Source organism: Undibacterium sp. 5I2, from assembly GCF_035019605.1.
GTDB lineage: Bacteria > Pseudomonadota > Gammaproteobacteria > Burkholderiales > Burkholderiaceae_D > Undibacterium.
In genome coordinates this window covers 1-57,671 of sequence record NZ_JASJVS010000017.1, presented here as the reverse complement: position 1 = coordinate 57,671, position 57,671 = coordinate 1, and the positions used below count along the sequence as shown (strand labels likewise).

The 57,671-nt window shown below is 53.3% G+C and carries 50 protein-coding genes; 34 read left to right on the top strand and 16 right to left on the bottom strand.

What is annotated here, in order from left to right:
* The first annotated feature begins 280 nt into the window (after positions 1-280).
* The 7 genes from ppc to QN359_RS08335 all read left to right on the top strand — a co-directional run bounded on the left by ppc (position 281) and on the right by QN359_RS08335 (position 6,410).
* Positions 281-3,049: a phosphoenolpyruvate carboxylase gene (ppc, locus tag QN359_RS08365; protein WP_322248984.1), complete on the top strand. Its 2,769-nt coding sequence runs from the start codon at positions 281-283 to the stop codon at positions 3,047-3,049.
* Positions 3,050-3,115: 66 nt separating this feature from the next.
* Positions 3,116-3,655: a molybdopterin-guanine dinucleotide biosynthesis protein B gene (gene mobB / locus QN359_RS08360; protein WP_322248983.1), complete on the top strand. Its 540-nt coding sequence runs from the start codon at positions 3,116-3,118 to the stop codon at positions 3,653-3,655.
* Between the two features lie 52 nt (positions 3,656-3,707).
* On the top strand, positions 3,708-3,908 hold the full coding sequence (locus QN359_RS08355; protein ID WP_322248982.1) for a YjfB family protein: 201 nt from the start codon (positions 3,708-3,710) through the stop codon (positions 3,906-3,908).
* Between the two features lie 186 nt (positions 3,909-4,094).
* The gene (locus QN359_RS08350) at positions 4,095-4,367 is read left to right on the top strand and encodes an antitoxin of toxin-antitoxin stability system (protein WP_322248981.1); all 273 of its coding nucleotides are present in this window, start codon (positions 4,095-4,097) and stop codon (positions 4,365-4,367) included.
* Positions 4,368-4,369: 2 nt separating this feature from the next.
* Complete coding sequence (locus tag QN359_RS08345) at positions 4,370-4,654, top strand: type II toxin-antitoxin system RelE/ParE family toxin (RefSeq protein WP_322248980.1); 285 nt, start codon at positions 4,370-4,372, stop codon at positions 4,652-4,654.
* Between the two features lie 131 nt (positions 4,655-4,785).
* The gene (locus QN359_RS08340) at positions 4,786-5,706 is read left to right on the top strand and encodes an endonuclease NucS domain-containing protein (RefSeq protein ID WP_322248979.1); all 921 of its coding nucleotides are present in this window, start codon (positions 4,786-4,788) and stop codon (positions 5,704-5,706) included.
* 302 nt (positions 5,707-6,008) lie between these two features.
* A complete protein-coding gene (locus QN359_RS08335) occupies positions 6,009-6,410 on the top strand; it encodes a hemerythrin domain-containing protein (protein ID WP_322248978.1) in 402 nt (133 codons plus the stop codon).
* 18 nt (positions 6,411-6,428) lie between these two features.
* Here QN359_RS08335 and QN359_RS08330 read toward each other — a convergent pair whose 3' ends face one another.
* Positions 6,429-6,647, bottom strand: coding sequence for an RNA-binding S4 domain-containing protein (locus tag QN359_RS08330; protein WP_322248977.1), 219 nt, complete (start codon positions 6,645-6,647; stop codon positions 6,429-6,431).
* A gap of 287 nt (positions 6,648-6,934) precedes the next feature.
* Here QN359_RS08330 and QN359_RS08325 point away from each other — a divergent pair, with 287 nt between their 5' ends.
* The 4 genes from QN359_RS08325 to QN359_RS08310 all read left to right on the top strand — a co-directional run bounded on the left by QN359_RS08325 (position 6,935) and on the right by QN359_RS08310 (position 9,434).
* Positions 6,935-7,195, top strand: a complete 261-nt coding sequence (locus QN359_RS08325) for a DUF2282 domain-containing protein (RefSeq protein WP_322248976.1) — start codon at positions 6,935-6,937, stop codon at positions 7,193-7,195.
* A 24-nt stretch (positions 7,196-7,219) separates the two neighbouring features.
* On the top strand, positions 7,220-8,068 hold the full coding sequence (locus QN359_RS08320) for a DUF692 domain-containing protein (protein ID WP_322248975.1): 849 nt from the start codon (positions 7,220-7,222) through the stop codon (positions 8,066-8,068).
* Positions 8,065-8,835: a DNA-binding domain-containing protein gene (locus QN359_RS08315; RefSeq protein WP_322248974.1), complete on the top strand. Its 771-nt coding sequence runs from the start codon at positions 8,065-8,067 to the stop codon at positions 8,833-8,835. Before QN359_RS08320 ends, QN359_RS08315 begins: the two co-directional genes overlap by 4 nt.
* Before the next feature lie 140 nt (positions 8,836-8,975).
* The gene (locus tag QN359_RS08310) at positions 8,976-9,434 is read left to right on the top strand and encodes a DoxX family protein (protein ID WP_322248973.1); all 459 of its coding nucleotides are present in this window, start codon (positions 8,976-8,978) and stop codon (positions 9,432-9,434) included.
* A gap of 35 nt (positions 9,435-9,469) precedes the next feature.
* Here the strand turns inward: QN359_RS08310 and QN359_RS08305 are convergent, their stop codons facing one another.
* On the bottom strand, positions 9,470-12,427 hold the full coding sequence (locus tag QN359_RS08305) for a hybrid sensor histidine kinase/response regulator (RefSeq protein WP_322248972.1): 2,958 nt from the start codon (positions 12,425-12,427) through the stop codon (positions 9,470-9,472).
* Positions 12,428-12,458: 31 nt separating this feature from the next.
* Complete coding sequence (locus QN359_RS08300) at positions 12,459-13,262, bottom strand: ABC transporter substrate-binding protein (RefSeq protein ID WP_322248971.1); 804 nt, start codon at positions 13,260-13,262, stop codon at positions 12,459-12,461.
* Between the two features lie 402 nt (positions 13,263-13,664).
* Here QN359_RS08300 and QN359_RS08295 point away from each other — a divergent pair, with 402 nt between their 5' ends.
* Together QN359_RS08295 and QN359_RS08290 are read left to right on the top strand one after the other, a co-directional pair.
* Positions 13,665-15,221 (top strand): alpha/beta hydrolase, encoded by a 1,557-nt coding sequence (locus tag QN359_RS08295; RefSeq protein WP_322248970.1) that lies wholly within the window; start codon positions 13,665-13,667, stop codon positions 15,219-15,221.
* 12 nt (positions 15,222-15,233) lie between these two features.
* Complete coding sequence (locus QN359_RS08290; protein WP_322248969.1) at positions 15,234-15,905, top strand: OmpW/AlkL family protein; 672 nt, start codon at positions 15,234-15,236, stop codon at positions 15,903-15,905.
* 72 nt (positions 15,906-15,977) lie between these two features.
* Here QN359_RS08290 and QN359_RS08285 read toward each other — a convergent pair whose 3' ends face one another.
* Genes QN359_RS08285 through QN359_RS08275 form a run of 3 tightly spaced genes read right to left on the bottom strand, consistent with a single transcriptional unit; the run spans position 15,978 to position 18,175 of the window.
* Positions 15,978-16,949, bottom strand: coding sequence for a GGDEF domain-containing protein (locus QN359_RS08285; protein ID WP_322248968.1), 972 nt, complete (start codon positions 16,947-16,949; stop codon positions 15,978-15,980).
* A gap of 48 nt (positions 16,950-16,997) precedes the next feature.
* A complete protein-coding gene (locus tag QN359_RS08280; RefSeq protein WP_322248967.1) occupies positions 16,998-17,858 on the bottom strand; it encodes an HDOD domain-containing protein in 861 nt (286 codons plus the stop codon).
* Complete coding sequence (locus tag QN359_RS08275; protein ID WP_322248966.1) at positions 17,855-18,175, bottom strand: hypothetical protein; 321 nt, start codon at positions 18,173-18,175, stop codon at positions 17,855-17,857. Before QN359_RS08275 ends, QN359_RS08280 begins: the two co-directional genes overlap by 4 nt.
* Positions 18,176-18,265: 90 nt before the next feature.
* Here QN359_RS08275 and QN359_RS08270 point away from each other — a divergent pair, with 90 nt between their 5' ends.
* A complete protein-coding gene (locus QN359_RS08270; RefSeq protein WP_322248965.1) occupies positions 18,266-18,919 on the top strand; it encodes a DUF1345 domain-containing protein in 654 nt (217 codons plus the stop codon).
* Positions 18,920-18,950: 31 nt separating this feature from the next.
* Here the strand turns inward: QN359_RS08270 and QN359_RS08265 are convergent, their stop codons facing one another.
* On the bottom strand, positions 18,951-20,273 hold the full coding sequence (locus tag QN359_RS08265) for a TRZ/ATZ family hydrolase (RefSeq protein ID WP_322248964.1): 1,323 nt from the start codon (positions 20,271-20,273) through the stop codon (positions 18,951-18,953).
* A gap of 83 nt (positions 20,274-20,356) precedes the next feature.
* Between QN359_RS08265 and QN359_RS08260 the strand changes: the two genes are divergently transcribed.
* A complete protein-coding gene (locus tag QN359_RS08260; RefSeq protein WP_322248963.1) occupies positions 20,357-21,058 on the top strand; it encodes a fumarylacetoacetate hydrolase family protein in 702 nt (233 codons plus the stop codon).
* A gap of 40 nt (positions 21,059-21,098) precedes the next feature.
* Positions 21,099-21,755, top strand: coding sequence for a maleylacetoacetate isomerase (maiA, locus tag QN359_RS08255; RefSeq protein ID WP_322248962.1), 657 nt, complete (start codon positions 21,099-21,101; stop codon positions 21,753-21,755).
* Positions 21,756-21,760: 5 nt separating this feature from the next.
* Here maiA and QN359_RS08250 read toward each other — a convergent pair whose 3' ends face one another.
* Complete coding sequence (locus tag QN359_RS08250) at positions 21,761-22,396, bottom strand: hypothetical protein (protein ID WP_322248961.1); 636 nt, start codon at positions 22,394-22,396, stop codon at positions 21,761-21,763.
* Between the two features lie 229 nt (positions 22,397-22,625).
* On the opposite strand from QN359_RS08250, the gene QN359_RS08245 reads away from it, so the two are divergent.
* Positions 22,626-25,352 carry a PAS domain S-box protein gene (locus QN359_RS08245; RefSeq protein ID WP_322248960.1) on the top strand — a complete coding sequence of 909 codons (2,727 nt, stop codon included), beginning with the start codon at positions 22,626-22,628 and terminating at the stop codon, positions 25,350-25,352.
* Positions 25,353-25,393: 41 nt separating this feature from the next.
* Here QN359_RS08245 and QN359_RS08240 read toward each other — a convergent pair whose 3' ends face one another.
* Positions 25,394-25,882 (bottom strand): pilin, encoded by a 489-nt coding sequence (locus QN359_RS08240; RefSeq protein ID WP_322248959.1) that lies wholly within the window; start codon positions 25,880-25,882, stop codon positions 25,394-25,396.
* Between the two features lie 166 nt (positions 25,883-26,048).
* Here QN359_RS08240 and pnuC point away from each other — a divergent pair, with 166 nt between their 5' ends.
* The gene (gene pnuC / locus QN359_RS08235; protein WP_322248958.1) at positions 26,049-26,636 is read left to right on the top strand and encodes a nicotinamide riboside transporter PnuC; all 588 of its coding nucleotides are present in this window, start codon (positions 26,049-26,051) and stop codon (positions 26,634-26,636) included.
* Positions 26,621-27,172, top strand: coding sequence for an ATP-binding protein (locus tag QN359_RS08230; protein ID WP_322248957.1), 552 nt, complete (start codon positions 26,621-26,623; stop codon positions 27,170-27,172). The genes pnuC and QN359_RS08230 overlap by 16 nt, the downstream gene beginning before the upstream one ends.
* 84 nt (positions 27,173-27,256) lie before the next feature.
* On the opposite strand, the gene rpoD is transcribed toward QN359_RS08230, so the two are convergent.
* Positions 27,257-30,109, bottom strand: coding sequence for an RNA polymerase sigma factor RpoD (rpoD, locus tag QN359_RS08225; protein WP_322248956.1), 2,853 nt, complete (start codon positions 30,107-30,109; stop codon positions 27,257-27,259).
* Between the two features lie 476 nt (positions 30,110-30,585).
* Between rpoD and QN359_RS08220 the strand changes: the two genes are divergently transcribed.
* Positions 30,586-31,347, top strand: coding sequence for a c-type cytochrome (locus QN359_RS08220; RefSeq protein WP_416352101.1), 762 nt, complete (start codon positions 30,586-30,588; stop codon positions 31,345-31,347).
* Positions 31,344-32,663: a cytochrome c gene (locus QN359_RS08215; RefSeq protein ID WP_322248955.1), complete on the top strand. Its 1,320-nt coding sequence runs from the start codon at positions 31,344-31,346 to the stop codon at positions 32,661-32,663. Before QN359_RS08220 ends, QN359_RS08215 begins: the two co-directional genes overlap by 4 nt.
* Before the next feature lie 4 nt (positions 32,664-32,667).
* Here the strand turns inward: QN359_RS08215 and pstS (QN359_RS08210) are convergent, their stop codons facing one another.
* The gene (gene pstS, locus QN359_RS08210; protein ID WP_322248954.1) at positions 32,668-33,720 is read right to left on the bottom strand and encodes a phosphate ABC transporter substrate-binding protein PstS; all 1,053 of its coding nucleotides are present in this window, start codon (positions 33,718-33,720) and stop codon (positions 32,668-32,670) included.
* Between the two features lie 192 nt (positions 33,721-33,912).
* Here pstS (QN359_RS08210) and QN359_RS08205 point away from each other — a divergent pair, with 192 nt between their 5' ends.
* The 3 genes from QN359_RS08205 to QN359_RS08195 all read left to right on the top strand — a co-directional run bounded on the left by QN359_RS08205 (position 33,913) and on the right by QN359_RS08195 (position 36,276).
* Positions 33,913-34,422 carry a hypothetical protein gene (locus QN359_RS08205; RefSeq protein ID WP_322248953.1) on the top strand — a complete coding sequence of 170 codons (510 nt, stop codon included), beginning with the start codon at positions 33,913-33,915 and terminating at the stop codon, positions 34,420-34,422.
* A gap of 235 nt (positions 34,423-34,657) precedes the next feature.
* The gene (locus tag QN359_RS08200) at positions 34,658-35,419 is read left to right on the top strand and encodes a GNAT family N-acetyltransferase (protein ID WP_322248952.1); all 762 of its coding nucleotides are present in this window, start codon (positions 34,658-34,660) and stop codon (positions 35,417-35,419) included.
* Complete coding sequence (locus QN359_RS08195; RefSeq protein ID WP_416200198.1) at positions 35,416-36,276, top strand: UDP-2,3-diacylglucosamine diphosphatase; 861 nt, start codon at positions 35,416-35,418, stop codon at positions 36,274-36,276. Before QN359_RS08200 ends, QN359_RS08195 begins: the two co-directional genes overlap by 4 nt.
* Before the next feature lie 25 nt (positions 36,277-36,301).
* On the opposite strand, the gene QN359_RS08190 is transcribed toward QN359_RS08195, so the two are convergent.
* Complete coding sequence (locus QN359_RS08190; protein ID WP_322248951.1) at positions 36,302-36,781, bottom strand: SixA phosphatase family protein; 480 nt, start codon at positions 36,779-36,781, stop codon at positions 36,302-36,304.
* The gene (gene ppk1 / locus QN359_RS08185) at positions 36,781-39,000 is read right to left on the bottom strand and encodes a polyphosphate kinase 1 (protein WP_323493234.1); all 2,220 of its coding nucleotides are present in this window, start codon (positions 38,998-39,000) and stop codon (positions 36,781-36,783) included. The genes QN359_RS08190 and ppk1 overlap by 1 nt, the downstream gene beginning before the upstream one ends.
* 193 nt (positions 39,001-39,193) lie before the next feature.
* Here ppk1 and pstS (QN359_RS08180) point away from each other — a divergent pair, with 193 nt between their 5' ends.
* The 10 genes from pstS (QN359_RS08180) (at position 39,194) to QN359_RS08135 (ending at position 51,927) form a co-directional block, all read left to right on the top strand.
* Positions 39,194-40,237 (top strand): phosphate ABC transporter substrate-binding protein PstS, encoded by a 1,044-nt coding sequence (gene pstS / locus QN359_RS08180; RefSeq protein WP_323493236.1) that lies wholly within the window; start codon positions 39,194-39,196, stop codon positions 40,235-40,237.
* A gap of 186 nt (positions 40,238-40,423) precedes the next feature.
* On the top strand, positions 40,424-41,368 hold the full coding sequence (gene pstC, locus QN359_RS08175) for a phosphate ABC transporter permease subunit PstC (RefSeq protein WP_322251139.1): 945 nt from the start codon (positions 40,424-40,426) through the stop codon (positions 41,366-41,368).
* A complete protein-coding gene (gene pstA / locus QN359_RS08170) occupies positions 41,368-42,240 on the top strand; it encodes a phosphate ABC transporter permease PstA (RefSeq protein WP_322248950.1) in 873 nt (290 codons plus the stop codon). The genes pstC and pstA overlap by 1 nt, the downstream gene beginning before the upstream one ends.
* Before the next feature lie 83 nt (positions 42,241-42,323).
* Positions 42,324-43,103, top strand: a complete 780-nt coding sequence (gene pstB / locus QN359_RS08165; protein ID WP_322248949.1) for a phosphate ABC transporter ATP-binding protein PstB — start codon at positions 42,324-42,326, stop codon at positions 43,101-43,103.
* A 51-nt stretch (positions 43,104-43,154) separates the two neighbouring features.
* Positions 43,155-43,868: a phosphate signaling complex protein PhoU gene (gene phoU / locus QN359_RS08160; RefSeq protein ID WP_322248948.1), complete on the top strand. Its 714-nt coding sequence runs from the start codon at positions 43,155-43,157 to the stop codon at positions 43,866-43,868.
* A gap of 6 nt (positions 43,869-43,874) precedes the next feature.
* A complete protein-coding gene (gene phoB / locus QN359_RS08155; RefSeq protein ID WP_322248947.1) occupies positions 43,875-44,561 on the top strand; it encodes a phosphate regulon transcriptional regulator PhoB in 687 nt (228 codons plus the stop codon).
* 100 nt (positions 44,562-44,661) lie between these two features.
* Complete coding sequence (phoR, locus tag QN359_RS08150) at positions 44,662-45,972, top strand: phosphate regulon sensor histidine kinase PhoR (RefSeq protein WP_322248946.1); 1,311 nt, start codon at positions 44,662-44,664, stop codon at positions 45,970-45,972.
* Positions 45,973-46,125: 153 nt separating this feature from the next.
* Entirely contained in the window at positions 46,126-47,205 is a 1,080-nt protein-coding gene (locus tag QN359_RS08145) for an HD domain-containing phosphohydrolase (protein WP_322248945.1), read from the top strand.
* A gap of 28 nt (positions 47,206-47,233) precedes the next feature.
* Positions 47,234-48,385: an FIST signal transduction protein gene (locus QN359_RS08140; RefSeq protein WP_322248944.1), complete on the top strand. Its 1,152-nt coding sequence runs from the start codon at positions 47,234-47,236 to the stop codon at positions 48,383-48,385.
* The gene (locus tag QN359_RS08135) at positions 48,382-51,927 is read left to right on the top strand and encodes a response regulator (RefSeq protein ID WP_322248943.1); all 3,546 of its coding nucleotides are present in this window, start codon (positions 48,382-48,384) and stop codon (positions 51,925-51,927) included. Before QN359_RS08140 ends, QN359_RS08135 begins: the two co-directional genes overlap by 4 nt.
* 9 nt (positions 51,928-51,936) lie before the next feature.
* Here the strand turns inward: QN359_RS08135 and QN359_RS08130 are convergent, their stop codons facing one another.
* From QN359_RS08130 to QN359_RS08120, 3 genes are all read right to left on the bottom strand, one after another.
* Positions 51,937-53,754 carry an aminopeptidase P family protein gene (locus QN359_RS08130; protein ID WP_322248942.1) on the bottom strand — a complete coding sequence of 606 codons (1,818 nt, stop codon included), beginning with the start codon at positions 53,752-53,754 and terminating at the stop codon, positions 51,937-51,939.
* Positions 53,755-53,961: 207 nt separating this feature from the next.
* Positions 53,962-56,040, bottom strand: a complete 2,079-nt coding sequence (gene metG, locus QN359_RS08125; protein WP_322248941.1) for a methionine--tRNA ligase — start codon at positions 56,038-56,040, stop codon at positions 53,962-53,964.
* Between the two features lie 517 nt (positions 56,041-56,557).
* The gene (locus tag QN359_RS08120; protein WP_322248940.1) at positions 56,558-57,586 is read right to left on the bottom strand and encodes a hypothetical protein; all 1,029 of its coding nucleotides are present in this window, start codon (positions 57,584-57,586) and stop codon (positions 56,558-56,560) included.
* Positions 57,587-57,671 lie beyond the last annotated feature (85 nt).

The window sequence follows — 57,671 nt, the reverse complement described above, 5'->3', positions numbered from 1 at the left end:
TAGGAGTCTGTCGGGCTTAGGAGTAATCGGCTGCAAAATTGCCTGAGCGGTCCATATTTCGTCTATTTTTTTGTCAATACGCTCGGTATTGACAAAAAAATAGCCAAAATCTGTCCTCGCTCAAGCGATTTTTCGCTTCGATTCCCTAAGTCCGACAGACTCCTAGCCGGTTCAGATCAAGATTTTTCATCTATCCCGCTGCGGATATACCGTAAAATTTAGACAATAGTTATTATTGCCAGACTTTTCCATCCCCTTTCACTCCGAATCCTTACTTGACATGAACGATAAAGACAACGAATTGCACGACAATAAAGACCAGAGCCTGCGCGACGATATCCGCCGCCTCGGACGACTGCTCGGGGATACCGTCAGAAATCAACATGGCGATGTGGTGTTCGATTTGATCGAGCAAGTACGTCAGAATTCGATACGTTTTCGTCGCGAGGCCGATCCGGCCGCGCGCGCCGAACTTGAAGCCACGCTCGATGGCTTGAGCAATGATCAAACCACGCAATTGATACGCGCATTCAGTTATTTTTCGCATTTGGTTAATCTGGCGGAAGATCAGCACCACATCCGCCGCACGCGCGCCCACTTGATTGCCGGTTCCGCACCGCGTCGCGGTAGTCTGGCGCATACGATAGGCGAGTTGTACCGCAGCGGTCACAGCACTGAACAATTGCGCAGTTTTTTTCAAACCGCCCAAGTCGTGCCGGTACTGACGGCCCATCCTACCGAAGTACAACGCAAGAGCATACTCAATTGTCAGATGGTGATCACGCGTCTGCTCGACGAGCGCGACCGCATGCAATTGACGCCGGAAGAATCGGCCGCCAATGAAGAGGCGCTGAGCCGCGCCATACTCACGCTGTGGCAGACTCGGATGCTGCGCACGGCCAAATTGTCGGTGCTCGATGAAGTGGAAAACGGTCTGAGTTTTTACGATTACACTTTCTTGCGCGAATTGCCGCAGTTGTACGCCGGCCTCGAAGATTTATTAGATAGTCAGGATGCCGATGCTGCCTCGACCGAACTGCCAAGCTTCATGAAGATGGGTAGTTGGATAGGCGGCGATCGCGATGGCAATCCCTTCGTTACCGCCAGCGTGCTGGAAAAAACTTTGGCCATGCAAGCGACTCGAGCGTTCAAATTTTATCTCGACGAATTGCATACCCTCGGTTCGCAATTATCGATGGCCAGCTTGCTGGTAGCCGTTTCCGATGATTTGCTGGCGCTGGCACAGCGCTCGCCCGATCATTCGCCGCACCGCTCGGACGAGCCGTATCGACTCGCCATCAGCGGCGTGTATGCGCGCTTGGCTGCCAGTTATACCGAGTTGCTCGGGCTCTTGCCGACCATCGCCGCGAGTGGCGTGGCTGCGCCGTATGCCACGGCCGAAGCCTTGGCGGCCGACCTCGATATCATTCATCATTCCTTGGTCGCGCACGGTTCGGCGGCCTTAACCCGTGGTCGTCTGCGTCATTTACGCCGGGCCGTGAGGGTGTTTGGCTTTTCGCTCGCACCGGTCGATCTGCGTCAAAATTCCGATGTCCATGAACGCGTGGTGGCGGAATTGCTGCAGGCCGCCGATCCGACCATCGATTACCTCGCTTGCAATGAAGAGCAACGCATCGCCTGTCTGATTGCCGAGATCAGCAATGCGCGTCCGCTGGCTTCGCCTTACCTCACGTATTCGGAAGAAACCCAGTCGGAATTGGCGATTTACCGCGCCGCTGCCACGGCCCAGCAACGCTATGGCAAAGCGGCAGTACCGAATTGCATCATCTCGAAAGCCGATGGTGTGTCCGACATGCTCGAGCTGGCCTTGCTGCTCAAAGAGTCGGGCTTGCTGCATCCGGCCGAAGGGCGTCTCGATGTCAACATCATTCCGCTGTTCGAAACCATCGGCGATCTGCAAAACAGTGCGCCGGTGATGGACCGTTTGTTCGGCATTCCGGCTTACGCACGCTTGTTAGCCAGTCGCGACAATGCCCAGGAAGTCATGCTCGGTTACTCCGACAGTAATAAAGATGGCGGCTTCCTGACTTCGGGTTGGGAATTGTATAAAGCCGAGCTCGATCTGGTGCAAGTGTTTGCGCGTCACCAAGTTCGACTGCGTTTGTTTCATGGTCGCGGCGGTTCGGTCGGTCGCGGCGGCGGCCCAAGTTATCAGGCGATACTGGCGCAACCGGCCGGTGCCGTGCAAGGGCAGATACGTCTGACCGAGCAGGGTGAAGTGATCACGGCTAAATACGCCAATCCCGAAGTTGGTCGCCGCAATCTCGAAGTCTTAGCGGCCGCGACCATGGAAGCGAGTTTGCTCTCGCACAGTGAAGTGCCGCCGCGTCCTGAATTTCTCGCAGCGATGGAAGAATTGTCGGATCATGCATTCAAAGCCTATCGTGCCTTGGTGTATGAAACCGCGGGCTTTGAGCAGTATTTCTGGGAATCGACCGTCATTTCTGAAATCGCCGGCCTTAATATTGGTAGCCGTCCCGCTTCACGCAAAAAATCGACCGCAATCGAAGATTTGCGCGCCATTCCTTGGGTCTTCAGTTGGTCGCAATGTCGCCTGATGTTGCCGGGTTGGTTCGGTTTTGGTGCTGCCGTAGAATGCTATGTGCAAGCCCATCCGCTCGATGGCTTGGCGACTTTGCAAGCGATGTTCAAAGAATGGTCATTCTTTGCCACCGTGCTCTCGAATATGGAAATGGTGCTGGCCAAGAGTGATATCGGCATTGCCAGTCGTTACGCGCAATTGGTCAAGGATGAAGCCTTGCGCGCGGCAATTTTCCCGCGCATCGAAGCCGAACATGCCGCTACCATCGCTGTGCTCAAAGCCATCTCGGGTCAGGATGAATTATTGGCGGCCAATCCTTTGTTGGCGCGTTCGATTGTCAATCGTTTCCCCTACCTGTCGCCTTTGAACCATGTACAGGTCGAATTATTGGAACGCTTCCGCAATGGTGACACCGATGAGCGCGTGCGTCGCGGCATACACTTGTCGATTAATGGGATTGCTGCCGGCCTCAGAAACAGCGGTTGATTTAAGGCAAATTAAGATCTGGCGAATTATGCGTATACTGGCGCTTTCTTCTCTTTCAGGTACAGCATGCCACAGCAATTGCTAGGAGTAGTAGGGTGGTCGGGCAGCGGCAAGACCACCTTGCTGGAGTTTCTTGTGGCGCAATTATGTGCCAAGGCGATCAGTGTCAATGTGGTCAAACACAGTCATCACGATATCCACATCGAGCCGCCGCACAAAGACAGCGCCCGCCTGCGCGCCGCTGGGGCGGTGGAAGTGATGTTGGTGTCGCCCTACCGTTACGTGATTGCCCATGAATTACGCCAGCAAGCCGAGCCCAGCTTGGCAGAACTATTACCGCGTATGCAAGATGCCGACCTGATACTGGTAGAGGGCTACAAATGGGAAGTCATGCCGAAACTCGAAGTTTATCGCTCTGTGCTTGGCAAGCCGCAGATTTTCCGTTCTGATCAGCACATTCTGGCTGTCGCCTCCGATGATGCCCGGCCCGATGATTTGCCGGCCGGCTTGGTCTGGCTAAATTTGAATCAGCCTGAACAAGTGCTGGCTTGGCTGCTTGCTGCACTGCAAAGTGGAAATTTAAAAAAATTATCACAACCGGGCTAAAGAAGTCCTGTTTTCCTGCCGTTAACGAAACAGATGGATCAGGAGAATTGTCATGGATATCACAGGAATTGCTAACGTAGCAAGCACGCTGGCGGAAGTCGGTACCAGCCAAGCTGTCAGTATCGCTGTTTTGAAAAAAGCCAATGATATGGCCACCGAGACCGCAACGGCCTTGATCGACGCCATCCCTTCCACCAACCCAGTCTCGAATCTGCCGGCCCACTTGGGGCGCAATATCAATACTACGGCTTGATTGTATAGCGCCGTCCCATCGTTCTCGTAGGTAGCTCAGGCGCCTAGTCCGATTTTGGCTAAAAGTGTTGCCTTGGCCGGAATTTTTTCTCACTGTTCTGGGCGGCAACCAGCATCAGAACCGCAAAGTTGCCGCTGTTACTGAGAACGTATATACTTCCTTCATCCATTTTAATAGGCTGGTACTATGTCCAAAGAAGCCATTTTTACGATGAAGCTTGAGCCCGAGCTGCGTGCTGATTTCATGCAGGAAGCACAGGCGATACACCGCTCCGCGCCTCAAGTCGTGTGTGAGTTGATGCGCGAATTCGTTCAACGTCAGCGCGAAGTGCGTAAATACGATGAATTTCTCGCGCGCAAAGTAGCTGCTGCTCGCTCCTCAATGCACGCTGGCGTTGCTCACTCCAATGATGAAGTTGAAGCCATATTTTCTGCTCGCCGTGCGGCCGTGAATGCTTGAGTATGAGGCTGGTTTGGACGCCTGAAGCACTGCTTGATCGTGACGATATCTGGGACTATATCTCAGCCGACAATCCGCGCGCGGCCGCCCGTATGGATGAACTGTTCAGCGATGTGGCGGCCCGATTGGTCCATCACCCTCAACTGGGGCGAGCAGGGAAAATACCGGGAACCCGCGAGGTGATAGCGCATGAAAGCTATCGTTTGGTCTACGAAATCAGCGACGAAACAGTATGGGTGTTGGCCTTGGTTCACACTGCACGCTTGTGGCCATTGGAGCGTGATTGAGCGCACTGAACCGAAGCATAACGAAATGGAGTGAGTTTTTCTGCTGAGCGACTGATTTCATTGTAAATTTTAGTGCCATTGATGATGTGAATCGCATTATCAATGGCATTTTTCATGGCATTGAGAGAAAAATGAAAAATTATTATCGCCTTATGCTGGGCAAACAAAGTATGTATGCCGAACGCTGTTTTGCCGGCAATTTCATCGGCGTTGATTTTGATGTCAGGCAGAATTTGCATGATTCGCTGAGCGAAGAGTGGCGTGAATTCAATAAGCATTTTATTCCAGTTTTTTTGGCGGCGCATCCTGGTAAAACTCGGATCGGTGCCGGGCTGGCTTGCGGTTTTTTGTGGACGGTAGCGAAGGGCATAAGTAGCGGCGATATTGTGCTGTGCCCTGATGGGAGTGGCGCATATCGAATCGGTGAGGTCAGTGGCGGTTATATCTATGCACCCGACGAGATCCTGCCGCACCGGCGGCCGGTGGTCTGGTTCAATACTCGTATCGAACGCAGTGCAATGAGTGATGCATTGCGTAAATCAGCCGGCTCGATCGGTACGGTTAGTGAGGTGACGCGTTACCGTGACGAGCTTGAACAATTGATCGGCGGAGTGGTCAGCATACAGCAAGTGCTCAGCGGTGCGGAAGACCCTGGTGCGTTTGCACTCGAGAAGCATCTCGAGGATTTTCTGGTGCAAAACTGGGCGCAAACTGAACTGGGTCGGTCGTACGATATTTATGAAGAAGATGGCGAGCGGGTTGGACAGCAATATGCTTCCGATACCGGGCCGATGGATATATTAGCCATTAGTAAGGATAAACAATCTTTGCTGGTGGTGGAGCTCAAGAAGGGCCGTGCCAGCGACGCGGTGGTCGGACAGGTGTTGCGCTATATGGGTTTTGTTCAGGAGGAGCTGGCCGAGGTGAATCAGATTGTCAAAGGTGCCATTATTGCGTTTGATGATGATGCACGTATTCGCCGCGCACTTTCAGTCGCACCGAATGTGAGTTTTTATCGGTATCAGATTAGCTTTAAATTGTTGAAGTGCTAGCCGTAATGCTGAACGAGTCGATGCGCTTTCTTCATAGAGTGTAGCAAAAGGGTTTTCAGTCCGGATCATTACCTCAGCCGACCATCACGTCATATGCGATAGTCTCAAAAGCATGCTGAAATGATATAGCTTATTAAGCGCGGAAACCGATAGGATGCTTCCCGCTGACCTCGATTCCTCGCCGAACACACCAAATACCGCTACCCTACGCGCTTTCCAGAACAGAATCCATGATTTTCCTCAAGCAAATTTTGTGCTGATCAGCCATAATCTCAGCCTGTTATTTGTGAGAGGAATTGATGATGAGCACGCCTATCTGGGGCTGGTCCGAGCGACTGAGTCTGCATTACCAGCCCATGGATGCTACCCATGAAGAATTTGTCAGCCTGTGCGCGGCGTTGTTGTCAGATGACCCGGCCAGCTATCTGACGCGGCTCGATGCGCTGATCGCCCACAGTGTGATCCATTTTGCCCAGGAAGATCAGTGGATGGTGGCGCATGACTTTCCACCGGCCGGCTGCCATCAACGTGAGCATACGGCGGTACTCGAATTGATGAGCGAAGTGCGCGCGCGCGTGGCGGCCGGTGATGAGGAGCTTGGGCCACGGCTGGCGGAAGAGTTGCCACATTGGTTCGAACACCATGTCGACACCATGGATAACATGCTGGCCCGCTTCATGGTTGGCTTAGAGCAAACAGCCTGAACGCCGGAGGTCGGCCGTTCAGACGGCGACGACGCTGATGCGGATGTCGCCGATCTGCACCACTTGGCCGGCGCGGATTTTGGCAGTTTTGCGCGTCTCTTGTTGCCCGTCAACTTTGACATCGCCGCTGGCGACAATCATCTTGCCCGCGCCACCGCTTTCGCACAGGCCGACCAGTTTCAAGAGCTGATTTAATTCAACGAATTCGCCTTCCAGGCTGAAGCTGAGTTTTTGCATCATGTTTCCTATTGAAAATTCAAAACAGCCGAAGCATACACCAGTGGCGCGGCCTTGGGCCGAATCCTAAAATATCCTTGAGGCAAAATTTGCGCAGATTAAATTATTTTTTCGAATGCCTGTAAGTTTGTTGCGCGTGCTACGACTATTTGAGGTAATTTATCATTTGTTTCTCGTTGGCCAGGTGTTAATGCCCTGTTTTGATGAGAAATTACCCGCACCGGGCCCTATTATGGCTTGGTAACAGTCGAGCATCCGGCCAGGCCGGATCTATTTTGGAGAGCACAATGAACAATAAAGCCCTGATCGCCGCAGCACTCGTTAGTTTGGCAGCAACATCGATGGCCATGGCCGCAGAACCGGCTAAAACGGAAAAATGCTTCGGTATTGCCAAAGCTGGTCAAAATGATTGCGCGACCAAGACCGGTAGCCATTCTTGTGCTGGCCAAGGTAAAAAAGACAATGACGCGGCAGAATGGAAAAAAGTACCAGCCGGTACTTGTGAAAAAATGGGCGGCAAAGTTGAAGCAGCCAAAGCCCCAGCCTAAGTTTCATTGATGTCGGCGCGCGCCTTGCCTCCATCTGCCCTCGCCTTGGGAGTAGGGATAGGCTTGCGCGCGCAGCATTACCGTGAATTTTCTGCCGGCTCGGTGGCAGTGGACTGGCTGGAAGTGCATTCGGAAAATTACTTCGGTGCCGGTGGCATCGATTTGTTTATGCTCGAACAGTTACGCCGCGATTATCCGCTCAGCTTACACGGTGTTGGTTTGGGGCTGGGTTCGGTGCACGGCTACGATGCCGCTCACCTGACGCGCCTTAAGCGACTCGCTGAGCAAGTCGAACCGGCCTTGATTTCCGAGCATTTATGCTGGGGAGCCCTAGCCGGGCGGCATCTTAATGATTTGTTGCCACTGCCATTGATGAGCGAAAGCTTGGACTTGGTGTGTCAGCGGGTCGATGCGATGCAAACTCTGTTGCAACGCCAAGTCTTGATTGAAAATGTCTCGACCTATGTGCGCTTTGCTCAAGATCAGATGTCGGAAACCGAATTTTTATGCCGCCTGGTACAGCGCACCGGTTGCGGCATTTTGCTTGATGTAAATAATCTCTATGTCAATCAGGTCAATCATCGTGAAGATGCCCTGACTGCTTTGCAGTTGCTGGCGAGCATGCCAGCCGGAACAGTTGGCGAAATTCATTTAGCTGGCCATCTCGATGTTGGCCATTGCTTGGTCGATGACCATGGTAGCCGAGTGGCACCAGCCGTGTGGCAGTTGTTTTCCAGTGCTTGTCACTTGCTTGGTAGCGACATCCCTGTGTTGATCGAATGGGATACCGAAATTCCTGCTCTTTCCGTGTTAGTGGAAGAGGCGGCTAAGGCGGCGCAATGCCAAGACTTGACACGAAAGCGCGTAACATGAACTCTTTGGCCAGCTTGCAGAGTCAATTTGCCGCCGCCTTGGCGGCACCGAAGGGCTGGCCTGATTCCTTGCTCGCTACGCCTATGCTGGATGAACGCTTTGCTTTCTATCGCGGCAATCAACATGCCGTACAGCTCGCGGCTTTGCGCCATGCCTACCCGGTCGTGGAGCAACTTGGCGGCGCAGAATTTTTTTCCGGCATGGCGCGCGCGTATGCCCACAGTTTTCCTTCACAATCGGGTGACTTGCATGAATTTGGTCTTGCTCTGCCGCAGTTTTTGCGTGCGCATGCCAGCGATTATCCTTATTTTGCCGATGTTGCCACGCTTGAGTGGCAACTGCAGTGCGCTTACTATGCCGAAAACAGCCCCACTCTGAGTCTGACAGACTGCCTTGCCCAAGCAGTTGTAGCCGGCAGCGCTTTGGATAGCGCGCGCTTGCTGCCGCATCCGGCCGCCAGCTTACACCACAGTGCCAGCGCTGCCATCTCGGTGTGGCAGGCGCATCAAGGAGCCGGCACGCGCACGCTCGAGGCCGGCACGCTGATGCAAGCTTGTTATGGCTTGGTAACCAGGACCGACTGGCGCGCCGGCGTGATCGCGCTGGATTTGGCGCACTACCGGGCGCTCCAAGCCTTGTTTGCCGGTCACAGCGTCGCGGCAGCCTTGGAAGTGTTGCTGGAGCACGAAGCGGCAGCCGATGTCGGCGCGGCCGTGCGTCAGTGGTTTGATAGCGCGGCATTTACCAGTGTGCGGTTCACAGACTGAGATGCAAGTCGCTTGAGTCGAATCAAATAGTTTTCCTTTGCCTGTAAGTTAAGCTTTTTCGTTTCGACTGATGTACTTCGATGCTCATGTTCTCATAGCGACGCTGTCCGCTCTGCGAGATTAATTTTCTGAAAGTACCTATGAACTATTTTTTCCGCCTGCATGCCCAGTCTTTACGCTGCGATCAATTGCTGCAAAACTGGGGGATGAGTCTGTTGAGCCTGTTTTTGCGGCTTTATATCGCTTGGCAATTTTTTAAGGCCGGATTGATTAAAATTGCCGATTGGCAGTCTACCTTGTCCTTGTTCCGCGAAGAATACGTAGTGCCGGTTTTGCCGCCGGAATTGGCTGCGCTCATGGGCGCTGGCGGAGAATTATTTTTCCCGCTGCTGTTGGCAGTCGGCTTGTTTTCACGTCCGGCTGCGTTGGGCTTGTTCATGGTCAATGCCATGGCGGTTATTTCTTATCCGCAATTGTGGATGTTTGAATGTCCGGCAGCGATCAATGACCATTTTTACTGGGGTCTGTGTCTGCTCGTTTTAGTCTTGTCCGGCCCCGGGCGTTTCAGTCTTGATGCGCGACTGAGCCGCCCGCGCTGAGCGGCGGCTCGTGCCGATTTCAATCCGCGCTTGCTTCAATTTGTTGCCGGTACAAAGGCTTGAAGTGCCGCCTCGAAATCAATGAGGGCGATACCTAAGCGTGGATGTAAAGCGTTTAACAGCGGCACATCACGGCGCATACCGGCTTGTTCCAAATCGATACTGAGCTGGCTCAGCGCGTCGATGCCAAGATTGGCGCTCATGCCATGAATTTGATGCGCGAGCGCCGTGATGCCACGATAATCGCGCGCCTCAATGGCGCTGGCAAGTGCCGGCAAAATTGGCTGCATGGTGCTCATAAACAGCGCCAGAATTTCGCTTTGCGCGGTTTGGTCGGCCCCGAACATATCATGCAAACGGCGTTGTATGGAAGTCCATTGTGATGATTGCTGAATGGCAAGCGTTGCGGCATGGCTGCCAGTCGACAGATACAGCGTCAACATGGCCGCTAAATCAGCGCGGTTGATAGGCTTGGACAAATAATCATCCATGCCGGCGGCCAGACAAGTCGGTTTTTCTTCTGCCATGGCATTGGCGGTCAGGGCGATGATAGGAATATGGCCGCCGCGCGCGCGTTCGGCCGCGCGAATCTGGCGCGTCGCTTCGAAGCCATCCATTTCCGGCATATGGCAATCCATCAGTATCAGCGCATAGTCTCCTGTTGCAAACATGGTAAGGCCTTGGCGGCCGTTATTGGCCAGCCCGGTCGCGTAGCCAAGTTTTTCCACGATGTTGACGGCGACTTTCTGGTTGATCAAATTGTCTTCCACGATTAAGATTTTTGTCTGCGGCAGTACTGCCACGCTGAGCGCCAGTGCTGGCTCAGGCAGATCGCTTTGCTCTGCGAAGTTGCTGTGCGGCAGCGCGGGCGTGACGCGGTCCAGGCTGTGGCCAAGTAATGCACAGGCATCGAATAAGCTGCCGTGCCGCAGCGGGGTGCGCAATTGCGCCGCGAAGACGAGCTGATCGTGATTGCTTTCATTGGCATCGGATAGCAATACGCAAGCGAAAGCCGGCTGGTGCGTGCGTAAATAGCTGCTGATGCGGGCACCGGCACCATGCAGCGCTTGATCTTCAATGATGCCCATCCGAATTTCCGGATGGGCTGCCAGTGCGCTGATGAGATCGTTCGCACTGTTGAGCAGCACAGGGACGGCACCAAAGGAGCGTAGGTAGCTGACCAGCATGCGCGATAAATTCACGCTGCCAGTCAAGACGAAGACGGGGTAGGGCTGTGCCAAGCGGCGTGTTTCTGACTGCGCCGAACGTTGGCTCACCAGCAATGGCAGTTCAAACCAAAAGTGCGAGCCGCTGTTGTTGCTGCTCACCCCGATTTCACCCTGCATCAATTCGACCAACCGTTTACAAATCGATAAACCCAGACCGGTACCGCCGAAGCGACGTGTGATCGAACTGTCGGCTTGCATGAACGGCGAGAATAAAGATGGCAACACCTCGGCCGCGATGCCGATGCCGGTGTCGTGGATGTCGAAGCGTAACATGGCGGGCTTACCGGGGCGGTCTGTGGCGCAGACTTCGATCAGCACTTCTCCCGCTTGGGTGAATTTGATCGCGTTACCTATTAAATTGAGTAAGATTTGGCGCAAGCGCCCGCCATCGGTGCAAATCAGCGCCGGCAAATTCGGGTCGATCAGACTGATCACACGCAATTGCTTACGCCGCGCGCGGTCGGCCAAAATTTCCACGCTCGCTTCAACCACGCTCAGTAAATGGCAGTCGCTGATGTCGATGTGCATCTTGCCGGCTTCAATTTTGGAGAAATCGAGAATGTCGTTGATGATGGCCATCAGGGCTTGGGTCGATTCATCGATGATTTTGATAAATTCCCTTTGCTGCTCATCGAGTGCCGTATCCATCAGTAGCGTGGTCATACCAATGACGCCATTCATCGGCGTGCGAATTTCATGGCTCATCGTAGAGATAAAGACACTCTTGGCTTGATTCGCTTGTTCCGCGTTGATTTTGGCGCGCTCCAGTGCCGCTTCAAATTGATCACGCGTACGCATTAACCAATGCAGTAACAGCGAGCACAGCAACACAAACAAGGCCAGTGCGATGCCGGTCCATTTCAGCTTGCGCGATTGGTCTGCCCACAGCGCGAGCGCGTAGCTTTCCGACATGGCTGTGATAGCAACTACTGGGTAGCGCCGCGGTGTGCGGAAATTGATCACATAGGTGTTGCTGTTAAAGTAGCTGTCGGCCTGACTCAGGTGCAGCGTTCCAAACTCTTGCTCATTGCGCAGTGCGGTAAACACTTCCATTGAGGGATAGCTCTTGCCGAGTTCGAATTGTTCATTCAGCGTCGTGCTCAAGACTTTGCCTTTGTAATCGAATATCGTGGCGAAATTCACGCCCGGGCCCAACATGCCGCTGAAATCATTGAGTAGATACTGAGGGTTGACGATTGCGAGCATGACGAATTCGCGTTGACGGATACGGACTTGCTTGGCAAACGGCAGGCAATGGCTAGCGCTGCCGGTCTGCGCGACGATCTTGCCGGCCCGATCGAGCTCATTGATGTCGCGCAGGAAGACCGGCTGTCCCGCCTCCAAGGTCGTGCTCAACACGCTGCCCAAGCCGAGTTCGGCCAGTTCGATATGGCGGCCGGTTTCGCCGGGAATCGAGCTGGCCAGCACGCGACCATTTTGGTCGAGTAGAGAAATTGACCGTAAATAGGTCGAATTGCTGGCCGTGGCTTCGAGAATCTGGCGAATCTGAATATCTTCCAGTGATTGCTCGCCAGCTTGGTTATTGAGCAGGCCAGCGATCACATTGAGCGAATTATCAATCGAAGACAGGGTGCGGGTGAGGTGGCTTTCCAGCATTTTTGCCAGTAATTCGCCTTGTGTATTATTCGCTTGTAAAGTCAGTGCCTGATCACGCTTGAGCAACAATTGAGTGACCAGCAAAATGAAGGCGCAAAACAAGAGCCCGAGAGCGATCCAGATGGGGAATTTTTTCAAGCGGAGCATGAAATGCCGGGTCGGTGCCATATTGTGCTGTTTATTGTGAAAGGGCGATGGCATCGAGTTGGTGCTTGCTGGCGAAGGCCGCCAGTCGGCCATTTTTCTTGATCTCGGCGACGAAACGGTTTAGCCGCGCCAGGAAAATTGGATCGCCCGGAGCGATCGCATACGCATAATCCGTCAAATTGTAGGGGCGGGGTGGGGCGATGATGCGCGCCCAGTCGGTGCTTGCCAGCACGCGTCGGCTGTAGGGGTAGTCGGTCATGAAGGCGTCGGCACGACCCGATTCGACTTCCTGCTCACGCGTCATGGGGGCACTGACCAGCAGTAATTTTGCTTGTTTGATTTTTGCTTGCATCACCGCGACCATCACCGTGCCGTTTTGCACGGCAATAATCCGGCCCGGTTTGTCGAGATCATCCCAGTTTTGTACCGCATTGCTGTTTTTTGAGATAACTGCATACATATCGCTGCGCAAGTAGGCTTGCGTGAACTGCAGTTTGGCCGCCCGCGCCGGCGTCACGCCGACGGCATGCATGGCGATGTCGCACTCGTCATTGAGCAGTTTGTCGATCAGTTGCGGGAATGAACTATCGACATAGCGCAGTGTGACGCCGAGCTCTTGTGCGAGCGCGGCCGAGATGTCGATGTCCAAGCCCGATAAACTCTTGCTCTTGGGATTGCGAAAGCTAATGCCGTAGTAATCAGGCCATATACAGACGCGCAATTCTTTGCTGTGTAAGATTTTTGCCAACTTAGCGCCATTGGTTTGCGCGTGCAGATTGCCAACGCTGAGCCCCAGACTCAGTAACAGCAAGCAGCCAGATAAATACGGTTTCATACCTTACCTCAGAAAACAACGTCGAAAAAAAAGGGAGCAGCGCAGTTCGATAGCTCTGGCGGATGCTATGATTCAATGAATTTCTTAAAAGCAATATCTTCATACCTGCAGTGTGGCCAGAATATATATTTATACGCAATTAAAATTTCGTTAAATCGGCGGTTATTTAATTTTTCACTACAATTTCTTGGTTTGGCAGCTTCGGCCGTCCCGCGCCTGTCTCAGGTTCACTTAGTGAAAGTTTTTTTAAGAAGGTTTACTCTAGAATTGTATATATAACTATTCAGCAATGTTTGTGGGTGCGATACTACTTGTAAGTTTTTAGAACGCTCGTGCCTTTCTTTTTTTTGGGTACCCACAGTTCTGCAACTTGACAAAAATATTCTTAATACAGGAGACAACATGCGTCAATATCATCTCACGCTGGGTTTGCTCGCAAGTGCCGCTTTAACGGCTTGCGGCGGCAGCGGTACCCCGGGTCCAGTGGTCAGCGTTTCCACTGCGCGCGGCACTCTGGCGGCGAATCCACCGAATCTGGTTCCGATTCCGCAAGCCAGCGGTCCGGCAGTTCCACAATTGTCACCGACTGCGTTTGCCGCCATGCTTGAAGCTGGTCAGCCGGGTATTACACAAGTAACGGGCGTGCCGAAGTGCGCGATCTCGACTTACTACATGAAATATGCCACCGTCGGCGGTGCCGGTGAAACCACCAGTTCGACTGGCGCGATCATGGTACCGTCTGGTACCGATGCTGCTTGCAGCGGCCCGCGCCCGGTACTGATCTACGCCCATGGTACGACCGCAAACAAAGCATTCAACATGGCTAATCTGCGCGATAATTCCGAAGCCAGTCTGGTTGCCGCTATGTATGCAGCGCAAGGCTTCATCGTTGTCGCATCGAACTATGCCGGTTACGATGTCTCGCCTTTGCCTTACCACCCATTCCTGAATGCTACTCAGCAAGCGAACGATGTCATCGATTCCTTGCGTGCAGCGCGTCAAGCCTTTCCGAATATCAGCGTGCAAGATTCCGGTAAATTATTCATTACCGGTTATTCGCAAGGTGGTTTCGTCGCCATGGCGACACAGCGCGAGATGCAAAAAAATTACGCCTCCGAATTTACCGTCACTGCCATGGCGGGTCAATCTGGTCCGTATGCGATGTCTTTGTTAGCCGACGCAATTTTTGCCGGTGCGCCGAATGCCGGTGGCACGGTTTTCTTGCCATTGATTACCACCAGCTGGCAGAAGTCGTATGCCAACCTGTATGGCAGCGCCAGTGAAATTTACGAAGATCCGTATGCCGCAACGATAGAAACTGTTTTGCCTGGCAATTACCCATCGATTACTGATGTGTTTACGGCCGGTGTCTTGCCTGCTACGCATATGTTTGCCGCGAATTCCGGACCAGTTACCCCGGGCTTTGCTAGCTTCTTTGGCACAGGCAATTTGATTAAATCGAGCTATCGCGCGGCCTTCCTTGGCGATGCGGTACAAAATCCGTGTAATAGCAGCGCTGAACCATCGTTGCAAGTTGCTTGTACTCCAGCTACCCAAGTCCGTGCTCGTGCCTTGCAAAATGACTTGCGTACCTATGTGCCAACCGTACCGGTCATGATGTGTGGCGGTTCCAGCGATCCTACCGTGTTTTTCAAAAGCACCACTGCCACCGCTGCCTTCTTCGTCAACCACGGCTACCCTATGGGTTACCCAGTTGCCGCAACGGCTGGTCTGCAAGTACTCGACGTGGATTCCGCCATCCTCGGCGTATCCGATCCTTATGCTGCGGCAAAAGTTGGTTTTAAGACGGCAAAAAATGCCGTGATCAGCGCGGCTGTCACAGCGAATCAAGATCCGGTCGCAGCAGTTGCCGGCGTCTATCATGGCAGCTTGGTTGCACCGTTCTGCAATGCGGCCGCACGTGGCTTCTTCCTGCAAGTTCTGGCAAGCTCACACTAAGGAATCGTTAACATGAATAAATTCCAATCTGTTGCCGGTGCCATGCTGGTACTGGCCTGCGCTTCGGTAGCGGCACAAGAAAACACTTTGCGTGTTGGTCTGATCAATCTCGACATCCATTCGAAGTCGGCTGATCTGAGCAGCAATGGCCCGGCTTTTTTGACGCCACAACCGGCCGGTCTCAATGTCGGCAATGCGACTACTTTATTGTTGGCTTATACCCGCAAATTAAATGATCATTTCGATCTCGATATCGTCATGGGTTTGCCACCTAAGCATAATGTTTATGGCCGCGGTAACCTGGAAGTGTATGGTGTGACGGCGCAGGTGAAGCAACGTGCACCGACCGCTTTCATCAACTATAACTTCTTTGATCCGACCAGCAAGTTTCGTCCTTTCGTCGGTCTCGGCTTGAATTACACACAGTTTTTTGATGCCAACTCAACTACTAGTGGCAATTTGGCAACAGGTGGCCCGACTAAAATCGATCTGACCAGTTCTTGGGGTGCTGCAGCGCAAGTTGGCTTCAGCTACAAGTTTGCTGACCGTTGGTCGTTCGTTGCTTCGCTGGCAACAGCGCAGGTCAAAAGCGATATGACGGCCACCACCGGTAGCATTGCTCGCAAAACCACGATTGATTTCCGTCCTGTCGTGTTGACAGCTGGTGTAGGTTATAGCTTCTGATTTTTCTGAAGTGAAATAAAAAAAGGGTTCGCGAGAACCCTTTTTTTTTGTCTGTGCTTGCGTAACGCCTCACTACACCGCGACGCGGTTACGGCCCTGTTCTTTCGCACGGTACAGCGCCTGATCAGCCGCATTGATGAAATCGCTGGTGCTTTGCTCATCAAGCAGGGTGGCGACACCGAAGGAACCTGTGATGTGCGGCAAGGCTTTTCTATTGTCGGCAAACACCTTGGTTTTGGCTAAGCGTGTGCATAAACGCTGCGCCACACCGAGCGCAGCTTTGGCGCTGGTGGACGGCAGAATCACCATCATTTCTTCGCCACCGTAACGCGCGGCAAAATCAGTAGGTCGTAAACCGGCATTCAACACTTTGGCAGCAGTTTGCAGTGCATCATCACCGAGCAAATGGCCGAATTCATCATTGAATTTCTTAAAGTGATCAAGATCGACCAAGATGATGCTCAAAGGGTGTTTACTCGATTGCGATTGCTCGACCAGGGTCGGTAATTGACTATTGAGCCAGGCGCGGTTATGTAAGCCGGTGAGGCCATCGACCATAGATAATTGGCGATAAAATTCACCGACTTTTTGGCGGCTGCGGATTTGCGCATTGGCGGCGCGAATACGAAAGGAAAGTAATTGCAATAAATTGCGCGCCACACCATTCGATTCATCGATTAGCCGCCACAAAATTTCTGCCTCGAGCACCAGCAAATCGCTGTCGACCAAGGCAGAAATCGTGGCGGAATGGATTTCTTCATCGAGTACCGAAATTTCGCCAACGCACTCGCCGGGCAAATATTGCGTGATCGAATTTTCAATGTGATTATTATCTTCATTGAGGCGGGTAATGCCCAGTGCACCGCTGAGCACGATGTACAGACGCGAACCGGAACTGTTGGCATCGAGAACGACTTGTCCATTTCTGGCCTTGACAATAGGGCAGTGGGCGATGGTCGCACGGATGGAGCGCAAATTTTCTACCGTGATATCGCGAAACAAATGAATGTCTTCGAGTCGATATGTGGCAGTGCTAAAAACCATCAGTTGTTCCAAAATTGTTTTGTCCAAATACATGTGCAATAAAGGTAATTAAATGAAAATTTGATTTAAAGCTTGAAACCGCATCTCTGTTTCACGAAAAATATGCAGATAATCGGTGTCACTCAGACCCAGCGTATCCCAAGCATGGCCAGACAGCAAGGGGGCAAGTTCATTTTCTTCTTCGTCCAGATCCAGCGCATGAACGATGGCATTGGCAACATGAACGATGGCAGCCAGCGAATGAACGCCCGCGGCATCGGGACGGTGGTGGCCGCTGATCGCTTCCTGCAGTGCCTCGGCGAATTTCCAGTGTTTCGCCAACGCAAGACCTATCTCGACATGATCGGTTTGCATGATGGCATGCTCGGCAGTCAGCAGGGTGCAATCATGCTCATTGCGGTACAGCAAGGTTTGCGCATAATCGAGCGGGCAATAGGTCGCCAGCACCAGTCTGCCTATATCGTGCAGCAAGCCGGCAGTAAATGCGAAGTCATGCTTCATGTGCAATGCCCGTGAAATCAGTTCGGCACAGGTGGCGGTGGCGATGCTATGTCGCCAGAACGCAACAAAGTCGAAGCCCGCGCATTCCGGCGGCGGCAGGCTATTGGTGAGCAAGCTCATGCGTATCACATTTTTTATATGCTTAATTCCCAGCAAGGTCGTCGCTTGCTGTATCGTCACGACCCGAGAATTGGCACCAAAGTGTGATGAATTTGCCAGCCGCAGCACTTTCGCCGTCAGCGATTGGTCCATCGCGATTTTTTCGTTGATGAAATCGAGGCTGCTATCTTCATTATCCAAGTCGCTCAACAATTCCATCGCTACTTGCGGCAGCGTTGGTAAGTCTTTGATATGCGTGATCAGGTACTCGATCGTGATCGGCATTTCTGTCTGAGGCAGGGTAATCATGACGGCACTCCGCTGCGATACAAGCGTAACAGTCGCTCCAATTCTGAATTCGGGTAGGTATAGGGATGTTGGCGGAAAATCAGATCGATTCGGGCCAGTTGGTGCGCTTGCAGCGCAGCGCTGTCAGCGCTGGACATCGGACTTGATTCGACATGTAATTGATGAATATCATGCGCGGCGATGGCATGCAGCGTCGCCTCGCTTAAGCTAAGCCCGGCTGGTAGCAGCACATGCCCCCTTTTATCGAGCAAGTCGTCGGCCAGAACCATGCCGGCCTTGACTTTGGATAAAGGTAAATACTGACTGTGCGTGCTCATTGATGGCTCCTGGTACTGCCTATGCAAGTATTGTTACTGCTGCGACTATATCTGAGAATATACTACTTTGTCTTTTTTCTTACCGATACCATGTCACCCTCAAAAAAATTCTTTCTGCGTCGCCCACGCTTGGTCGGCACTTTCTTGTTCGCCCTCTGCAGTCTGTTTTTTCTACCACAGCACTGGAGTTGGGCCAGCCGTGCTTTGCTCAGTTGGAATGTCGGGGTTTGGTCGTATTTGTGCTTGATGGGGTTTTTAATGAGTCGCGCGAATCATCACCATGTCAAGGCGATGGCCCTGCGTGAAGATCGCAGTGCTGTCATGGTGTTGGTGGTGCTCTCGCTGTCGGCCATCATCAGTATCGGTGCCATCGTACTTGAATTAGCCGGTACGCGTGAACTCGCGGCCGATTTGAGAGCGCTCAAATACCTGTTTGCCGGTGCCACTGTACTTGGGTCCTGGGCTTTGCTGGGGGTGATTTTTTGTTTTCATTATGCGGTTCTATTTTATCAATCGCCGGAACGGCAGCGTGCGCTGCGCTTTCCTGATGACGAGGCGCAGCCTGATTTCTGGGATTTTTTATATTTTTCTTTTACCATCGGCGTCGCCGCCCAGACTTCCGATGTCTTGGTGACTTCGCGCAGCGCGCGCAAGACCGTGCTGGCGCAGTCGGTGCTGAGTTTTTTCTTCAATGTGGCCGTGCTCGGTTTTTCCATCAATATCGCCGCCGGTTTGGTCGGCTGAACAATGCTTGCGCCGGCACGGCCGCATCGGCTTACTGCGTCATGCTGGCACTGATACGTTGTTGCCACCATTGCGCTTTATCGAGCAGTGCGGCCTGATCCAAACGCGTCAGTTGGCGTTGCTGCATTAAGCATACCCCATTCACCCAAACATGGCTGACTTGCTCGCGGCCGGCCGCATACACCAACTGCGAGATCGGATCGAACAAAGGCTGGGTTTCCAGCGCCGATAAGTCGACTGCGATCAGATCGGCTGCCTTGCCGCTCTCGAGGCTACCGATACGGTGTGCCAAACCGAGCGCGCGGGCCCCGCCCAGCGTCGCCATTTCCAGTGCTGCAGCAGCGTTGAGCGCGGTCGGATTGCCTGACTCTGCTTTGGCTAACAAGGCACCGATGCGTAAATCGCCCAGCAAATCGAGCTTATTATTGCTGGCCGCACCGTCGGTACCGATGCCGACATTGACGCCGGCAGTTTGCATGGCATGAATGCGTGCGAAACCCGAAGCCAGCTTGAGGTTACTCACCGGATTATGCGCGACATGCACGCCCAACTGGGACAACAGCACGATTTCTTCATCATCGGCATGCACCATGTGGGCGGCGATCAGTTTCTCATTGAGCAAACCCAGACCATGCAGGCGCTTGAGCGGACGTACCCCGTATTGTTTCAGGCTGCCGCTGATTTCTTCGGCCGTTTCATGGATATGGCAGTGTATCCCCATCTGATATTGGTTCGACAGGGCGATGATTTTACGGAAGGTGTCGTCGGCTACCGTGTACGGCGCATGCGGTGCCAGCCGGAAGTCCACCCCATCTTGGCCGGCGAAGGCGCTTCTGGCCGACAGGGCCTTCTCAATATAGCCATCGGCGTTGTCGGCGTAGCCAGTGGGGAATTCGAGAATGCTGCAACCGACGATAGTGCGCATACCGGCATGCAGCCCGGCGCGCGCTACCGCGTCATTATGAAAATACATGTCGTTGACTGTGGTGGTACCACCACGTATCATTTCAGCCATCGCATACGTGCTGCCATCGAACACGAAGGCATCGTTGACATGGGTTTTTTCGGCTGGCCAGATATGCTCATTGAGCCACTCCATCAGGCCGAGATCGTTCGCCAGTCCGCGCAATAAGCTCATCGCCGAGTGGGCATGCAGGTTGATCAAGCCTGGAAGCAGGGCGTGCTCACTGAGTTCGATGTGGCTGGCTTGCGGATACTGTTGACGTGCTTGGGCTTGCGGCAGAATCGCGAGGATGTTCTGATCCTGCATGACCAGCGCATGTTCTGTCAGTACGCTGCCACGTGGCAGAATAGGAATCAGGTATTTCGGGTGCAGGCAGGTGATGGTCGTCATAGTATCCTTAGGGTGAAGGTCGATTATATCGGTGTTGTCGGAATTTGTTGCAGTATCCTCATTATTGAAATTCAGGAAATCTTATGAACTTTGTCTTTGCCCCAGCCGCCGTGCCGGCTATTCCGGTTGTCGGCAGTGCCGATTACTTTCCGGTTCACCGAATTTATTGCGTTGGACGAAATTATGCCGAGCATGCCAAAGAAATGGGCGATAGCGGACGCGAGGCACCATTCTTCTTTAGTAAGCCGGCCGATGCCGTGCTGCCGGTGGCCGCCGGCGCGCGTGGCTGCATGCCTTATCCAAGCCGTACCAAGGAGTTACACCACGAAGTGGAATTGGTGGTGGCCTTGTCCAGCGGTGGCAGTCATATCACATTAGCCGACGCTGCCAGCCATATCTGGGGCTATGCGGTCGGGCTCGACATGACGCGGCGCGACTTGCAGGCGCAGGCCAAGCAGGGTGGCCGGCCGTGGTGTACTGCTAAAGGTTTCGACCATTCGGCACCGATCGGTGCGCTCACTCGCTGCACCGACCTTAGCGCTGACTTTCTCACTAGCGGCAGTCTCGACCTGCAGGTCAACGGCATCGAGCGTCAGCGCGGCCGACTCGATCAAATGATCTGGCAAGTCGCCGAAATCATCGTCGAACTCTCGCAGCTCTACCAGTTGCAAGCCGGCGATCTGATTTTCACTGGTACCCCGGCCGGTGTGGCATCGGTTGTACGCGGTGATCTGCTCACGGCACAGGTCGATGGATTAGCTACGCTCACCGTCGAACTGGTTTGATTTTCCAGTTTCACCAATGAGTAATAAGGAAGGAAGCAGCATGAAACTCTACAGTTATTTCCGCAGCTCGGCCTCATATCGCGTGCGCATCGCGCTCAATCTCAAGGGGCTCGATTACCAGCAACTGGCGGTGCATCTCGTGAAAAACGGCGGTGAACAACTTAGCGCAGCGTATCGGGCGCTCAATCCGGAAGCCTTGGTTCCAACCTTGATCGATACCCACGACGGTGACGAGTTACTGTTGACGCAATCGCTGGCGATTCTCGAATATCTGGACGAAGTCTATCCGAGTCCGGCCTTATTACCGGCCGATCCCGCAGCCAGAGCGGCGGTGCGTAGTTTTGCACTGTCGATTGCCTGCGAAATTCATCCGCTCAATAATTTACGGGTGCTGCGCTATTTAAGCCATAGCTTGGGCGTGAGCGAAGAGCAAAAAAATGCTTGGTATCGGCACTGGTGTGAAACTGGCTTATTGATACTGGAACAAAAATTACAACAACAGGGCAGCACCAGCACCTATTGTTTCGGCGAGCAGCCTGGTTTGGCCGATTGCTTCTTGATTCCGCAAATTGCCAATGCCGAGCGGTTTAACTGTGATTTTTCTGGCATACCGGGTTTGATGCGTATCAATCAAGCGTGTTTGGCCCATCCAGCTTTCGTGCGCGCCGCGCCGGCCAATCAGGCGGATGCGCAGTAAAGGCCTTAATTCGGCAAACCCGGAACAGCGGCATCATCAAGCGTGTCGCTGAGCACAGAAATCAGCATGGCGCGCGTGAGTTGCGATTTGGTGGTGTAACCGTCGATGGCAAACTGATGACCAACTTCACTCGCGGGGGCGTAGCCGGGTTGACCGGTACGCAAAACGATGCGCAACTGGTGTAAGCCCAGTTCCTTGCGGATGACTTGCACCAGCTGCAGACCTGCATCGACGGTTTCCATCACGACATCGAGCAAAATCAGCGCCAGATCGGGGTTCTCTATGATCACATGTTTGGCTTCCGCGGCGGAATAAGCATGCAGGAAAGCCAGTGGTCGACCGTGAATGCGCACGCCGCCCAATGCCAGCAGGGTGGTTTCATGCACCGTCAGGTCATCGTCTGTAATGAGGATTTTCCAAGGGTGCAGCTCGACTTTCAAGGTCGAATCGGCACACTCTTCTTCCAAAAAATTGATGTCATCGTCAGCACCGTCAAGCTGCGCCTCAGGATGGTCGCAAAACACGGCGCAGCGCAGCCTCGCTGGTGTGTCGCCGCAGTCGCGGCCAAAGGCATAACTGCCCGCGCTGAAAAAGCTGTTGTCACATACTAAACCGGGAGATCTGCTGTGTCTTTGTTCCATCAGTGGCCCCTTGATGCGAATAGTCAGTATTTTTTGTTTATCTTATGTGAAGCGGTGGGCTTAATCAAGCGCTCAGCACGGGTTTCTCTGGTTTTATTGCGTCAACTGCATCAACTGTTCAAGCTGTTTCAAATTTTCATCGCGCTCGGCGTGAGGAAGCGTAGTATTCAAGATGTTTTTTCTTTACAGCATCAACGCGTTCCGGAACTCCGGAGAAGTTAGGAGAGGTATGCCGCAGTGTGATTGCTCGACCGACAGCTTGGTAGTGGTGTTGGTGCCCTTATTGACCATGGTGCTGTTCATGTACGTCAGCCGACAAAGCATGCCTAGTCGTTCGAATCGCTACTGGAGTGCGGCGTTCGGCACGCTGGCACTGTGCCAGTTGTGGCCGCAGTTGGTGGCGGCTTGGGCTTGGCCCAGCTTGCTTGGCAGCGTGCTGTTTTCGGTCTTTGCCAGCTTGCTCTGGGTCAGTCTGCGCTTGCAGCAGGAGCGCTCGCTGCATCTGCCACGCCTCATGCTGGCGTTTTCGGTCGCGGTACTGAGTTTGCTGACGCTGAGTTTTGTCGCCCGCCCACAGAGCGCGCAATTGCTGCCTGCTTATCTGTACGCCGGTGTGCTGATGGCGGCTTGTGCCGGGTCTTTGTGGCGCGACCAAAGCAAGCAGATGCTGCATTATCAGGTGTTCGCCACTGTCTTGGCGCTCGAGTCCTTGCTGTTATTGTTGCCCGGTTTACAAATTTTTGTGCCGCAGCTGAGTCGGCTGTCAGCGCACAGCAGTGGTGCACGCGCGCTGCTGGAAGTCAGCATCGCCTTTCTCAGTCTGCTCGCCGGTGCCGCTGGCATTCATTCGCGCTTGACCGCTGCCCAGCAGGCATTGCAAGACCAGGGGCGCGAGCGGCAAGATGCCGAACAACTGACCAAAGAACGTCAGGCCATGTTTGAAAAAGTTTTTCAAGTGGTGCCGGATGTGCTCTTGATCTGTCGTGAAAGTGATGGCGTCTACATCGAAGTCAATCGTCACTGGGAGCATATCACCGGCTATACGCGCGCCGAGTCGCTCGGGCGTGTGCCGGCAGATTTCGATTTTTGGATAGACCCAAAACGTCGCCAGCAAATGGTCGACAAGCTGAAACAGGATGGCGAGCTGCATGATTTTCAGGCCAGCTTCAGACATAGAAATGGGCATGAATTTCATGTTTCACTGTCAGCCGCGCGCTTTCAAACTGGCGGCGAAACGTATGTGATCAACGTGATTCAAGATGTGACGGTATTGCGCGACACCGAATTACAGCGGCAGAAAATCGAAGGCGAGCTGCAATTGCGCGAAAAACTCTTATCGACCGTCTTTCAGCTCGTGCCCGACACCTTAACCATCACTCGGCTGGAAGGTGGTATCTACGTCGATGTCAACCGCAATTGGGCACCTTTACTCGGTTACAGTCGCGAGGAAGTGATCGGACTTAGTTCGGCCGACTTGAATCTGTGGGTGAATCCACAGCAGCGTAGTGATCTGATCGCGAAAATCATGGCCGACGGTGAAGTGCGCAATATGCAGGTGGCATTTCGTCGCAAAGATGGCTCGGTCGTACAGTGTGTGCTGTCGGGTTCGCGCTTCGGCCTCGAAGACCAAGGTTATATGTTGCTGTCGTCGCATAGCATTGATGCTGATATCGCGGCCGAAGATGCGCGTGTACTGGCCGAGCGCCAACTGCGTGAAAATGAAAGTAAGTATTCGAGTCTGTTCCAATTCTCCCCTATACCGCTGGGCTTGATTGATCTCGACAGTCGGAAAATTACCGAAGTCAATGATGTCTGGCTTAAACAATTCGGCTCGATCGGTCGCGCGCCTTCGGCTGCAGCGGCCGCAGAGGCCGAATTCTGGTGCAGCCCAGCCCAGCCGGCAGCGCTGCTGTCGATCTTGGCCGGCGGCGGCAGTGTTGATCAAATTGAAGTACAGATTCGAAATAAAGACGGTGCTATCCTGATTTGCCAACTGTCAGCCCGCTTGCTGGAAATGAACCGCAAGGCGGTCGGTATTTTTTCGCTGCTCGATGTCACGCGACAAATACAAGTAGAACAAGAAATTCGTGAAATGACCGCGCAACTCGAACAACGTGTACTTCAGCGTACCAGTAATCTGGAGCAGGCTAACAGTGAGCTGGCCGCTGCCATGAAGCGTTTGCGCCTCACCCAGCAAGAGTTGATTCGTTCCGAAAAAATGGCGGCATTGGGTTCCTTGGTGGCTGGTGTCGCGCATGAACTCAATACGCCGCTCGGGAATAGTGTCACGGTAGCGAGCACATTAGAAGATAAAACCCGTGAATTTTCTCAACTGCTGGAAAGTGGGCAAATCAAACGCGCCAGCTTGGAGCGTTACCTCGACAGCAGCCGCCAAGGCGCCGCCTTATTGATGCGCAATTTAGGCATCGCGCGCGAACTCATCGGCAGTTTCAAACAAGTAGCGGTCGATCAGGCCAGCAGTCAGCGGCGCCAGTTTGATCTGGCAGTGGTGCTCGATGAAGTCATCGCGACCCTGTCGCCTATGTATAAAAAAGGGCCGTTTTCGCTCACCACCGATTTAGCCGTCGGTATTGCGATGGATAGCTATCCTGGGCCGCTCGGCCAGATCATCACCAATTTCATGACTAACGCCTTGGTCCACGCCTTCGATGGCAGGGCGGTCGGGGTCATGCATTTGCGCAGTCGATTGCTGTCAGACGAACAAGTGGAAATCATTTTTTCTGATGATGGCAATGGTATCAGTGCGAGTGACCAGGAAAAAGTATTTGACCCGTTTTTCACCACCAAGCTCGGTCGAGGTGGCTCTGGTTTAGGTATGAATATTGCCTATAATTTGGTCACCGGCGTGATCGGTGGAATAATTGAATTACATAGCCAGTTGGGTGCTGGTACTGAGTTTCGCTTGCTCTTGCCGCGGATTGCGCCCACCATCTGAACTGAGCGCAGCAGCGTGAATACACCGGCCACGGCGGCTGATTATTTGTTTGGAGCGCGACAGATAGGCGGTAGATACGCGACTGGCAAGCTGGTGTGGTCCGTGCCTTGTATCTGCATATTCGCCGGTGCCGCAGCCGCTGCACAGACCCAGGTCACCGGCACTTGGTGGGTATGGTCGACCATGGCTGGGCGCCACGACAAAATTTTTCCGCGGATAGCGCCGTTGGCGTGATTACCGAAAGTCAGGCTGACCACGCCATTGTCTACACTCACTGACGAGACATAATTATTGACGATCTTATCGGCCGCTGGCAGACCGGCGCTGGCATTATCGATAGGAATGGCATTCCCGGCCAGCCAAGCCAGTTCAACCGGTCGCTGTGCAATTTGAGCCAGCGGTAAGGCTGCTGCTATCTGGCTCTGAATGATTTTATACAGATAGGTAGGGAAGGCCAGCGCCGCCAGAATCGCCAGAATAGCGATGACAACGAGCATTTCAATCAGGGTGAAGCCGCTAAATTTTTTCATCGTCGTAGAAAAGTTAAGAATTCGGTGATACGCAATGCTACGGAAAACCACAATTTCCCGCAATCAAGAGCGCACAGACAGCAAAGTTGCAGCAATTTTGCTACGCCGGGATGACAGCGAGCGATGATTGGTCGATAATGCGGGCAACTCCCATCAGCGCCTTCCCATGAACGATCCCATCAACTTGTTCGGTTTGAGCACCAGTTTGCTCGAACTGTTATCCTTTTTTCTCGCGCTCGTCACGGTGGCCTTCAATATCCGGCAAATTCACTGGGCCTGGTTATTTTCCATCATTTCTTCCGCCCTGTATGCCTGGGTGTTTTTCGCTGCTCGATTGTACGGTGACATGGGCTTGCAGGCCGTGTTTATTGCGGTTTCTTTGTGGGGCTGGGTCAGTTGGCGGCGCGGCGTCGCTGAGCGGATTGCGGTGACGCGCTTGGCGCTGGGCGCACGCTGGCTGGCGCTGCTCAGCTGGGGGCTGGCATTTTTTGTGCTGGCGCGCTTTCTCGCTGCCTACACCGACACCGATGTGCCGCATGTCGATGGCTTTCTGACTGCCGGCAGCTTGCTGGGGCAAGTACTGTTATCGCGTAAAAAAATCGAGAACTGGCAAGTCTGGATCGTGGTCGACGTGCTCTATGTCGGCTTATATATCTATAAAAATTTACTGCTGACCGCCGTGCTGTATGCGATTTTCGTTATTTTGGCTGTGGTCGGCTGGCGCTCTTGGAGTCGGGTATGTCAAACAGTATGAAGCGTGGCGTGAGTCTGCCGAAAATTGCTATCGTCGGTGCCGAATCATCGGGCAAGTCGATGCTGGCCGAAGCGCTGGCGAAACAATTCAACACACTCTGGGTGCCGGAATATTTACGTGAATTCGTCGATCTGCATGGCCGTGTACCGCGCGCCGAAGAACAGATAGGCATCGCCGCGACCCAGCTCGCGCGCGAAGATGCACTCGCCGAGCAAGCTCAAAATTGGCTGTTTTGCGATACGACGCCGTTGATGACCGCACTCTACAGTGAACATTATTTTGGCAGTGCTGAGCCGGCTCTGCTGGGCTTGGCCGCAGACCACGCCAAACGCTATGCGCTGACCCTCGTCACTGCCCCCGATACGCCATGGGTGGCCGATGGTTTGCAACGCGAATCGCCCGCCGTGCGGCAGCAAATTCATGAGCAATTGCTGGCCTTGCTGGAGCAACGCGAGATCGCCCATGTACTGGTGCAAGGCAGTTTGGCTGCGCGACTGGAACAGGTAGATATGTTTTTGTCGTTCTTACTCGCCTGAGCCAATACGCGACGCGCAAAAAAAGAGCACTTGCAAGTCCATGCAAGTGCTGCTGTCTGCTGCCAAATTTCTGGACAGCTGCCCTTACTGACTTTCCATTAAGCTCTTGAGATGATCGGCTTTGCCCGGGTGGCGCAGTTTTTTCATCGCCTTGGCTTCGATCTGACGAATCCGTTCGCGTGTGACTTCAAACTGCTTGCCGACTTCTTCGAGCGTGAATTCACTGGTCGTTTCCAGACCAAAGCGCATGCGTAACACTTTGGCTTCGCGTGGGCTCAGCGTATCGAGTGCTTCTTTGAGTTTTTGCTGTACCGAGGCTTGCATCGCCGCTGCCATCGGCGACATGGTCATGCTGTCTTCGATGAAGTCGCCGAGCTGCGAGTCGCCATCGTCACCGATAGGCACATCGAGCGAGACCGGTTCTTTGGCGATTTTCAAAATTTCGCGCACTTTCACTTCGGGCAGGCCCATTTTTTCGGCAATCGCTGCCGGTTCCGGTTCGACACCACTGGCTTGCAACAATTGGCGGCGCACCCGGTTCATCTTATTGATGGTTTCTATCATATGCACCGGCACACGGATGGTGCGCGCTTGGTCGGCAATCGCGCGGGCGATAGCCTGACGTATCCACCAAGTAGCATAGGTAGAGAATTTATAACCGCGCCGATATTCGAATTTATCGACGGCTTTGAGCAAACCGATATTGCCTTCTTGTATAAGATCAAGGAATTGCAAACCACGGTTGACATACTTCTTCGCAATCGAAATGACCAGGCGCAGGTTGGCCTCGGTCATCGCGCGTTTCGCTTCGCCGGAACGCTTTTCACCGGCGATCATTTGTTTATTAATGTCGCGCAGCGCAGCCAAAGGCAATTCCACGCTCAATTCAAGCTGAATGAATTTTTGCTGTAACTCGCGGGCCGCATGGATATGACGTGCTACGGCGGCGGCATACGGCTGTGTCGATTGCATCTCATGTTCGAGCCAACTGGTGTTGGTCGCATGGGTACGTAACATATCGATGAAATAATTGCGTGGCATACCGCATTTATTGACCAGCAATTCGAGCATTTGCTTTTCGTTGGCGCGCAAATCTTTCATTTGTTTGCGCAAGGTATCGCACAACTTTTCCGCCGTTTTCACGGTGAAGCGCAGACCCTGCAGTTCGCGAGCAATCGCTTGCTGGGCTTGGGCATACTCGGCGCATTGATAACCATCGCGCGCGCGCGCCGCTTGCATGATCTCAAAACTTTGCGCAACCACGGCAAATTTTTGCAGCGAAGCCGCTTTCAATTGTAATAATTGTTCATCGCTGATGCCGCCGACATGGGCCGCAGCATCCTCATCGTCTTCTTCGTCGGCTTCTTCGACTTCGTTGATGAGTGGCAGAGCATTCTGGTCGTCGCCGCTCAGCAAGCCATCGATAATATCGTCGATACCGACTTCATCGCTGGCAATTTTGGCAGCGATGACGAGAATTTCTTTGATCGTACCAGGGCAGGCTGAAATCGCCTGAACCATATCTTTCAAGCCATCTTCAATTCGCTTGGCAATCTCAATTTCGCCGCTACGTGTCAATAGTTCGACACCACCCATTTCGCGCATATACATGCGCACCGGGTCGGTGGTACGACCGAAATCGGAATCGACCGTCGCCAAGGCTGCCGCTGCCACCGACTCAGCTTCATCATCGCTGACGGCCGTGGCGACATTATCGGTCAGCAGCAGCATAGCGGCATCGGGCGCGCTGTCATATACCGCTATACCCATGTCATTGAGCGTGCTGATCACATCTTGAATCATTTCCTGATCAGCGACTTCTTCCGGCAGGTGATCATTGATTTCTGCGTGCGTGAGATAAGTACGGTCTTTACCCAGACGTATCAGCTTGGTTAACTGCTTGCGGTATTGTTCCAGTTGCTCTTCGCTATTGGCTGCGACACCCGGTTTTTTCGTGCGAACTCGGGCCGCGCGCTTCATTTCAGCCGATTCGGCGGCGTTAAGCGCTTGGATTTCATCGTTTTCAAATTGGAATTCGCTGGGCTTGCGACCGCGCTTGGCCGGCTCTTTACTGCCAGGCATGACGTACTGCGAGGTGTCGACGGCGGCAAAAGCGACTGTTGCGACTGCTGCGGCTTTTACCGCTGACAACTCGACTGCGGCCGCCATCGGTGCAACTGCTGCGACCAGCGCGGCTGTCGGTGTCAGCGCCGCCGGCAACGCTGTCGGCATCGCCGTCACGCTACTTATGCCGAGCGTGACTGGCCGTACACTGGCGGCTGGCGGCACACTGCTGCGCAGCTTGTCGTTGACGATCACCGGCTTGAGCGTGGTCACCGGTGCGGCGGCGGCAAATTTGCCGGAACCGATACGCGCTTCGCGTTTTAATACGGGTACCGCGGTATGCGGCTGATCCGAGAGTAATAATTTTTTGGCCAACTTAGGCGCCGTTTTCCGTATTACCACCGCGCGCGGTTTGGCGATATCGGCACCTGACAGAGTTTGTAATTCCGCTTTCAAATCAGCGCGAATTTCTGTTTTGACTTCGGCTCTTTGTTCGCTGGCAGTGTTGCTGTCGGCCGCGGTGACGTCATCATCCCCACTCAAGTTCGCGGCCTCGGCACTGAGCTCATCTGGCGCATAGGGCAGGGCGCTGAGCGCCTCAATATCTTCCGCAGTCAGGGTTTTTACCGGTGCGATCATCGCTTCTGCCGACACCGCTTGCAAACGCGAGCGGCGCTTGGTGACAACCATGGTTGGCGTTGCCGCGTTGGCGGCATCGCTCTCGTCGTGCTCGACACTAGCCGATGCGCTGGTGTCACTAGCGTCGACAGGCGTCACCGCAGGACGATTCAGCGACAGGTTTTTCTTACCTAAAGTGAGTGTCGAGCCTGTTTTCGGAGCAGAAATAGGTGAGTCAGTTAAACTATTTTTCATGTAACAAAATCAAGTGCGACAACAAAGGCTTGTCATTAGTGTATGGCAATGGCAATGGCGACAGGCTGTTGACGATCTGATTTTCTGATCAACTGCTTACACGGATGATACTAGTGGAATTCAGCTGTCCACTAGCCCACTGGTGAAAGCGGGCGATGCCGATAAGGGCGGTGCTGTCATCTTGCTCAAACTGGGTCCTACTGGCGAAGCGCAGATGTAATCCATGCTTCCATAGAGACGCGAGCGCCGAATTATCCTCGGCTTAGCACTTCTTGACAAGGTTTGTATGCATTTTTTGAAAATAAAATGCCTACAGTCGCCAGTGCTCGTGCACTGCGGCAAAGTGCTTCGGAAAAAGCATGCAGAAGTCAAGCATCCCGTGCGCTTTGAGCGTGTATCCGTGCAAAAAAAATGCGCCACTGTATTTTTCGGCAAGCTGTTAAGCTATACGCTTTCTTCCCTGATTAAGGGCAACAATGTTGCGGTACACATTGCGCTTTCTGGCCGACCGACTACGCCCTGATAATGCGCTGCGCGCGTTCTTTTCCCTCTTGCCGCTCTTATTTGTTGCGCCGCTGTTGGCGGCGCAACAAGTTCCCGACAGTATGGCACAGCGGCTCAAGGCCTGCACCGCCTGCCATGGTTCGCAAGGACGAGCCGGCAGCGACGGCTACTATCCGCGCATCGCTGGTAAGCCGGATGGCTATTTATATAATCAATTGACTAATTTTCGTGACGGCAAGCGACTCTATCCTTTGATGAACGCGCTGGTGGCGCAGATGAGTGATGCGTATTTGCTGGAAATCGCCCAATTTTTTTCCGCCCAGCATCCGCCATTCGCGCCACCGCCCGCGCCCGCGGTGTCGACGGCCGTGTTGGAACGTGGCCGTATCTTGGTGCATCAAGGTGATCCGCAACGGCATTTGCCGGCTTGCATAGCTTGCCATGGTTCCACCATGACCGGGGTGGCACCCTTCATTCCCGGCCTGATCGGTTTGCCGCGCGATTACTTGGTGGCCCAGCTCGGTGCCTGGCAAACCGGCAGTCGGCATGCCCAAGCCCCCGATTGCATGCAAGTGCTTGCCGCGCGCCTGAGCGCGAGCGATATCGGTGCCGTGTCAGCCTGGTTGTCCACGCAAGTTGTACCAGCGCAGGCGCAGGCGGGCAGCGCTCAAGCTGATTTCCTCATGCCGCTGCACTGCGGCAGCGTTGCCTATACCGAGAAGGACAGGAAATGAAACGCCGCTTGATCATCATCGCGGCGAGTTTGCTGGCCGCCGTCTTCTTGCTATGCGTCTGGGCTTATCAATTCGGCTATGTCACGGCAGCGGTGTCGGCTTCGCCGGCCTTGCTCAGTGGTAAGGCATTAATCGAACAACAACAGCGCGGCGCGTATTTGGCACGCATCGGCAACTGCCAAGGCTGTCATACCGCGCGCGGTGGCAGTGCCTATGCCGGTGGTCGTTTGATCGCCAGTGAATTCGGTCAATTCAGTACGCCGAACATCACGCCAGACCTGCGCAATGGCATAGGCAGTTGGAGTGCCGGCGATTTTTGGCAGGCTCTGCATTTTGGTAAGTCGCGTGATGGCAGCTTACTGTACCCAGCCTTTCCTTATCCGAATTACACTCAGATCACGCGCAGCGACGCCGATGCCCTGTTTGCTTACCTGCAGACGGTGACAGCAGTGGCGACACCACGCCTACCGCATCAGTTGCGTTTTCCGTATAGTGAGCGGCGCTTATTGGCGCTGTGGCGCGCTTGGTATTTTCAAGCACAAGTGTTTGTCGCCGAACCTGCTGCCACGCCGGCCTTCAAGCGCGGGGCTTATCTGGTCAATGGCCTCGGGCATTGCAGCGCTTGCCACAGCCCGCGCAATAGTTTGGGGGCCAATCGCGGCACGGCCGATTTCAGCGGTGCCGAGATGCCGATCTCACGTTGGTATGCGCCCTCATTGTTCGACCCGGCGCAAGCGCACCTGGGCGTACTGACGAAGGCTGAGGCGACGCGCCTGTTACAAACCGGCATAGGCAAAGCCAGTGTGATGAGCGGACCGATGAGTGAGGTAATGATTGAGAGTTTACAGTATTTGAATGACGCCGACCGCGCTGCCATGCTCAGTTATCTGCAGGCCTTGCCACGCAGCGAGGTACCGGCACCCGACCTGCTCGAGCGCGCCTTGGCGCGGCCGCCGCTGTCGCCAACCCGGCTCACATTAATCATGCAGCAAGGCGAAAAATTGTATACCGACCATTGCCTCGATTGTCATGGTGCCAGCGGCAGCGGTGTAGCCGGCATTTATCCTGCCTTGGCCGGTAACCGCGCGCTGCAGTCTGCGCATATCGGTAATCCTGTCCGTATCGTCCTCAATGGTGGCTTTACTCCGCTGACAGTCGGCAATCCGCGGCCGTACAGCATGCCACCATTCGGCCCGCAGCTCAGCGATGCCGACATCGCCGCGCTGCTCAGCTATGTGCGCGGCAGTTGGGGTAACCAGGGCGGGCCGGTGAGCGCGTCCGAGGTCAATCCGTATCGCACAGCTCCGGCCGATTGATCTGTTAAGGTGCCGTCGATTGAATATCCCAGCTCAGCGGTTTGCCGCTGGCATCGGTGACCGTGGTCATTTCCTTGAACACGCGCGCTTGCATGCTATCAGGTAAGCGCACCAAGTCGACGCTGTTGACGTAGTGATCACCCTGCATGAAGGCCCAAGTGAAAAACTTCAGGGTCGCGCGTGATTTTTCCACTTGGCTGGCGGCTTGTTGCATGAGGATGAAAGTACCCATGGTGATCGGCCAAGATTTGGCACCCGGTTTGTCTGTCAGCGTTTCTTCAAAATTCCCTTGCGTTTTCCAGCTGCTGGCTGTCAAGGCGGTAGAAAATCCTTCTGGCGACGGTGTTAAAAACTTGCCCTCACGGTTTTGTAACTGCGCCACATCCAATTTATCTTGCACCACATAGTTGTAATCGATATAGGCAATACTATAGGAAGTTTTTCTCAGGCTGGCCGATATGTTGCTGCTGCCTTTAACTTGGCTCAGACTGCTATTCCAAGCGATGGTAAAATTTTTGCCGAACTTGGTTTGCCATTGCGGGCTGATTTTGCACAGATAATCGGTGAAATTCCACGTTGTCCCGGAACCGTCTTGACGGACAAATGCCGCAATACTCTTTGCCGGTAAGCGCAGGCCAGGGTTGAGTGCAGCAATGGCGGCGTCATTCCAGCTCGTGATGGTGCCGGAGAAAATTGCTGCCAGCACCGTCCCGTCGAGGCGCAATTCGCCCGATCGTATGCCGGGTACATTGATCGCGATGACCACGCCGGAAATAGCAGAAGGAAATTGAATCAACTTGGCTTTTTTTAAGTCTGCACGCGACATGGCAACATCGCTGGCACCGAAATCAACTTGATTTTCTTTGATTTTCTTAATCCCGGCCGAGGACCCGGCCGGTTCATAATTGAGCTGATCACTGTTGTTTTTGGTGTAGGCCTGGGCCCATTTTTGGTACAGTGGTGCGGCGGCCGAGGAGCCGGCACCTTGAATTTCCACGGCGCTAGCGGCGAGTGGCAGCAATGCCAGTAGAGAGAGAAAATAGCTCAGACGTGTCATGATGTTTGGCATAGTGGATAGGTAAGCGGTAGGTGGGATAATTCGATTCGGCGCGATTATCTCATGCCTTGCGGCAATCACGCAGCGGTGCAAATTGGTAATCAGCCTGTCATCTGCAGGCTTTATGCTTGCTTATTATTCTTTGTCGGCATATTGTTTATATAATTTACCTTTTTAAAATGGGAGGCCGAAATGGCAACTGTCACAACTAAGAAGCAAGACCCCGCTGCCGCGCCGGCAGTCGTTGTACCGAGTGCGGCGGTGGCACCGGCAGCAGCGCTGAAAAAAGCCGCTGCACCGGCCCGCAAAAAACCGCTTGCCACCAAGCCGGTCGCGAAGCTCGTTGCCAAATCTGCGCTCAAGCCAACGGCCGCAGCAAAACCGCAGTCAAAACCAGCGACACCGAGTAAGCCGGCACAAAAACCGCTCAGTGTCAGAGCCGTGGCGAAACCGGCCCCGGCCGCCCTGGAAAAACCGCGTAAAGCAAAACTGGTACGCGACAGCTTCACCATGCCCGAAGCCGAGTATGCCGTGCTCGGCTTGGTGAAAAAGGCCTGTTTGAAGGCTGGTGTCGAGGTCAAGAAAAGTCAATTGCTGCGCATTGGCTTGGCCTTGTTGCATGCCACTGAGGTAGCGACTTTGAAAAAAATGATCGCCGAACTTGCGCCGCTCAAGGCCGGTCGACCGAAGAAAGAAAAATAAGCCGACGCACTTTGATGTTCCGCTTTCAGCCTCCCTGGCCAGCCCTGGCTCGGGAGGCTGTTGTTTTTTCATCTGTCATCGTGGCGACATCGGCCTGTCATCGTCTTGAAGTAATCCTCCTTTATCCTGCTTCGTATTGAAACCGCCCGGGACGTTAATTCGATCGGTGTAGCCGAACCGGGAGCTTTCTTTACAGTGTGGGTGCGCACGGACAAAAATTTACCAAGGACGATGAATGCGATTACTGACCATACCCGCGGATGCTAATCCGAGCTTTTCCAAACTCAATCTCAGCCTGGCTACGACGGCCAAGGAAGTCAAGGAAGTTCAGCGCTTGCGCTACAAGGTATTCATTGAAAGCATGGGCTTGTCGGCGCTGGCCAATCCTGATGGGCTCGACAAAGACGAATTTGATGCGCATTGCGATCACCTGATCGTACGTGACACCAAAACTCTCAAGGTGGTCGGTACCTACCGTATCTTGGGACCGAATGCCGCGCGTGAGCTCGGTCGTTACTACTCCGAATCCGAATTTGATTTATCGCGCCTGCATAATGTGCGCAACAGCGTGGCCGAAGCCGGGCGCGCTTGTATTCATCCCGACTACCGCAGCGGTGCCGTCATCATGCTGTTGTGGGCAGGCTTGGCCGCTTATATGCGGCGTGAACGCTGCTCGCACCTGATCGGTTGCGCCAGCATCAGCCTCACCGATGGTGGCCAAAATGCGGCGGCGATTTATCGTGGCCTCAGTGAGCGTGATTTCTGCCCGATCGAATATCGGGTGGCACCATTATTACCATTCCCAGTTGAAGACATCGATATCAGCAATGTCACGGCACGCATCCCACCGCTGCTGAAAGGTTACTTGCGTGCCGGTGCCTGGGTTTGTGGTGATCCGGCTTGGGATCCTGATTTTCATTGTGCCGATCTGTTCGTCATGCTGCCGCTGGCGAATTTGGATGATCGTTATGCGCGCCATTACGGTACGGTGGAATGAAGACAATGAGCGCGGCCGAGCACTTTCTGAACAAGAAATTACACAAGACCGGCAAGCGCGAAGTGATGCGCTTTCGTACGATTTGGATTTCTGATCTGCATCTGGGAACCAGTGGCTGCCAGGCCGCCAAACTGCTGGAGTTTTTACGCGCGACCGACTCCGAGACTTTATATTTGGTCGGCGATATCATCGACGGCTGGCAACTCAAGCGGCGCTGGTATTGGGATCAAACCCATAACAACGTGGTGCAGACGGTACTCAAGAAAGCCAAAAAGGGTACGAATGTGATTTTTGTACCGGGCAATCACGATGAGTCGATACGTCAATTCATCGATCTCGATTTCGGTGGCATTCAAGTTCGTGACGAGCTCGTGCACACGACCGTCGATGGTCGGCGCATGTTGGTATTGCACGGCGATCGTTTCGATGCCGTCATTTCTTGTGCTAAATGGATTGCCTACCTCGGTGATAACCTCTACACCGTGATTTTAAAATTCAACCAAATCTTCAATAATTGGCGCGCCCGCGCCGGTTTACCTTACTGGTCTTTGTCGCAGTACCTGAAGTTGAAAGTCAAAAATGCGGTCAGTTATATCACGCAGTTTGAAGACGCTTTGGCTGATGAAGCGCGTCGTAAAGGGGTAGATGGCATCATTTGCGGTCACATACATAAGCCGGAAATTCGCGATATCAACGGCATTTTGTATTGTAATGACGGTGATTGGGTCGAGAGTCTTTCAGCCTTGGTCGAAGATGCTCATGGCAAGTTGAGTCTCGTGACTTGGCATGATATCGTGCACGCGCCGCAAACTCAGTTGCACAGCGCCGCTGATGAACTCGATACGCTGGCGGTATGAGTTCGGGCAGCGCTTGCTGCACACATTATTTCAGCACTAATTCCGGTGCCATCACGGCTTTCAGATAAATCTTGCTGCTGCCATCTTCATCTTGTTTCTGTGAAATCCACCAAATATTTCCCTTTTTAATCGCCACCTCATGCATAGGCATGTGCAGCAAGAAACTGACGATCTGACCTAAGTAAGGTTGGTGCCCCACCAGCAGCACCGGTTCACGGCTGTTTGGCCAGTTGGCCGCTTCCAGTGCCTGCAGCGGACTGCTGTCGACTTGTAATTCATTGACTAGTTTGATTTTTCTCCCACGCGCAGCCAGCGCCTCGGCGGTGTCTCGTGTGCGTAGCGCCGGGCTGACCAAGACGCGGCAAGTGTCGGGCAGGGTACTGTCTAGCCACAGTGCCATCTTAGCGGCTTGTTTGATACCCTTGCCAGTCAATTTGCGCGCCGCATCAGACATGCCTATACCGGCCAATTCAGCTTCGGCATGACGCCATAGTATTAAATCCATCAATCGCTCTCCGGTGCCGACAGGGAACCTAATTGTTGCATCAAATATTGCTGGGCACAGAACAAGCTTTGTTTTCCAGCGCTCTGACGGGCTTTTTTACGTTCGTAATTGCCATCTGAATCGAGCACCCAGGCATTGACATTGTCTTTCAAGTACGGCTCCAATCCTTCCGACAGGATGCGTTTCTTGAGCGATTTTTCCAGCACCGGAAAGGCGACTTCGATGCGACGGAACAGATTCCGGCTCATCCAGTCTGCACTGGCCAGATACATATCATGCGCCAGATCGTTGCGGAAGTAATAAATTCGGCTGTGTTCGAGGAAGCGACCGATCACCGAGCGCACGCGAATATTTTCTGATAAACCAGCAACACCGGGGCGCAGCGCACAGGCGCCGCGAATGATCAGATCGATCTTCACGCCATCGGCCGAGGCCGCATATAAAGCGCGAATCACCGATTCATCCAGCAAGGCATTCATTTTTGCGATGATGCGACCAGGCCGTCCCTCGCGGGCGATACGCGCTTCATTGCGTATCGCCTTGATGATCTGCGGTTGCAGCGCAAACGGTGCCAGCCACAGATACTCGAGTTTTTTCGGTTTATTCAGACCAGTCAAGTGAATGAACACTTCGCTGACTTCGGCGGCCATACCGGGATGCGCCGTGAGTAAGCCGAAATCGGTATAAAAGCGCGTGGTCGACGGATGGTAGTTACCGGTACCAAGATGGGCGTAGTGGCGCAAGATACCGTTTTCTTCGCGGCGTATCACCAGTGCCAACTTGGCATGGGTTTTTAATCCGACCACACCGTATACCACTTGGGCACCGGCGCGTTGTAACTTATCGGCCCAATTGATATTGGCTTCCTCATCAAAGCGCGCCATCAACTCCACCACCACCGTGACTTCCTTACCGAGTCGGGCCGCCGTGATCAGCGACTCCATCAGATCGGAATTCATACCGGTACGGTAAATCGTCTGCTTGATCGCGACCACAGCCGGATCGAGCGAGGCCGAGCGAATGAAGTCGATCACGGTTTGAAACGGCTGAAACGGATGGTGTAACAGAATATCTTGCTTGCGCAACACGCTGAAGACATCGGCATGCGCGTACTTGGCGATGGCTTTGGGGGAGAAGGGGGGGAAGCGTAAATTGGCTTGCTTGACGTGGTCGACCAGCTCACCCAAGCGCACCATGTTGACCGGGCCATCGACCGGATATAAACGATCGGGCGTCAGATTGAATTGCTCCAGCAAAAAGCGCGCTAAATCTTCCGGGCAATTTTTCGCTACCTCAAGACGCACCGCTGCGCCGAACTGCCTGGTCTGCAACTCGCCTTGCAAGGCTTGGCGCAGATTTTTCACTTCTTCTTCATCAACCCATAAATCGCTGTCACGTGTGACGCGAAATTGCGAGTAATTGATCACTTCGCGACCATTGAACAGATCGCCAATGTGCGCGTGAATGATGGAGGACAGTAAACAGAACGACAGCCCCTTAGGGGAAATCTCATCGGGCAAGCGAATGATACGCGGCAGGACGCGCGGTGCTTTAACGATGGCGATCGCCGTACCGCGACCGAAAGCATCTTTGCCGGCCAAGGAGACGATGAAATTCAAACTCTTATTCACCACTTGCGGGAATGGATGGGCCGGATCGAGGCCGATAGGCGTGAGCAGCGGGCGCACCTCGCGGTCAAAATAACTCTTCACCCAAGCGCGCTGTTCTTCGGTGCGGTCGGTATGACGCAGCAGATGTATGCCTTTTTTAGACAGTTGCGGCAGGATGTCTTGATTTAATAATTCGTACTGGCGCTGTACCAGTTGATGGCATTCGTCGCTGATCCGTTTGAGCATAGCTTGAAAGCTGGCGTGCTCGACCAATTCGCCATCGACCGTATTCTGTGCCAGCAGGCTGGCGACGCGCACCTCAAAAAATTCATCAACATTACTGCCAACGATACACAAGTACTTGAGCCGCTCGAGCAGCGGAATGCTTTTATCCTCGGCTTGTGCCAGTACCCGCCAGTTGAAAGCGATCTGTGACATTTCACGATCGAGAAAAATCACCGAGCGTGGCAACTCTTTGACCACCTCTTTCAAGGTTTTTTGAGGCGGACTGCGTTTGGCCGCTTTGATGATCACTTTGTTTTCAACATTCTCGCTTGGCTGGGTTTCGCTGACTTCAGCTGTATTGCTGATGACTTCTGGATTTGGCATAGTTTTTTGCATGTCATGAAGGCCCACATAAGTGTACGACCTTATTCTAGTTGAGCAACATGACAAGTTTATGACAGAAAAGTGGTCAAAAATTAAATATTTCAAGTATATTTCAAGTCGTCATGATCCTGTCACAATTGACTTGTAGAGTGCATTCACGTGGAAAGCAACTTATTTTAACCCTGAGGTGAACATGTCTAAATCTCGTATTGTGAAATCCCTGATCGCAGCGGCCAGTATGGCGTTTTGTTTTTCGTTAGCCCATGCTACTGATATTACCGGTGCCGGCGCGACCTTCCCGTACCCAATTTACGCCAAATGGGCCGAAGCCTACAAAAAAGCTACCGGCATTGGCCTCAATTACCAATCGATCGGTTCTGGCGGCGGTATCAAGCAAATCAAAGCACATACAGTCGATTTCGGTGCCTCTGACATGCCCCTGAAGCTTGAAGAGCTCGATGCTGAAGGTTTGACGCAGTTTCCAGCCATTATCGGCGGCGTCGTACCTATCGTCAACCTGGCGGGCGTTGCTCCTGGTACGATGAAAATGACTGGCGATGTCTTGGCTGGCATTTATTCTGGCAAAATTCTCAAATGGAATGCGCCGGAAATCGTCGCACTCAACCCTGGCATCAAATTGCCGGACGAAGAAATCACGGTCGTTCACCGTTCCGACGGTTCCGGCACAACCTTCCTCTGGACTGATTACCTGAGCAAAGTCAATGCCGACTTCAAAGCTTCGGTCGGTTCTTCGACTGCCGTCAAATGGCCGGTTGGTTTGGGTGGCAAGGGTAACGAAGGCGTCGCCGCCAACGTACAGCGCATTAAAAACTCGATCGGCTATGTGGAATACGCCTACGTCAAGAAAAACAAAATGGTCTACACCATGCTGAAAAATGCAGATGGCCAATTTGTTGAGCCGGATGATGCGAATTTCAAGGCTGCTGCTGCCAATGCCGACTGGTCCAAAGCACCGGGCATGTACTTGGTTTTGACTAACCAACCGGGTAAAGCCACTTGGCCTATCACTGGCGCTTCCTTCATCCTCATGCACAAAGCCCAAGCTGATGGCGTGCAAGGTAAAGAAGTGTTGAAATTCTTTGACTGGGCATATAAAAACGGTGGCGCTATGGCTGCTGACCTCGATTACGTCGCATTGCCAGTACCGGTAGTGAAACTGATCGAAGATAACTGGAAAGCAAAAATCAAGGATGCTTCCGGTAAAGCTGTTTGGTAACTTTCCAATTGTTGCATCATTAATTTATTGATGTAACCTGTTTGTCAGGCCGAAAACCTCGTGTTTTCGGCCTTTTGCTGAAAAGCACATATGCCCGCCAATACCCCATCCGTCATTATGACCGCATCCATTGCTATGCCTGAAGCCCTTCCTTTTCCGTTCGCTGCCAAGCTCAGTGATGCCAAGATGGCGCTCGTCATGCGCCGCCAGCGCTGGCAAGATTTCTTTTTTCATAAACTCACACTGAGCTTCGCTGCCTTGGTGTTGATTGTCTTGTTAGGCATTATTTTTTCCTTATTCGTCAACGCCCTGCCGGCCATGCGCGAATTCGGCTTGGCCTTCGTCACCACGGTAGAGTGGGACCCGGTCAATGACAAATACGGTGGTTTGATCGCCATTGTCGGTACGCTCGCTACCTCGATCATCGCCTTATTGATCGCTTTCCCCATCAGTTTCGGGATCGCCTTGTTTCTCACCGAAATTTGCCCGGCTTGGCTCAAGCGCCCGCTCGGCACCTCGATAGAATTATTGGCCGGTGTGCCCAGTATTATTTACGGCATGTGGGGTTTGTTTGTGTTTGCCCCGCTGTTTGCCGACTACGTCCAACCGGCCTTGCACGCGACGTTGGGGCAGTTGCCCATCGTCGGCATTTTGTTTTCGGGTCCGATGATAGGCATCGGTATTTTGGCCGCCGGCATCATCCTCGCCATCATGATCATTCCTTTCATTACTTCGGTGATGCGCGATGTGTTCGAAGTCGTGCCGCCGGTACTGAAAGAGTCGGCCTACGGCCTCGGTTGCACCAAATGGGAAGTGGTGCGCAAGATTGTTTTACCGTATACGAAAATCGGTGTAGTCGGTGGCGTCATGCTCGGCCTCGGTCGCGCACTCGGCGAAACCATGGCCATCACCTTCGTTATCGGTAATGCCCACCGCTTATCTTGGTCCTTGTTCTCCGCCGGTAACAGTATCGCGTCGACCTTGGCCAATGAATTCGCCGAAGCCGAAACCACACTCCATGTGTCCTCGCTGTTCTTGCTTGGCTTGATCTTGTTCGTCATCACATTCATCGTCCTCTCGGCTGCCAAACTGATGTTGCTCGGCCTGAGTCGCAAAGAAGGAACGAAATAATGCAAAATTCTATCAGCATCAGTGCGGCCAATCCGGTCTACCGCCGCCGTTTGATGGTGCACCGTCTGGGAATCTTTCTGTCATCGATGGCGATGGCGGTCGGTTTGGTATTTTTGATGTGGATCTTGTTCACCCTGCTGATCAAGGGTTTCTCTGCCATCAACCTCAACATGTTGACCGAGTCGACCCCGGCCCCGGGTAGTGACGGCGGCGGCTTGATGAATGCCATCGTCGGTAGCTTCATGATGGTTGGCAGTGCCACCCTGATCTCGACACCGATCGGTATTTTGGCCGGTATTTATCTGGCCGAGTATGGCGATAAGAGCTGGTTCGGCAGTATTACCCGCTTCGTCACCGACATCATGTTGTCGGCACCATCGATCGTTATCGGCTTGTTTGTGTACGCGATCTATGTCGCCAACGTGCGCCATTTCTCCGGTTGGGCTGGCAGTATCGCCATCTCGCTGATCGCCATTCCGGTGGTAGTACGCACCACTGATAATATGCTCGGTCTGGTACCGGCGAGCTTGCGTGAAGCGGCCTTCGCACTCGGGGCACCGCGTTGGAAGGTCGCCTTGCTGATACGCTTACGTGCGGTGAAGGCTGGCGTCATGACCGGTATCTTGTTGGCCGTGGCCAGAATTTCCGGCGAGACCGCACCATTATTGTTTACCGCCTTGAACAACCAATTCTTCAACGGCAATATGAACAAACCGATGGCCAATCTGCCGGTGGTGATTTACCAGTTTGCCATGAGTCCGTATGACAATTGGCGTGACCTGGCTTGGGGCGGCGCTTTGCTGATCACCCTCAGTGTGCTCGGATTGAATATTTTGTCTCGCACCATCTTCAATCAAAAAGTAAATCATTAATAATCATTCGACTTCACACCCGTCAGTTCGGGTGTGAACGATTTTACCCGGCATGGGCGGGGGCAGTTTAATTCAGGTACTTTATGACGACTTCAAACGAGCAAACACAAAAAACCGCGATCGCCATCAGCGGCTTGAATTTCTTTTACGGTGCCACACGCAGTTTGCGTGATATTCATTTAAATATTTACGACAAAAAAGTCACCGCCTTCATCGGTCCATCCGGCTGTGGTAAGTCGACGCTGCTGCGTACGCTTAACCGTATGTATGATTTATATCCGGGCCAGCGCGCTGAAGGCAGCATTATCTATAACGGCAAGAATATCCTCGATGCCGATCAAGATATCAATTTGTTACGTGCCAAAGTAGGCATGGTATTTCAGAAGCCGACGCCGTTTCCAATGTCGGTGTATGACAATATCGCCTTCGGTGTCAGGTTGTATGAAAATCTCTCCAAAGGCGAGATGGACGAACGGGTTGAATGGGCGCTGCGTAAAGCGGCTATCTGGACCGAAGTCAAAGACAAGCTTAATAAAAGTGGTTTGAGCTTGTCTGGTGGTCAGCAACAGCGTTTGTGTATTGCCCGTGGCGTGTCGGTGAAACCGGAAATTTTATTGCTGGACGAACCGACCTCGGCACTTGATCCGATTTCCACCGTGAAAATCGAAGAATTGATCAGTGAACTCAAAGAAGAGTACACGATTGCCATCGTCACACACAATATGCAGCAAGCGGCCCGTTGCTCCGACTATACCGCTTACATGTATCTTGGTGAATTGGTCGAATTCGGTGAAACCGATCATATCTTCATGAATCCGGTGAAGAAAGAAACACAAGACTACATTACTGGCCGTTTCGGCTGATACTAAATCGGCCGCGCCGCGCGCGGCCCCACAACATTCAGGGAGATCCCAGTGACAGGCGAACATTCTTCAAAACAGTATGATATGGACCTCGAAACGATACGTTCCAAGGTTTTGCTGATGGGCGGCTTGGTGGAAAGTCATTTCCATGATGCCATGTCGTGCTTTCGTACCGGTAACGTCGACCAAGCCGAAGCGGTGATTCAATCTGACCTCGAAGTCAACCGCCTCGAAGTGTTGCTCGACGATATGTGCAGCCATTTGATCGTCAAACGTCAGCCAGCCGCCAACGATTTACGTACCGTCATGGCCACCGGTAAAGTGATCACCGACCTCGAACGGATCGGCGACGAATCGACCAAAATTGCCCGCATCGCCAGAGATGCCAATGCGAACCGCCGTGGCACACCGATGTTCAGCGGTTATGAAACCGTGCGGGTGCTGGCCAGCAGCGTCGCCGACATGTTGCATCAGTCACTCGATGCCTTCGCTCGTCAAGACGAAGCCAAGGCGGTGCAATTGATCGCCCATGACGAATTGATCGACAACGATTTCCGTTCCATCATGCGCAATCTGATCACCTTCATGATGGAAGATCCGAGCACGATTTCCTCCTCGCTCAATACGCTGTGGGTTGCCAAAGCGATTGAACGGGTCGGCGACCATGCCAAAAATATCGCTGAATACACGATCTATATCGTCGAAGGTAAAGACATTCGGCATTCGGATTACGTTACGAGCAAACAGGATAAAAAGAGTTTATAAGAGACAATGGCTGCTGATACCACAATATTGATCGTAGAAGATGAGCCGGCCATCGTCGAGCTCGTCAGTTTTACGCTGCGCGCGGCAGGCTGGAACACCTTCGCCGTCAACAATACCGCCGACGCCTGGGATTTTGTTCAACGCCGCACGCCGCAATTAATCCTGCTCGATTGGATGCTGCCGGATCAAAGCGGTTTGCGCTTGCTGTCAAAAATACGCTCGGATCGCCAGTTCAATGAAATTCCCGTCATCATGTTGACGGCGAAAAGCATGGAAGAAGATAAAATCGCCGGCCTCGATCATGGCGCCGACGATTACATCACCAAACCATTTTCGCCGCGCGAACTGACCGCACGGATCAAAGCCTTGTTACGCCGCAAGAGCCCGGAGCATGCACAAACCGCCTTGCAGGCCGGCCCGGTAGTGCTCGATCCGGTCAGTTGCACGGTGAAGATCGATGGTTTGAAAGTCGATATTGGCCACGCCGAATACAAATTACTGAAATTTTTCATGGCCCATCCCGAGCGCGTGTTCTCGCGCAGCCAGTTGCTCGATAAAGTATGGGGTGACCACGTCGTCATTGAAGAGCGTACCGTCGATGTCCATGTGCTACGCTTACGCAAAGTATTAAAAACAGCGGAAGGTTTGATCCAAACCGTACGCAGTGTCGGTTACATGTTGTCTGAAAAATAAATATCGCTGATCGCTGTTCTGCTTAAGATCGGCGGCCAGCGCGGCGCATTGTCAGTCCACAGCTGTATTGTGCCACCTCATCAACCGCGCAGGATTTTACATGTCTCAACGTCTGGTCTTTTGGATTTCCAATTCGGTTCGCATCCTGTTGGTGCTGCTCGCCACCGTATTTTCCTGTTATTTCTGGGGTGTGACCGCTGGTCTGATCGTCGGTATGCTGGCAATGTTGGTGTTGGTACTGGTTCAACTGTTTTATTTGCAAAGGCTGGCTGAATGGCTCGATCATCCGAGCAGCGCACGTCTGCCCGATGGCTGGGGGGCCTGGACCGATATTTTTTCGCGCCTCTACAAACTGCGACGCGGCGATGAAAAAAGTCAGGCTGAACTGACCGAATGGCTGGCACGCTTTCGCCAAGCCATGACCTTGCTGCCAGATGGCGTGGTCATCATGGATGATGTCTTATTTTTGGAATGGTGTAATCCGGCGGCCGAACGCCATCTCGGACTGAGCTTGAGCCAAGACAAAGGCATGCGCGTTACCAATTTGGTGCGCAGTCCGCAATTCATGGATTACATCATCCTTGGTCGCTATGAAACGCCGTTAACCCTGTCTTTCCGCGACCGCAAACTGATCGCCCACATCATCCCGTTCGAAAACCGGCGCCAGATTTTGGTCACCCATGATGTCACCGAATCCGAACGCATCGATATGATGCGACGTGATTTCATCGCTAATGCTTCACATGAATTGCGTACCCCGTTGACGGTGATCAATGGTTTTTTGGAAATTGCATCACTGCAAGCCGATCTCGACGTCCCCACCCGTAACGCCCATCTCAAACTGATGTCGGAGCAAGGCGAGCGCATGCAGCGTTTGGTTGAAGATATGCTGACCCTGACGCGACTCGAATCGATGGATCACCTGTTGCGCGCCGAAGTCGTCAATATGCGTGCTTTACTTGAACAAATCATGCAAGAAGCGCACGCGCTTTCGGCCGGTCGGCATCAGATCACACTCGAATGCGACGGCCCCGATATCCGCGGCAGTACCGATGAAATCCGCAGCGCCCTGACCAATTTGGTAACCAATGCCATCCGCTATACCCCTGAGCACGGGCAGATACAATTACTCTGGCAAATGACCGAAGCGGGACCGAAATTCAGTGTGCGCGATAATGGCATCGGTATCAGTCCCAACCATATCTCCCGCTTAACCGAGCGCTTTTACCGAGTCGATAAGAGTCGTTCGCGTGAAACCCAAGGAACCGGCTTGGGCTTGGCCATCGTCAAGCATGTCTTGTTACGGCATAGCGCACAACTGCTGATTGAATCGACTCCCGATGTCGGTAGTCAATTCAGCGCACAGTTTCCGTGTGGCATTATTGCTACTCCTCAAGTTGCGACGGCATAGCAATCTTTAAATATTGTTATTCTTAGTTTATCGTTCACGGAAAATACGCTACACTTCAAAACAGCTTGAACGGTTTCGTTCGCCGCCGGAGCAGGACGCGTGTGCCTGATGCAGCAGTGCTTTGCTGGTAGGCTCAACTCGAGAGGATGTTCGATGCAGATGAAGGTATTGGTCATTGATGATGCCCAAATTAATATTACGCTGCTCTGTCTTTTACTGAAAAAAATAGAGCATTGCCAATCCGTCAGTTTCATCGACCCGCATCTCGCCTTAACTTGGTGCGAGCAAGAGGTGCCTGATCTGGTCATGGTCGACTATATGATGCCGACCATGAATGGTATCGAATTCATTCGACGTTTCCGTACGCTCGATGGTTGTCGCGATATTCCGGTCTTGATGATCACCGCCAACAGCGAATTGGAATTGCGTTACCAGGCGCTTGACGCCGGTGCCAATGACTTCCTGATCAAGCCCATAGATAAAATCGAATTCTTGGCAAGAACCAAAAATATGCTGGCTTTGCGAAAAGGCCAGCGTTTTCTGGAAGACCGTGCCAGTTGGCTGGATGTGGAAGTAAAAAAAGCCACCCAAGAAATCCGCGCGCGCGAAAAAGAAACCATTCTACGTCTGTCTAAAGCTGCCGACTCGCGTGACCCTGAAACCGGTGCGCACATCGTGCGTATGGCCAATTATTCACGCATCATCGCCGAACATCTGGGTTTGTCGCTTGCTGATCAGCAATTATTGCTCGAAGCAGCACCGATGCATGACATCGGTAAAGTCGGCATTCCCGACAATATCTTGCTCAAACCCGGTAAATTGACAGTAGAAGAATTCACCGTCATGAAGCGCCATGCACAGCTCGGCTATGACATTTTAGCCGGCAGTTCTTCTGAAATGCTCAGTGCCGGCGCGCTCATCGCGCTCGCTCATCATGAGAAATTCGATGGCAGCGGCTATCCGAACAGTCTGGCTGGTGAAGATATTCCCTTGTTTGCGCGTATCGTCGCGGTGGCCGATGTCTTCGATGCCCTGACTTCCGAGCGCCCCTATAAAGCCGCCTGGGACATCGAAACGGCACGCACCTTTTTGTTCGATGGAGCCGGGCAGCATTTTGATCCGGCATGCATTGCGGCATTCGAGGCTGGCTGGGAACAAATTCTCGCAATCAAAGCGCAATATGCCGAAGATACCAATGAACTGAAGAAATTCGGTTCGGAATGGGATTTTTGAACACAGACCATCATCCTCGGAGCCGCTGATGAAAATTGCACAAACTGTATGCCATAGCCTTACGCTTGATGCGGCCGCGCTGCTTGAGCTCAATCTGATCGAGCCGCAGTTAATTTTGGTGTTTGCCTCGATAGAGCACGCCAGCAGTACCGAATTTTTTCCCGAACTGCAAAAATATTTTCCGCAGGCGCAAATCGTTGGCTGCAGCACCGCCGGTGAAATCTCTGCGCAAGGCGTGACGCAACAGTCGAGTGTCATCACGGCGGTGCATTTTGAAGCGGTGACACTGCGGGTCGTCAGCACCGAATTGTCTGCCATGCAGGATTCCGAACTGGCCGGCTTAGCCTTGGCCAAGCAATTGGCCGGACCAGAGTTGGGCGCGGTGCTGTTGTTCGGGCAAGGCGTTGACATCAATGGCAGCGCACTCATCGATGGTTTGACTGGCGTACTTGGCAGCAGCATGCCGATTACCGGCGGTTTGGCCGGCGATGATGGTTTGTTCAGTAAAACCTACACGCTGTCACCGCACGGCGTCTCCAGTACCAGCATCGTGGCAGTCGGCCTGTATGGCGAACGACTGGTTTTCTCACACGGCAGCTTCGGCGGTTGGAAGCCCTTCGGGCCGGCGCGTAAAGTCACCAAATGCATCGATAACATCCTCTATGAGCTCGACGGAAAGCCGGCGCTGGAAATTTACCAACGCTACCTCGGTGATTACGCCAGTGATCTGCCCGGTTCCGGTCTGCTGTTTCCATTCGAAATGCTCAGCGATTTGCGCGAATCCTTGGGGCAGATACGCACTATCCTCGGGATCAACGAAACCGACGGCAGCCTGATACTGGCCGGTGACATCAACCCGGACGGCTATTTACGGCTCATGCATGCGCATACCGATGACCTGGTCGACGGTGCCGAAGTCGCGGCCCAGGCCAGTATTGAACACTTACCGCCAGTCCAAGGTGCTCGCTTAGGCTTGCTGGTCAGTTGCGTCGGCCGCAAGCTCGTGATGGGCGGGCGTATCGATGAAGAAGTCGAGGCAGTACAAGACATTCTCGGCGCACACACCCTGTTATGCGGCTTTTATTCCAACGGCGAAGTCTGCCCCGGATATAAGCTTGAAACCAGCCGTTTGCATAATCAAACCATGACCATTACCTGCTTGGCTGAGCGTGCTGAATGAAACACAAATTGTTGCTGCGTCAATGCAAGCGCCTGTTTGGCGTGCAATCGGAGCAGCAGATGTTGGCCTTGCTGGACGAAATGGAGCACTTAGCGCTGGGCGCTGACATCAGCCCGACGGCGCGCTTGGCCTTGCAAGGCTGGCGCGGCTTCATAGGGCAAGTCGATGATGCTTATCTGCAGTCTGATCGCGATCTCGCACTTGGCAAGCTGAGCCTGGAACTGAGCTCGGAAGAGCTGGGATTAGCCAATGCTTCCCTGCGTTCCGACGCGGAACAGCGTAAGCAAGTCATGCAAACCCTCAGGCATGCCACCAACCAAGTACTGGCGCAATTGGGTAAGCATCTCGATGATGACAGCAGTCTCGAAAGCCTCAGTCAAGTATTGGCTGGCCTCGTCAGCGAGCTGCTCGGCACCCGCGCTGAGTTGCAACAAGCCTTGGCCGCGGTGGAAAAACAGCAGTTTGCCCTCGATCAACATGCCATCGTCAGTATCACCGATGCCCATGGCATGTTGATTTATGCCAATGAAAAATTTTGTCGTATCAGTGAATACAGCGCAGCTGAATTGGTGGGGCAAAACCACCGTATCGTCAATTCCGGTTTTCATTCAGCAGAATTTTTTGCCGACATGTGGGGCCGTATCGCCGGCGGAGAAGTGTGGCATGGCGAAATACGCAATGCCAGCAAAAGCGGGGTGCTGTATTGGACCAACGCCACCATCGTACCTTTCCTCGATACGGATGGAAAGCCCTATCAATATATCTCGATTCGTACCAATATCACCGAGCAATTCTTGCTGCGCGAAAAAATTGAAGCCAGTCAAGTCTTGTTGCAAAACGTCATGAACACCCTCGGTGAAGGCGTGTATACCCTTGATGCCGAGGGAATCTGCACCTTTCTCAATCCGGAAGCGGAAAAAATTCTCGGTTATCGTGGTGATGAATTGGTCGGTCGGCCACTCCATGATGCGATTCACGCGCTTGCGGCTGACGGCAGTCCGATTGCTGACCACGAATGCAGTATTTTACATGCCACCCGCAGCGGTGAGATTTTCCGCTCCGATAATGAATGCTTCCAAAATAAGATGGGCCAATTAGTTCCGGTCTCCTTGGTGGTTTCACCCATCATAGAAAATGGTCGCATCCTCGGATCAGTAGCGGCATTTCAAGATATTTCCGCTCGTATCGATGCCGACAAGGCCTTGCGCGCCAGCGAAAACAAACAAAGAATGCTGCTTGATAACGCCGCCGATGCGGTATTTGTAGCCGGCGTCGATGAGTGCTGGGTCTATGTTAACGACTTGGTGTTGGACATGCTCGGTTATCAACGCGAAGAATTGCTCGGTCACTCGATTTACGATTTATTACCAGAGAAGCAAAGACACTGGGCGCGCAATAATTTCCTATTTCAGATACTCGACGACAAAGCGCTGCAGAGTACGATGAGCTTGGTGAAGAAAAACGGCGAACTGGTTCCGGTCGAATTAAATGCTTCACTCTTGCCTGATGGCAGCATTTATGGCTCCTGCCGCGACATCAGTGCCCGTCAAGTGGTCGAAGCGGCGCTGATTCATGCCAAGGAAGAGGCCGAAGCAGCCAATCTGGCCAAGAGCGAATTTTTGGCCACCATGAGCCATGAAATTCGCACGCCGATGAACGGCATCATCGGCATGACCGAACTCGCGCTCGATACCCGACTCTCCGGTGAGCAGCGCGAATACCTCGATCTGGTGCGCTCATCGGCGCAATCGCTGCTGAGTATTATCAATGACATCCTCGATTTTTCTAAAATCGAATCGGGTAACGTGGTGCTCGAACAAATCGATTTTTCCCTGCGTGAACTGATCGTCTCTACCTTGAAATCGCTGGCCATTAAAGCCAGTGAAAAAGGTATAGAACTGGTCTATCAAATCGATGTCAATTTGCCGCAGACGCTGACGGGCGATCCCGGTCGTTTGCGTCAAGTACTCAATAATTTGATCGGCAACGCGATTAAATTCAGTCGCAGTGGCGCGATTGTTCTTGAGGTACAACAGGTGCGCCAAGCCGAAGACGTGGTCGATGTGTATTTTTCGGTCAGCGACGAGGGCATCGGCATCGCAGCCGACAAACAGCTCAGTATCTTCCAAGCCTTCAGTCAAGCCGATGCCTCGACCACCCGTAAATACGGCGGTACCGGCTTAGGCCTGAGTATTTCCTCGCGGTTGGTGCAGAGCATGCAAGGCTTGCTCGAAGTCGACAGTGAGTTGGGGCGTGGCAGCTGTTTTTACTTCACCATAGGCTTAGGTGTCGGCTTAGCCCCAGCTCAGCAGTCAACGCTGCTTGATCTCAGCGGCTTGAGCGCGCTGATCGTCGATGACAACGCAGTCAATCGCTTGTTTTTTTCCGCGACACTCAAAAATTGGCACATGCAGGTCGACGTCGTCGATTCCGCGGCGGCAGCATTGAAGCACATCGAAGCGCGCGCCGCCGCCTGGCACCCATATGATGTCATGCTGCTCGATGTCTGTATGCCTGAGGCCGATGGTTTTGAACTGGCAGCGATACTGGAGAAAAATTATCCTTCGGTATTGAAGAAAACGCTTATGCTGTCTTCGGCCGGTTCGCGTGAAGATGCGCGTAGGTGTCGTGCCGCTGGCATTTACGATTACATCAACAAGCCGGTCAGTCAAGCCGAGTTATTTGCCGCCATCGTGGCGATCTGTTCCGGTCGCCAACCACCGTCGCGCCAAGCCGATATCGTGCGCTCAGAGCCGGGGTACAACTACGCGCCGCTGCGCATCCTCGTCGCCGAAGATAATCTGATCAATCAAAAATTAGTGCTGTCCTTGTTGCGCAAGTGGCAGCATAGTGCAACGATTGCTGAAAACGGTTTGCAAGCGATTGAACAATTCCAGCAGCAGAGTTTTGATATCATCCTCATGGACATGCAAATGCCAGGCATGGGTGGCATCGAGGCGACCAAACAGATACGCACGGCCGAACTGGCCAGTGGCGGCCATATTCCGATTATCGCCATGACAGCCAACGCCATGCCCGGTGATCTCGAACGCTGTCTCGCCGCCGGAATGGATCATTACGTATCCAAACCGCTCAAAGCCGAAGTCTTGCAAACCTTGCTCAACCGATACCAAACAAAACCTGTTCCTGAGATTACCATGCTGACATCGCCCCCTATTCCCGCGCTACCCGGCGCGCTGCACGACCGAGACTTCGACTATCGCCAAGCCCTGCTCGGTGCCGACGAAGAAATCGTTAAAATTATCGGCCAGTCATTTCTCGATGTGTGCGATCAGTACATCAGCGAGTTAGCCGATGCCATCGCCAGCCATGATGCCGAACTCTTGCACCGTTCGGCACATACAATGAAAGGCGTGGTCGGCAATTTCCAAGCGCAGCCGATGGAAAGCCTGGCACAAGTGCTGGAAAACCGCGGTAAGCAAAGCGACTTCAGCGATGTCGCCGCACTGCTGGCCGATCTCAGTGCCGAATTAGAACATCTGCGCTCAGCACTGACGGCATTTTTAATCGAGCATCCGTAAGCAATATCACTACAGTACGACCGTTGGGCGACTCAGTGCTGTCGTGCGCAGCATCAGCCATGCCAAGGCCGCACCGCTGACCAGTGGTGTCAAACGCAGTCGCACATGCGCATGATAGTCATTGAGCCAAGCCAGCTCATCGTCACGCAGTAAATCCAAACGCAGGCAACGGCTGTCGATAGGGCAGAGTGTCAGCGTTTCAAAGCCCAAATATTGACCGAACTCGGTCTCCTGCGCCACCACATTGAGTAACAGGTTTTCAATCCGCACACCCCACTTCCCGGGGCGATAAATACCTGGCTCGTTCGAGGTAATCATGCCAATCTCCATTGCCGTATGCGGTTCGGCGAGCGTGCCGGAAATCGATTGTGGCCCCTCATGCACATTGAGGAAATAGCCGACGCCGTGGCCGGTGCCGTGGCCATAATTGATTCCCTCGGCCCAGATCGGTGCCCGCGCAATCGCATCGAGTTGCGGCGCTGGCGTACCGCGTGGGAAACGCGTTTGCGATAAATTGATCATCCCCTTGAGCACCAAGCTGCAATCACGCTGCTGCTCAGGTGAGACGGTGCCTATCGCAACCATGCGCGTGATATCGGTGGTACCGTTGAGATATTGGCCGCCCGAGTCGATCAACAGCAAGCCATTCCCGCTGATGGTCGCGTGTGCTTCGGGTGTGGCGCGATAGTGAGGCAGGGCGCCGTTGGCATTGAAGCCGGCGATCGTGCCGAAACTCGGCGAAATAAAATGCGCTTGGCGTGCGCGTGCGGCACAAATTTCTTCATCAATGCGCAGCTCGGTCACTGTTTCATGCTCGAGCGCGACTTCGAGCCAACTGAAGAACTCGCACAGCGCGGCACCATCTTGCTCCATCGCTTGGCGTACGAATTGTTGTTCCTGCGGCAGTTTGCGCGATTTCAGAAACACTGAAGGGTTGATCGCCTCGATCAGCCGCACCCCATTTGGCACTGCCAGAAAGAAGCGGTAGGTAATGCGACGCGGATCGATCAGCAGGCTGGTCGTGGCCGGCAATGCTGCCAGTGCGTGCGCGGCCGCTTCGTAGTCCAGCACCGTGATACCGTCGCGCGCCAGTTCAGCACTGAGTTCGTCCGCGATTTTTCCCGCCCCGACAAAAATTTGCACGCCACTGTGACTGACCAGTGCATGGGCGATGAAGACCGGATTGTAACTGACGTCGGCACCGCGCAAATTGAGTAGCCAGGCGATATCATCGACAGTCGACAAGAAATGCCAATCGGCGTGTTGTTGCGACATCTGGGCCCGCACCTCGGCCAATTTTTCGCTGCGCGAACTCACCGCGAACGGTGCCGGGTGCGCATACACTGCTGCGCTCGGCAAGGCCGCACGGGTTGGCCAGATGTCGGCCAGTATATCGATGCCGGTGTCGAGCTTGACGCCGACGGCATTGAGTGCTGCGGCCAGCATGCGTGCGCTCGCCAGTCCCAGCACTGCACCGTCCACCGCCACCGTCTGCCCAGCCGACATCTGCGTACTGAGCCAGTCCAGATGCAGGGTCGCGCCGGCGGCAGGGATTTTCATCATGGCGATCCCGCTGCCTGCCAATTCCTTCTCAGCTTGACTCCAATAGCGGCTGTCTACCCATAGTCCGGCATCTTCTGCGCAGACCACCAGCGTGCCGACCGAGCCATGAAAGCCGGAGAAATGCGCCCGTCCTTGCCAATATTCGGGTAAATATTCCGACAAATGCGGATCGGCCGAAGGAATGATGCAGGCATCGATGGCGAGTTCGCGCATGCGGCTGCGTAGCAGCGCCAGACGGGCGGGAATTGGCTTATTGCTGGTCATGGGGAGGCTTTCTTGTACTGTGCAGAATGGAAAGGTAAATATATCAATGAAGCTATACTGTAAATCAAATCGCGCCAAGTAGCTGTGCCGATTTCACGCATTTTCATCATGGCTGATGCATAAGGCCGAGGCATTTGACTGCCGTAATGAAAAAACGCCACCGGACAAACAGTCCGATGGCGTCAGCGCAGTGGCAAATAGTCTGGATCAGCGCACACGCATCCCCGGCGTCGCACCTGGCCATGCTTCCAAAATGTACAAGCCTGGCTGCGCTTTTTCATCGGCTGCCGAAGCCGCCAAGACCATTCCTTCGGAGATACCGAATTTCATTTTGCGCGGTGCCAGATTGGCGACCATCAGCGTGAATTTACCGATTAACTGTTCCGGTTGATAAGCCGATTTGATACCGGAAAACACATTGCGTGTATTCGCTTCGCCGACATCGAGAGTCAGGCGCAGCAATTTATCAGAGCCTTCCACCGCCTCACAATGGACAATTTTCGCGATACGCAAATCGACCTTGGCAAAATCGTCGATCTTGATTTCTTCGGCCAAGGCTTCGATCGCCTGATCGGGCGCAGTCGTTGCAACTGGTGTTGCCGTCGCCGTGACAGCGACAGTCGGCGCATCGAACAATTGTTCGAAAATGGCCGGATCAATACGCTGCATCAAATGCACATACGGCTCGATTTTGTGCTGATCAGGTAGCGGCACATGTACATCGGCCCACTGTAATGGCGCGATGTTGAGTTGTGCTTCCACTTGGGCTGCCAAGCGCGGCAAGACTGGTTTGAGGAAAATTGTCAGTATCCGGAAGGCTTCGAGCAAACGGCTGCAGACTTCCTGCAAGCGCGCATCATTTTCGGCTTGCTTCGCCAGTTCCCAAGGCTTGTTCGCATCGACATAGGCGTTGACCAAGTCGGCTTGATCCATGGTGGCGCGTAAAGCCTTGCCGTATTCGCGCGCTTCGAACAGCGCATGAATCTCGCCGGCCGCGCTACGCAGATTAGCGAGGAAGGCGTCATCGGTGCTGGCCCAAGCAGTATTGACAACACCGTTGAAGCGTTTGCTGATGAAGCCGCAGGCGCGGCTGGCGATATTGATGTATTTACCGATCAGATCGGAATTGACACGGGCAGCGAAATCGTCCGGGTTGAGGTCGAGATCTTCCACTTTGGCATTGAGTTTGGCAGCGAAATAATAACGCAGCCATTCAGGATTCATGCCGATGTCGAGGTAGCGCAGCGGAGAAATGCCGGTACCACGTGACTTCGACATTTTTTCACCGGAAACCGTGACAAAACCATGTGCATACACATTGTCAGGTATTTTGTAACCGGAAAATTTCAGCATCGCCGGCCAGAACAAGGTATGGAAATATGTAATGTCTTTGCCAATGAAATGGATTTGCTCGGTACTCGGATCAGCCATGAAGGCATCGAAATCGCGTCCGGTTTTTTGAAAATAATTCTTCAGTGAGGCCAGATAACCAACCGGGGCATCAAGCCAGACGTAGAAATACTTACCCGGTTGATCGGGAATTTCAATGCCGAAGTAGGGCGCGTCGCGGCTGATATCCCAGTCACTCAAGCCACTGAGCGCGCCATCTTTTCCTTCCAACCATTCGCGGCATTTATTCGCCACTTCCGATTGCAAGCGATTGCCCTGCAAAGCCCAGCCGCGTAAAAATTCAACGCATTGCGGGTCCGATAATTTGAAGAAAAAATGTTCCGATGACTTCATGATCGGCGTAGCACCAGTCAGTACCGAGTATGGTCGCACCACTTCAGTCGGGGCATACACCGCGCTACATACTTCACAGGAATCACCATACTGATCTTTGGCACCGCATTTCGGACATTCGCCCTTGATGTAACGGTCCGGCAAAAACATATTCTTCACCGGATCATAAAACTGTTCTATCGTCTTGCTGGTAATGAAGCCGGCCGCTTTGAGCTTGCGATAAATATCCTGCGACAATTCATGATTCTCGACCCCATCGGTCGAATGCCAATTATCGAATTCAATATGAAAGCCATCGAGGTATTGTTTGCGACCAGCCGCAATTTCCGCCACGAATTGTTGTGGTGTAATGCCGGCTTTTTCCGCTGCAATCATGATCGGTGCCCCGTGCGCATCGTCGGCACCGACGAAATGCACTTCGTTACCCGACATTCGGCTATGCCGCACCCAGATATCAGCCTGGATATATTCCATGATATGGCCGAGGTGGAATGGCGCGTTAGCGTAGGGCAGGGCAGTGGTAACGAACAGCTTGCGGGTCATGATGATGCACTTTTTGATTAACGGACAAGGGCATTATTCTAACAGTGAAACGCGCAGACTACGTGGCTTTGCCGCGGATTGTCCGCCCGGCTGTGTATCAAACAACATCGGTGTTGTCAGATTTTGTATAAATGTTACTAATGAGAGATCAAGAAGTCGCTTTGCATCGTCATCTTTTTCATTAAAAATCTGACTAGGGTTTGAAACCCCGGCCTGAAGAGGCTGTCGCAAAAGCCTGATGGAAGCTTTTTTACATCTGACACACCGCCTACCTCGTCATTCCCGCATGCCGCAGCCTCGTCATTCCCGCATGCCGCAGCCTCGTCATTCCCGCATGCTTTTGGCGGGAACCCAGTGTCGTTTTCAGCGCTGAAAACACGATCATATCTGGCATTTTCAGTTAGCCACGAACGCCGCTGGGTTCCTGCCAAAAGCGCGCAGGAATGACGTGGCCACCAGTTGGGGTAATGATACCGACTCAATACCCTTTTGCGACGATCCATTAAGTTGTTCAGCGTCAGACTACCCAAGCACCATGGCGATAAATTTCCCTGTCATTGAATCGCACCGATTCGGTGACGGCAAACACATCGACGTGGTGGCGGCCTGCGCCGCGCTTGATATGCGGTTTGGCGTAACTGCCGTGCTTTGAACCCAGTGATAAATGAATTCCGCACATACGCTCATAAGTACCGATGTCGCGCACCGTCCTGTCCTTGCTGAACGCGCGATTCATTCCCAACCCCAATTCCCGCACCCACACTACGGTATCGTCGGCCCGTATATTGGATAGCACGAGATCAAATTCGGCCGTCGAGTTTTCTGTCGCCACCACTTGACCGGCCTCGATGATCAAGGTGATCGCTTGTTCTGGCTGATTGATGGAAAAACTGGTATCACCGAAGATGAAAATTCTGACCCGTCCGTGTACTGCTTGCAAGTCGACTGACTCAGTGAATACTTCACCGATAGGAAATTGACCGCCGACATTTTGCATGCCGCTGTAATCGCCGACATTGAGTTTGGCCGATTCAAATTTACCGCTGAAAAACAATTGTTCGCCACCGCTGTCGATGACGGCATTGTCAGACTGATCGATGATGTCCTTGAGTGCTTGGCCTACGCCACGATAATAACTGACGTCATACGCCAGCGCATCGACATAATAAGTCATCTCAGGGCCTTCCATGCGGCCGAGGTGTGGATGTTCGATGACCTTGAGTCCACGTTTGAACAGCTCTACCCGCAGCCGATATGCTTCGAGGCGGAAATTGGTAGTCTGTATCAGAATCACCAAGTCGCCGGCACTCAATGTCGCCAGCAGAGCCAAAATCTGCGCCGGCGCAGTGCTGTCAAAATCGACGCAGCTCGCCTGAGGCAGGCAAATTCGATAAGCAGCTGTCAACACCTGTGCCAATTCACAGCCACTGTCATAGACCAACACCGCCTGATGCTGTGCACTGTGTTCAAACGCATGCTCGAGCACGGCACTGAGGTGTGAACTTGCTGTGGTGATAAGACCTTGCGGAAAATTAACAGAATTCATCAGATTTGCGCGTGAAACCTCGGCCTTCAGGCCGAGGAGGCAGAGCGTGGAACGCGCAGCGTTCCTTGCTTTGGTGGCGTGCCTG

Bases quoted from the DNA above. Each gene is read 5' to 3' on its own strand.
- ppc (WP_322248984.1), top strand. From the start codon at position 281: ATGAACGATAAAGACAACGAATTGCACGACAATAAAGACCAGAGCCTG.
- mobB (WP_322248983.1), top strand. From the start codon at position 3,116: ATGCCACAGCAATTGCTAGGAGTAGTAGGGTGGTCGGGCAGCGGCAAG.
- QN359_RS08355 (WP_322248982.1), top strand. From the start codon at position 3,708: ATGGATATCACAGGAATTGCTAACGTAGCAAGCACGCTGGCGGAAGTC.
- QN359_RS08350 (WP_322248981.1), top strand. From the start codon at position 4,095: ATGTCCAAAGAAGCCATTTTTACGATGAAGCTTGAGCCCGAGCTGCGT.
- QN359_RS08345 (WP_322248980.1), top strand. From the start codon at position 4,370: ATGAGGCTGGTTTGGACGCCTGAAGCACTGCTTGATCGTGACGATATC.
- QN359_RS08340 (WP_322248979.1), top strand. From the start codon at position 4,786: ATGAAAAATTATTATCGCCTTATGCTGGGCAAACAAAGTATGTATGCC.
- QN359_RS08335 (WP_322248978.1), top strand. From the start codon at position 6,009: ATGAGCACGCCTATCTGGGGCTGGTCCGAGCGACTGAGTCTGCATTAC.
- QN359_RS08330 (WP_322248977.1), bottom strand. From the start codon at position 6,647: ATGCAAAAACTCAGCTTCAGCCTGGAAGGCGAATTCGTTGAATTAAAT.
- QN359_RS08325 (WP_322248976.1), top strand. From the start codon at position 6,935: ATGAACAATAAAGCCCTGATCGCCGCAGCACTCGTTAGTTTGGCAGCA.
- QN359_RS08315 (WP_322248974.1), top strand. From the start codon at position 8,065: ATGAACTCTTTGGCCAGCTTGCAGAGTCAATTTGCCGCCGCCTTGGCG.
- QN359_RS08310 (WP_322248973.1), top strand. From the start codon at position 8,976: ATGAACTATTTTTTCCGCCTGCATGCCCAGTCTTTACGCTGCGATCAA.
- QN359_RS08305 (WP_322248972.1), bottom strand. From the start codon at position 12,427: ATGCTCCGCTTGAAAAAATTCCCCATCTGGATCGCTCTCGGGCTCTTG.
- QN359_RS08300 (WP_322248971.1), bottom strand. From the start codon at position 13,262: ATGAAACCGTATTTATCTGGCTGCTTGCTGTTACTGAGTCTGGGGCTC.
- QN359_RS08295 (WP_322248970.1), top strand. From the start codon at position 13,665: ATGCGTCAATATCATCTCACGCTGGGTTTGCTCGCAAGTGCCGCTTTA.
- QN359_RS08290 (WP_322248969.1), top strand. From the start codon at position 15,234: ATGAATAAATTCCAATCTGTTGCCGGTGCCATGCTGGTACTGGCCTGC.
- QN359_RS08285 (WP_322248968.1), bottom strand. From the start codon at position 16,949: ATGGTTTTTAGCACTGCCACATATCGACTCGAAGACATTCATTTGTTT.
- QN359_RS08280 (WP_322248967.1), bottom strand. From the start codon at position 17,858: ATGATTACCCTGCCTCAGACAGAAATGCCGATCACGATCGAGTACCTG.
- QN359_RS08275 (WP_322248966.1), bottom strand. From the start codon at position 18,175: ATGAGCACGCACAGTCAGTATTTACCTTTATCCAAAGTCAAGGCCGGC.
- QN359_RS08270 (WP_322248965.1), top strand. From the start codon at position 18,266: ATGTCACCCTCAAAAAAATTCTTTCTGCGTCGCCCACGCTTGGTCGGC.
- QN359_RS08265 (WP_322248964.1), bottom strand. From the start codon at position 20,273: ATGACGACCATCACCTGCCTGCACCCGAAATACCTGATTCCTATTCTG.
- QN359_RS08260 (WP_322248963.1), top strand. From the start codon at position 20,357: ATGAACTTTGTCTTTGCCCCAGCCGCCGTGCCGGCTATTCCGGTTGTC.
- maiA (WP_322248962.1), top strand. From the start codon at position 21,099: ATGAAACTCTACAGTTATTTCCGCAGCTCGGCCTCATATCGCGTGCGC.
- QN359_RS08250 (WP_322248961.1), bottom strand. From the start codon at position 22,396: ATGGAACAAAGACACAGCAGATCTCCCGGTTTAGTATGTGACAACAGC.
- QN359_RS08245 (WP_322248960.1), top strand. From the start codon at position 22,626: ATGCCGCAGTGTGATTGCTCGACCGACAGCTTGGTAGTGGTGTTGGTG.
- QN359_RS08240 (WP_322248959.1), bottom strand. From the start codon at position 25,882: ATGAAAAAATTTAGCGGCTTCACCCTGATTGAAATGCTCGTTGTCATC.
- pnuC (WP_322248958.1), top strand. From the start codon at position 26,049: ATGAACGATCCCATCAACTTGTTCGGTTTGAGCACCAGTTTGCTCGAA.
- QN359_RS08230 (WP_322248957.1), top strand. From the start codon at position 26,621: ATGTCAAACAGTATGAAGCGTGGCGTGAGTCTGCCGAAAATTGCTATC.
- rpoD (WP_322248956.1), bottom strand. From the start codon at position 30,109: ATGAAAAATAGTTTAACTGACTCACCTATTTCTGCTCCGAAAACAGGC.
- QN359_RS08220 (WP_416352101.1), top strand. From the start codon at position 30,586: ATGTTGCGGTACACATTGCGCTTTCTGGCCGACCGACTACGCCCTGAT.
- QN359_RS08215 (WP_322248955.1), top strand. From the start codon at position 31,344: ATGAAACGCCGCTTGATCATCATCGCGGCGAGTTTGCTGGCCGCCGTC.
- pstS (WP_322248954.1), bottom strand. From the start codon at position 33,720: ATGACACGTCTGAGCTATTTTCTCTCTCTACTGGCATTGCTGCCACTC.
- QN359_RS08205 (WP_322248953.1), top strand. From the start codon at position 33,913: ATGGCAACTGTCACAACTAAGAAGCAAGACCCCGCTGCCGCGCCGGCA.
- QN359_RS08200 (WP_322248952.1), top strand. From the start codon at position 34,658: ATGCGATTACTGACCATACCCGCGGATGCTAATCCGAGCTTTTCCAAA.
- QN359_RS08195 (WP_416200198.1), top strand. From the start codon at position 35,416: ATGAAGACAATGAGCGCGGCCGAGCACTTTCTGAACAAGAAATTACAC.
- QN359_RS08190 (WP_322248951.1), bottom strand. From the start codon at position 36,781: ATGGATTTAATACTATGGCGTCATGCCGAAGCTGAATTGGCCGGTATA.
- ppk1 (WP_323493234.1), bottom strand. From the start codon at position 39,000: ATGCCAAATCCAGAAGTCATCAGCAATACAGCTGAAGTCAGCGAAACC.
- pstS (WP_323493236.1), top strand. From the start codon at position 39,194: ATGTCTAAATCTCGTATTGTGAAATCCCTGATCGCAGCGGCCAGTATG.
- pstC (WP_322251139.1), top strand. From the start codon at position 40,424: ATGGCGCTCGTCATGCGCCGCCAGCGCTGGCAAGATTTCTTTTTTCAT.
- pstA (WP_322248950.1), top strand. From the start codon at position 41,368: ATGCAAAATTCTATCAGCATCAGTGCGGCCAATCCGGTCTACCGCCGC.
- pstB (WP_322248949.1), top strand. From the start codon at position 42,324: ATGACGACTTCAAACGAGCAAACACAAAAAACCGCGATCGCCATCAGC.
- phoB (WP_322248947.1), top strand. From the start codon at position 43,875: ATGGCTGCTGATACCACAATATTGATCGTAGAAGATGAGCCGGCCATC.
- phoR (WP_322248946.1), top strand. From the start codon at position 44,662: ATGTCTCAACGTCTGGTCTTTTGGATTTCCAATTCGGTTCGCATCCTG.
- QN359_RS08145 (WP_322248945.1), top strand. From the start codon at position 46,126: ATGCAGATGAAGGTATTGGTCATTGATGATGCCCAAATTAATATTACG.
- QN359_RS08140 (WP_322248944.1), top strand. From the start codon at position 47,234: ATGAAAATTGCACAAACTGTATGCCATAGCCTTACGCTTGATGCGGCC.
- QN359_RS08135 (WP_322248943.1), top strand. From the start codon at position 48,382: ATGAAACACAAATTGTTGCTGCGTCAATGCAAGCGCCTGTTTGGCGTG.
- QN359_RS08130 (WP_322248942.1), bottom strand. From the start codon at position 53,754: ATGACCAGCAATAAGCCAATTCCCGCCCGTCTGGCGCTGCTACGCAGC.
- metG (WP_322248941.1), bottom strand. From the start codon at position 56,040: ATGACCCGCAAGCTGTTCGTTACCACTGCCCTGCCCTACGCTAACGCG.
- QN359_RS08120 (WP_322248940.1), bottom strand. From the start codon at position 57,586: ATGAATTCTGTTAATTTTCCGCAAGGTCTTATCACCACAGCAAGTTCA.